Source organism: Mesorhizobium sp. M8A.F.Ca.ET.202.01.1.1 (genome assembly GCF_004791595.1).
GTDB lineage: Bacteria > Pseudomonadota > Alphaproteobacteria > Rhizobiales > Rhizobiaceae > Mesorhizobium.
The window spans coordinates 171,637-229,236 of the sequence record NZ_SRUN01000014.1; the positions used below are offsets into that span (position 1 = coordinate 171,637).

The following is a 57,600-nucleotide window of genomic DNA, read 5'->3' on the forward strand; positions in this document are numbered from 1 at the left end:
GCGCTGAGCGCTGCGCCGAACAGGAAGCCCTGGACAAGATCCGGCTTCACCGAATGCATCAAGACCTTAAGCTGCTCGAATGTCTCCACGCCTTCGATGGTGACGGTAAGCCCCAGGATACGGGTCAGATCGACGACGCCCTTCAACAGCTCGAGTGAGCGCGGATTGTGGGTGATGTCCATCACGAACGACCGGTCGATCTTGATCTTGTCGAGTGGAAGCTTATGGAGATAGCTCAGGCTTGAATAGCCGGTGCCGAAATCGTCGAGGGCGATGCGGACGCCGAGCTGCTTCAGTTCCTCGATATATTGGCGGGTCAAGGACTTGTCGTCGAGCAGCGCGGTTTCCGTGACTTCGATTTCTAGGCGGCCGGCGGCGAGGCCGGAGTTCGCCAACGCATCGCGCACCTTCTGGATGACGTCGCGGCTGCGGAAATCCCTGGCCGAGAGATTGACCGAGACGCTGGTCTGGTCAGGCCATTTGGCGCATTCGGTGCAAGCCGCATGCAGCACGAAGGTGCTGATTTCGGAAATGATGCCCATCTCCTCGGCCAGCGGAATGAAGATGCCGGGCGAAATCGGTCCGAGATCGGGATGGTCCCAGCGGCAGAGCGCCTCGCAGCTGGCGATGCGCATGGTGTTCATCGCCACGATCGGCTGGTAGACGACCCGCAGGTCCCTGCTTTCCACGGCACTGCGCAGATCCGCCTTCATCAGCTGGCGGTTGCGGAACGCGGCGTCCATCGCCGCCTCGAACAGCCGCCAACCGTTCTTGCCGAGCTCCTTGGCCTTGTAGAGCGCCAGGTCCGCCTTGACGATCATGGCGTCGACATCGGTCCCGCCGACCTTGGACAGCACCGCGCCGGCGCTGGCCTGGATCCGCAACCCGTGGCCCGCGACGTCGACCTCTCCCTGCAGCTCGGCGAAAATCCGGTCGAGCAGGCTCTCCAGGTGGCTCTCATCATCGATGCGGTCGAAGAACAGCATGAACTCATCGCCACCGAAGCGGCTGACGGTAAGGCCTTGCCCGGCGATGGCCGCCAGGCGATCGGCGACGGCGTAAATCAGCCCGTCGCCGACAGGATGTCCGAGCGTGTCGTTGACGCTCTTGAAATCGTCGAGGTCGATCACGGCGAGGCCGCACAGGCGGTCGCGGTCGCCGGAGGCCATCAGTTCGCCGACCAGTTCGTGGAAATAGGCACGGTTGGGAAGGCCGGTGAGATTGTCGTAGCGCGCCATGAACCGGATCTTTTCCTCCGCTTCGACGCGCGCCGTAACATCCTCGAAGGTGATCACGCCGAGTTCCTGGCTGCCTTCGCGCGCGGAGAATTCGTAATGCTGGCCGTTGGCGAGCGAAACAAGCACCTTGCGGTCCCTGCCCTCGCGCAGGGCGCGAGTCAGCTGCGCCTCGACATAGCGGCAGTCCTTCGGCGCCAGCATACCGCCGGCGACGCCGCGCATCAGAAGGCCGTGGATGGAACGCCCGAGCAGCGCGTCGGCCGATTTCAGCGACATCAGATGAGCGGCCTCGGCATTGGCGACCGCGACACGCCCGTCAGGGCCGAGCATGACTAGGCCGTGCGACATGGTGTTGAGCGCGCGGTCGAACCTGCGCGTTATGCTTTTCGCCTGCTGGTGGCCGATGACCGCGGAAAAAAGCACATTGCGAACATGGTCGGCGCTGTTGATGGTAATGAACGTCATCGGGAAGATCATCAGACCGAGGACGACAGACGGGGCATCCTGACGCAGCAGGAGCGCAACTGCCATCGGACCGATGAAGGTTACGGAAAAAATCCGCACCATGCGCGGAGAACCGTAGTTGCGGGCGACAACCGTGACCAGGGTTGCCAACGTCAGCGACATCGCCGCCAGTTCGGCGAATGGGTCGGGATACACATAGATCGACACGAAGCACAGCGCACCCAAACCGAGGCCCTGCAAGCAGCCTTTGAAGATGTAGCTGCGCTCCAATCGGTGTGCGTGTTCGACATCGGCAATCATGCCGCCGGTCTTCAGGAAGCTGCGAATACCGAAATAACGGAGAAGGCTGATCGGCAGTAGAATAAAAGAAAAGGCCAGAAACAACAGATTTTGCGTGCGCTGATAAATCATGAATCCGAGGATCCAGTAGCACGCGCCACCGATCACCAACATGTGCGCGTTGTCGAACAACGACCGCACAAATTGGATATAAACATCCGCGGGGATGCTTTCGGTCTTTGTTTTGCCCATATGGTCGGCCCAACGCTAGGCCTTGTCATGCCACAACCGCCTTAAGAAAGGCTTAGAACAGGGGGTTAAGCAACGGCTTCGGTCCGCCTGCCAAGGCGAGAGGGGCTTACAGCCCGAAAAAGGCTTTGAACATTGGTGGAGGAATCACTCAGCGGCACTGAGAACCGGTATCGGCATCGTTTGGGTCAGCCGCTGGAGCAACCTGCGGCGCTCGCCCGCCGCCTTTTCGGCGCTTGCCCGCCGGACATGGCCGTAGCCGCGGATCAGCGCCGGGACCGAGACCAGGGCTGTCGCGGCCTCGATCTTGCCCGGCGCCAGCGAGTTGGCCACGAGCTGCAGATCGGCTTCGTACTGTGCAAGCAACTGCCGCTCCATGCGCCGTTCGGCGGTGTAGCCGAACAGATCGAAAGCAGTGCCGCGCAGACCCTTCATCGCCGCCAGCACGCGTAAACCCTTCATCATCCAGGGGCCGAAGCTCGATTTCCTCGGTTTGCCGTCATTGCCGCGACGCCCCATGATCGGCGGCGCGAGATGAAATTCGAGCTTCTCGTAGCTCTGGAACTGCTTGCCAAGCTCGGCGGCGAAGGAGCCGTCGGTGTAAAGCCGCGCCACCTCGTATTCGTCCTTGATCGCCATCAGCTTGAACAGGCTTTTGGCCGCGGCCTCGGTCACATCGGTCGAACCCGGCATGGCCTTCGTTTCCGCCGCTCGCAGCGTCGAAATCCTGTCGGCGTAGCGCTTGCCGTAAGCAGCATTCTGATAGGCGGCGAGGAAGGCGACACGGCGGGCGATGATCTCGTCGAGCGTCTCAGCGACCGAAGCGGCCTGTCCGGCCTTGTCGGCGAAGCCCGGCTGGGCGACGAGGCCGCGTACGAAATCCGGCTGATGCGCCGCGCGGCGACCCCAGCGGAAGGCGGCGATATTCATCGCCACCGCTTCGCCGTTCAATTCGATAGCCTTTTCAACAGCGTCGGCCGAGAGGGGCAGACCGCCGTGCTGGAAGGCAAAGCCGAGCATGAACATATTGGCGCCGAGCGAATTGCCGAACAGTGCGGTGGCGGTGCGGGCGGCGTCGAAGAAATGCGCCTTGTCGTCACCGGCGGCGGACCGGATCGCCTTCTTCAGGCGCTCGACCGGCAGCGAGAAATCGGCCGATCGGGCAAATTCGCCCGGCATGATCTCGGCGGTGTTGGCCAGGAAGATCGTATGCCCCTCGCGCACCGCGGTCAGCACCTTCTTGGCGCCCGACACGACGAGATCGCAGCCAAGTACGAGGTCGGCCTTCCCAGCCGAAACGCGGATGGCATTGATGTCTTCCGGCGTGCGGGCGATGCGGACATGAGTGAACACCGAACCGCCCTTCTGGGCGAGGCCGGCCATGTCGATCATGCCGCAGCCCTTGTCCTCCAGATGCGCCGCCATGCCAAGCACGGCGCCGATGGTGACGACGCCGGTGCCGCCGACGCCATCGATGATCGCCGCCCAGCCCTCGACGCCGAGCGGGAATTCGGCTGGTGTCGGCACGCCTTCAAGTGGGTCGGTCCCGCCGGCCAGGCCTTCGGCCTTGCGGATCTTGGCACCGTGCACGGTGACGAAGGACGGGCAGAAGCCGTTGACGCAGGAGAAGTCCTTGTTGCAGCTCGACTGGTCGATCTTGCGCTTGCGGCCGAATTCGGTCTCCACCGGCTGGATCGAGACGCAGTTCGACTGCACGCCGCAATCGCCGCAGCCTTCGCAGACCAGTTCGTTGATGAAAACGCGCTTGTCGGGGTCGGGAAAGGTGCCGCGCTTGCGGCGGCGGCGCTTTTCGGCGGCGCAGGTCTGGTCGTAGAGCAGGATCGACACACCCTTGACGTCGCGCAACTCGCGCTGGACGAGGTCGAGGTCGTCGCGATGATGAATGGTGGCGCCGGCCGGAAACTCGGCCTTGCCCGCATATTTGTCGGGTTCGTCGGTGACGACAGCGATGCGGTCGACGCCCTCTGCCCGCACCTGCCTGGCGATCATGTCCACGGTCAGCCCGCCCTCATGCGGCTGGCCGCCGGTCATGGCGACGGCGTCGTTGTAGAGAATCTTGTAGGTGATGTTGGCTTCGCTCGACAGGGCGAAGCGGATCGCCAGCGTGCCGGAATGGTTGTAGGTGCCGTCGCCGAGATTCTGGAAGATGTGGTCGCGCCTGGAGAACGGCGCCTGGCCGACCCATTGCGCGCCCTCGCCGCCCATGGCGGTGAAGCCGAGCGTGTTGCGGTCCATCCACAGCGCCATGAAGTGGCAGCCGATACCGGCGGCGGCGATCGAGCCATCAGGTACCTTGGTCGAGGAATTGTGCGGACAACCCGAACAGAAGAAGGGCGTGCGCGAGCCGATGTCGGTGGCGTCCGCCAGCATCGCCTGGAATTGGCGCAGCTTGGCGACCCTTGCCGAAATCTCCTCGGACGGGCCGATGGTCTTCACGATCCTCTCGCCGAGCGCTATGGCGATCTCGTTGGGGTCCAGCGCGCCCTTGGCCGGGAACAGCCAGTCGCCGCGCTCGTCCTTCTTGCCGACAATGACCGGCGGCGAGGCCGTGCCATAAAGGCTCTCGCGCAGCTGCACCTCGATCAGCGAGCGCTTCTCCTCGACGACGACGATGGTGTCGAGACCGCGGGCGAACTCGGAAATGTGCTGCAGGTCTAGCGGCCAGGGGCAGCCGACCTTGAACAGCCGCACGCCGATGCGGTTGGCTCCCGCCTCGTCGATGCCGATATCCTCCAGCGCCTGGCGGACGTCGAGATAGCTCTTGCCCAGCGTGATGATGCCTAGCTTCGGATTGCGGCCGCCCGAATAGACGATCCTGTTCAGCCCATTGGCATGGATGAAGGCGGAAGCCGCGGCACGCTTGTGCTCATGCAGCCGCTCCTCCTGGCCGAGCATGTCGATCTCGTGGCGGATGTTGAGGCCGCCCGGCGGCATGTCGAAATCCGGGACGACGATCTTCAACCGTTCGAGCGAGGCATCGACCGAAGCCGTCGATTCGATGTTGTCCTTGACGCATTTTATCGCCGCCCAGGTGCCGGCAAAGCGCGACATGGCAAAGCCATAGAGGCCGTAGTCGATGATCTCCTGGACACCGGCCGGGTTGAGGATCGGCACCATGGTATCGACGAAGAGGAATTCGGTGGCGTGCGCATTGGTCGAGGATTCGGCCATGTGGTCATCGCCCATGAGCGCAAGGACGCCGCCATGTTTCGACGAGCCGGCGAGATTGGCGTGGCGGAACACGTCGCCCGAACGGTCGACGCCCGGCCCCTTGCCGTACCAGACCGAAAAGACCCCATCATGGGTGCCCTCGCCCAGCAGCTCCGTCTGCTGCGAGCCCCAGCAGGCGGTGGCGGCCAGCTCTTCGTTGAGGCCGGGCTGGAAGACGATGTCGGCCCCGGCGAGCTGCTTTTTCGCCTTCCACAGCTGCATGTCGAGGCCGCCGAGCGGCGAGCCGCGATAGCCGGAGACGAACCCTCCCGTGTTCAAGCCAGCGCGGCGGTCGCGCTCGCGCTGCATCAGGAGCATGCGGATGACCGCCTGCGCGCCGGACAGGAAGATGCGCTCCTTCCCGAGATCGAACTTGTCGTCGAGCGCGACATCATGCAGCGTCATCAGGCATTTCCTCTGCGAAGGCCGCGCGGGGCAGCGGCCAACGTCGGGATCGGATGACGTATCCTTTCTTCCCTTGCAAGGCAGGTCAAACAAAATCGAAAGGACCAGCCAACGCGCAACAAACAGTCCGGCGGATGGTGGACCGCGCATGAAAGCGTGCGCCGACAGCGCGACGGCGCACGAAAATTCCAGACGAAATCGATGCCGTCGGAAGGTGTCAGCCGGCTTTCGAGCAGTCCGGCTTCGGCTCGCCGGGCAGCTTGCCGTCGGGATGGCCGACGAGATCGGGATTGGCCGTATAGAGCTGGTCGATGACCAGCGGCCGGTCGGGCAGGATCGACTGATCTTCCGTCGACATCAGCGTGGTGTCGATGGTCTGCAGGACCGCACCATCGGCGCCCTTGATACTGATGGCGATGGCATAGGGTTTGTTCTTGACGACGCAGGTCAGCGCCGGGCTCTCCAGGCTCACCTTGTCGAGCTTCGGCCAGACCTTCTGCTCGACCACGAATGGTTCACCTCCGGCGGGGTTCTGGAAGCTGGCAACCGCCACCTGGCCCTCGCCCATCGGCTGCAAGGGCCGCAGCGTCACGACATAGGTCGCCCGGGCGAGACGGTAGTTGAAGACGAATATCTTGCCGGAAACCTCGAACAGCTTGCCTTCGCCGCCGGTATCGCGACAGGCGCCGAGGGCCGCGGCGGCAATCAGCATGGCGCCGGCAGCGAGCGAACGTGAAAATCCTCTAGGCATTCCTGACCTCATTGGCCGCCATGCGGCGGCGATAGTGACGGCTCGCCTTCTGCCTGTTGCCGCACACCGCCATGTCGCACCAAAGGCGGCTGGAATTGCGGCTTCTGTCGACAAACAGCCAGGTGCAGTTGGGGCAGATCCTGAGCCTTGCGACCGTGTCATCGCGCAACAGAGAAAGGGCTGAAACCGCCAGCGCCGCCTCGAAGGCGATCGGCGTCGCCGGATCGCCGAACGGCCGTCCCGGCGCCCCGATCTCGGTCCGGCCGGCAGCCAGGCCGTCTGCACAGGCCCGCAGGAACTCGGGCAGGTCGGCGGTGGAAACCGCGCCCTTCGACACCGCGCCTCGAAACAGCCGGTCGGTCGTCTCGCGGATCGACAGCACGATGGGCGCGATTGCCACCGGCGAGGACACCGCCAAGCGCCTGTCGCCAAGCTCGGCGGCGCGAAAGCCGCTGGCCGCGTCGGCGAAGCGACCGATTTCCCCCGGATCGTCGAAGCGGTCGAACGTGCGCTCCGGATCGCCGCGCAGCACGACGGTATTCGCGGTGTCGAGCGCGAGCAGGCCGCCGGTAAACCGATGTGGGGTCCAGGCAACTGTCATTCCTGGAAATCTAACCGATAAATCGCGTTTGACAAGTTAGATTCGCCGATGCAAACCTCACATGCGCACGGTATCGTCGCCTTTGCCCGATCCGCTCTTGGCGAGATGCTCCGGGCGAGATGCTTCTGGTGTTGTCGAGCATGCTCTATTTCTTCCAGCAGGTGCTGAACGGGCTGCATTCGGGCGCGCTCTATGCCCTGCTCGCCTTCGGCTATGTGCTGACCAACGGCATCCTGCACCGCACCAACCTTGCCTATGGCGCGCTGTTTGCCTTCTGCGGCCAGGCAATGATCCTGAGCGTCGCCTTCGCCTACCAGGTGCTGTGGCTGACGCTGTTGGCCTCGGTGCTGTTCGGCGTCGTCGCGGCGTTCCTCTATGCCGCGCTCATCAGCCATGTCCTGTCGCGCAGCGTCTTTGAACCGTTGGCCGACCGCTCGCCCAACGCGATCGTGGTGACGACGCTCGGCATCCTGCTCGTGCTTTCGGAAGCGAGCCGCATCGCCGCCGACACCCACGATCTGTGGCTGCCGCCAATGTTGGCCGAGCCCATCGTTTTCGCCGAAAGCTCCGGCTTCATGGCGACGCTGACGCTGATCCAGGTGCTCGACTGCGCCGTGGTCCTGGCGGCGGTCGCACTCGCTACATGGGCGTTTGCCCGCTCAAACTTCGGCCGGTGCTGGCGTGCCGTCTCCGACGACCCGAGGGCCGCCGCCCTGTGCGGCGTCGACGTGCGCGGCGTGTTCCGGCGTGCCGTGCTGTTCGGCGGCTTCTGCGCCGCGCTGGCCGGGGTCATGGCCAGCCTCTATTACGGCAATGTCAGCTTCGGTTCCGGCCTTGTCTACGGCCTGAAGATCCTGTTCGTGACCGCTGTCGGCGGCTATCTCTCGCCGCCAAGGGCCGCGCTGGGCGCGGCCGCTTTCGGCATGGCCGAATCACTGTGGGCCGGCTATTTCCCGGTCGAATGGCGCGATGCGTGGATGTATCTGTTCCTGGTGGCCATGCTGATCCTGATCGGCGCCGGCCGCGACACCGGAAAGATCGTCTGAGCCCATCAGACTTTGGTTGCATGACGTTTCGTCAGGCTGCGGTTTTCCACCGCGCCGCAAGGGCCGATTGCCTGCATCCTTCCTCCTCGTGTTGACCAACCGGACCACGCACTGCATACCGTTGGGCCACGCGACGCGACGAAAAAGGGGGATCGCGCGTCACCGCATCAGGGAGGAATGCATGGCAGGGCTGCTCGCTCTATCCAGGGTCATTGACCGCGCCAACGAATTCATCGGCAAATCGGTATCCTGGCTGATCCTGCTGGCGATCCTGGTGAGCGCGGCCAACGCCGTCATCCGCAAGGTCTTCGACATTTCGTCGAATGCATGGCTGGAGCTGCAATGGTACCTGTTCGGCGCGGCGTTCATGCTGGCTGCCGCCTATACGCTGAAGCAGAACGAGCATATCCGCATCGACATCGTCTACGGCCTGTTCTCGCGCCGCGTGCAGCACTGGATCGACCTTCTCGGCCACATCCTGTTCCTGATGCCGTTCGTGACGCTGATGGTGTTCTATTTCGTGCCCTACGTGCGGCTGTCCTTCCACAGCGGTGAAATGTCGACCAATGCCGGCGGCCTGATCGTGTGGCCGGCCAAGGCCATCCTGCTGGTCGGCTTTTTCCTGCTCGCGCTGCAGGGCATTTCCGAGATCGTCAAGAAGATCGCCATCATGCGCGGCGTCATGGATGATCCCAACCCGTTCATTTCCGTGCACGAACAGGCCGAACTCGAAGCCAAGGCGCTCGCCGAAGAGGTGCGCTCGTGATGGAGTTCATCGCCCAGAACATGGCGCCGATCATGTTCGCCTCGCTGATCCTGTTCATGCTGATCGGCTATCCCGTCGCCTTTTCGCTTGCCGCCAACGGCCTGATGTTCTTCTTCATCGGCGTGCTTTTGACGCCCTATTCGGGCGGCGCGATCAATCTCGCCTGGCCGTTGCTCTATGCGCTGCCGGACAATTTCTACGGCAGCCGGGTGATGTCGAACGACACGCTGCTGGCCATCCCGTTCTTCACCTTCATGGGCATCGTGCTCGAGCGATCCGGCATGGCCGAGGACCTGCTCGACACGATCGGCCAGCTGTTCGGACCGATCCGCGGCGGCCTCGCCTATGCCGTGATCTTCGTCGGCGCGCTGCTCGCTGCAACGACCGGCGTGGTGGCGGCGTCCGTCATCGCCATGGGGCTGATCTCGCTGCCGATCATGCTGCGTTATGGTTATGACCGCCGGGTGGCGTCCGGTGTCATCGCGGCGTCGGGTACGCTCGCGCAGATCATTCCGCCGTCGCTGGTGCTGATCGTCCTCGCCGACCAGCTCGGCCGCTCGGTGGGCGACATGTATGCCGGCGCCCTGATCCCCGGCCTGGTGCTGACCGGCCTATACACGCTCTACATCGTGATCATGTCGATCGTGCGGCCAAAGTCGATGCCGGCCCTGCCGCTCGAGGCGCGGACTCTCGGCCATGGCGTGGTGTCCCTGCTGATCGCGTTGGTATTGGCCGTGGCGATCGCTTATGCCGCCTACCATTACCTGGTGCCCGCTCATGGCGACAATGCCGACATTCTCGGCGCGGCCGTCGGCGTCATCTTCATCTACGTCGTCGCGATTCTCGACCGCAGCCTGAACATCAACATGATGTCGCGGCTGGCGCAGCAGGTCGTGATCGTGCTGATCCCGCCGCTGGCGCTGATCTTCCTGGTGCTCGGCACCATCTTCCTCGGCATCGCCACCCCAACCGAGGGCGGTGCCATGGGCGCGGTCGGCGCGCTGGCGATGGCGGCGATGAAGGGCCGGCTGTCGATGGACGTGATCAAGCAGGCGCTGGCCTCGACGACGCGGCTGTCGTCCTTCGTGCTGTTCATCCTGATCGGCGCGCGGGTGTTCTCGCTGACCTTCTATGGGGTCAACGGCCAGATCTGGGTCGAGCATCTCTTGACCTCACTGCCGGGCGGCGAAGTCGGCTTCCTGATCGGCGTCAACATCCTCGTCTTCTTCCTCGCCTTCTTCCTCGATTTCTTCGAACTGGCCTTCATCATCGTGCCGCTGCTGGCGCCGGCCGCCGACAAGCTCGGCATCGACCTGATCTGGTTCGGCGTGCTCCTGGGCGTCAACATGCAGACCAGTTTCATGCACCCGCCCTTCGGCTTCGCGCTGTTCTACCTGCGCTCAGTCGCCGCCCGCGTGCCTTATCTCGACCGCCTGACCGGTAAGCAGATCGCGCCGGTAACGACGGGGCAGATCTATTGGGGCGCGGTGCCGTTCGTCTGCATCCAGGTCATCATGATCGGCCTGACCATCGCCTTCCCGCAAATGGTGATGCGCTACAAGGGCACGGCCGTCGATTCCGGCACGATCGACTACCAGGTGCCAGCAGCGCCCGGCCTGTCGCCGCTCGGCGCGCCGGAAGGTGGCGGCGCTCCTGCCAATGGCGGCGGCGCACCGGCCGCGCCCGGCACGCCCGACCTGTCGCAGCCGCCGAGCTTTGGCGATGCACCGCCGGCCAAGCCGACGACACCGACGCCGGACCTGTCGCAGCCGCCGAATTTCGGCGATGCGCCGCCGGCCAAGCCGGCGACACCGACGCCGGACCTGTCGCAGCCGCCGAATTTCAACTGAGCTCGGAGGGGAAGACGCCATGAAAGCCGTGCGGTTGGAGAGAGTGGGCGGCATCGCGCTGCGCGAGGTCGCCAAGCCGGTTCCCGGTCCGGACGAGCTTCTGGTGCGGATCGAGGCCTGCGGTGTCTGCGGCACCGACCGGCATCTTTTCCACGGCGAATTCCCTTGCAGGCCGCCTGTGACGCCCGGGCACGAGTTCGCCGGCATCATCGAGGCCGTCGGTAATGCGGTCTCCGGCTTTGCCGTCGGCGACCGGGTCACTGGCGATCCCAACATCGCCTGCGGACGGTGCCCGCATTGCCATGCCGGCCGGGTCAATCTGTGCCGCAATCTCAACGCCATCGGCATCCATCGCGACGGCGGCTTTGCCGACTATGTGGTGATGCCGCAAAAACAGGCTTTCATCCTGCCCGCCGATCTGCCGCCGACACATGGCGCGTTCTGCGAGCCGCTTGGCTGCTGCCTGCACGGTGCCGACCTTGCCGAGATCAAGCCTGGCAGTTCGGTTGTCGTGCTCGGCGGCGGCGTGATCGGCCTGCTAACGGTGCAGCTGGCTCGGCTCGCCGGGGCCACCACGATCATCCTGTCGACAAGGCAAGCCTCGCGCCGCGCGCTTGCGAGGGAACTCGGCGCGACGGCGACGGTCGATCCCACAGCCGCCGATGTGATCGATGCCATCGCCGGACGGGCGGGACTGATGCCCGGCGGCGCCGACGTGGTGTTCGAATGCGCCGGCGTGCGCGACACCGTCGAGCAGTCGATGCGGCTGGCAAGGGCCGGCGGCACCGTCGTCATCGTCGGCGTGACGCCGCAAGGCATGAAGGCGGAATTCGAGCCCTTCGACCTCCTGTTCCGGGAACTGAAGGTACTGGGCTCGTTCCTCAATCCCTATACGCATCGCCGCGCCGCCGAGCTCATCGCGTCGGGCGCGATTGAGATCGACCGGCTGATCTCCAGGCAGGTGTCGCTGGAAGAGGCGCCTGGTGTGATCGCCAATCCGCCCGCGCCGGGCGAGGTCAAGGTGCTGGTGGTGCCAGGCCTGGGCTGAAGTGCGGTCCTTCATCTTGCAACGTTGGCGATTGGCGAAACCGTCGATGACAGCTTCCCTCTCCCCGTCACTATACGGGGAGAGGATGCCGGCAGGCAGGTGAGGGGCGGCGCCAATGCTGAATTGATAAGATGCGCGGTTGGGCTTGCGCCGAGGGCGTTCAATTCGCCGAAGCCGGCGCTGCCCCTCATCCCCCTGCCGGGACCTTCTCCCCGTATAGTGACGGGGAGAAGGGACAAGGCTCAACCCTACAGCTTGCCGTTGCGCTGCTGGACCATCATGAACGTATCGTAATTGTATTCGGCAACCTGCGCCCAGAGATAGTGCTCCTTGCGGAAGCCCTTGATCGATTCCCAGATCTTCTTGAAGGGCGCGTTCGAGGCTTCCATTTCGGCATAGACCTCGTTTGCCTTCTCGAAGCACGCGGTCATGATCTCCTGGCTGAACGGGCGCAGTTTGGCGCCGCCGGCCACCAGCCGCTTCACCGCCGGAGGGTTCACGTAGTCGTATTTCTGCAGCATGTTGGCATCGGCGGCCTGGGCGCATGTACGCAGCAGCGACTTGTAGGTCGGCGAAAGCTCTTCGTATTTCGCCTTGTTGAACATCAGGTGGACGGTCGGGCCGCCTTCCCACCAGCCGGGATAGTAGTAATAGGGCGCGACCTTGTAGAAGCCGAGCTTCTCGTCGTCATAGGGGCCGACCCACTCAGCGGCGTCGATGGTGCCCTTTTCCAGCGCCGGATAGATGTCGCCGCCGGCGATCTGCTGCGGCACGACGCCGAGCTTCTGCACCACTTTGCCGGCAAAGCCGCCGATACGCATCTTGAGGCCGGAGAGGTCGGCGACGGTTTTGATCTCCTTGCGGAACCAGCCACCCATCTGCACGCCGGTGTTGCCGCCCGGTAGGCCGAACAGACCTTGCGTGGCGAGGAACTCGTTGAACAGGTCTATGCCGCCGCCATGATAATGCCAGGCATTCATGCCGCGCGCATTGAGCGAAAAGGGCACGGCGGCACCCAGCGCCCATGTCGGATCCTTGCCCCAGTAATAATATGCCACCGTGTGGCAGGCCTCGACCGTGCCGGCCGTGGTGGCGTCGGCGGCCTGCAGGCCAGGGACGAGCTCGCCGGCGGCAAAGACCTGGATCTGGAAATTGCCGTCAGTGGCTTCAGACAGCATCTTGGAGAACACTTCGGCGCCGCCATAGATGGTGTCGAGCGACTTCGGGAAGGACGACGCCAGCCGCCATGTCACCTTGGGGTTGGACTGGGCTATGGCCGGTGCGGCGAGCGTGGCCGCCGCCGCGGCTGCACCGACGCCGGTCACGCCGGCCTTGCGGATGAATGAACGACGATCCATGCAGTTCCTCCCTTTTGGATCAACAGACCGACGCCGGAGACATCCTCCGTACCCGCATCGGCTGGCGAAACAATACACAGGCAGGGGGTCGAGTCCAGCACGGCCGCCGTATTTGGCGACGGGGCCATGGGGGCCTGCAACTATAGTCTAACAGGGGATTTCGTGGCCTATGCGACACGCTGAAACTTGGCATGGAAAAATGCCCTGACATCGCCTATTTTGTGGGCAGGACATTCCTTGCCAGATGGAAAACAGACCCAAAATGCAGCAGCCGCTCGTCGCCATATCGACCGACGTCCGTCAATTCGACAACTACACCTGGCATGCCGCGCCGCAACAATATCTGGAAGCGGCGATCGCGGGTGCCGGTGTTTTCCCCCTGCTCGTGCCCTCGTTCGGCGACCGGCTGGACTTCGACGAACTCCTGTCGTCGGTCGACGGCGTCATGCTCACTGGCTCGAAATCCAACGTCGACCCTTCGCTCTATGGCGGCGATGCCAGCGAAGCCAATGGCCCCTATGACACCGCGCGCGACGGCACCACGCTGCCGCTGATCCGCAAGGCGATCGAGCGCGGCGTACCGCTGCTCGCCATCTGCCGCGGCATTCAGGAGCTGAACGTGGCACTTGGCGGTACGCTGGGCACCGAGATCCAGGAGCGCGAGGGATCGCTGGACCACCGTGCGGCAGTGAGCGACAAACAGGACGAGCGCTTCGCCATTCACCAGACCATTTCGATCAAGCCGGGCAGTTGCCTGGCCGGCGTGTTCGGTGCCGGCGACATCAAGGTCAATTCCTTGCATCGCCAGGCGATCGAGCGGCTGGGGTCGAAGCTCGAGATCGAGGCGGTCGCCACCGACGGCACGGTCGAGGCGGTTTCGGTCAAGGGAGCCCGCGCCTTCGCAGTCGGTGTCCAGTGGCATCCCGAATACTGGGTCAAGTCGGACAGCAATTCCGCCAAGATTTTTCGCGCCTTCGGCGATGCGGTGCGCCTGCATGCGGCCGCGAAAGCCGGCGCACGGGCCGCGGCGGAGTAGTCAGTCTCGCGGCTTCAAGTCACCATCCGCCGCGAGCGACAACAACGGTAGCGCCGGGGCATAGGATTCGTAGCCATCGCCGTCAGCCACGGCAAAGGTGACGATCGGATCGACGCCGTCGGCACTGAAGGCGACCGTTCCGTCGTTTTGCTGGCGCCAGAATTTCACCTGCTCGATGCCTGGCAGGAGCCGTCGGCAATTCGGCGCCACGGTCAACAGCGACAGACCATCCGAGACCGAGGCGCCGCGCGTGACCGCGCAGGCCCCCTCGTCACCGTTGGCGACCAGCCTGTAGATGTTTGACGGCGTAGCCTCCTCGGCGACGCTTTCACCGCTGCCGCCATGAAACAGCTGAATGCCGCCAAACAAGGCGGCGGCGGCGATCAATGCGGAAAGCGCCTTCACACTGATCTTCACCCATACATACAGACAGGATGAAGAATGATTTCAAAGGGTTAAAGCAGACGTTAATAAATATGGCGACCCGCTTTCGGCACCGAAAACGGCAGCATGCGCTCAGATGTAGGGCAGAGATAGGACCCCAACCAGCAATTGCTTTATTTCAAAACTTGTAGCTGATACCGACTCGGACAGCCTGGGTCTTCACGTCAGTCGGATAATTGTAGCCGCTGTCAGTTGCCGGATTGTCGGTGAACGTGCCGAAATCAGTGTAGCGGTACTCAACGCGGGTCGTCCATTTTTGCGAGAAGGCATATTCGACGCCGGCGCCCACAGTCCACCCGGCTTTGGTATTGGATGTGCTGTCAGTCGTCCCTCCGTCGTCGTAATTGGTACGGAAGTGGGCTACGGCCAGACCACCCGTGGCGTAAAGAAGGGCCGGACCCATTGCATAACCAAGACGCGCGCGCAGCGAGCCCTGAACATCGATTTTGGTTTTGATGGTACCGGCAAAATCCGAATCCACCGAACCGCTCATTCCGGAGGCCTCGATATCGCCTTCGACGCCGAGAACGTACGAATTGAAAGCCTGATTATAGCCGAGGTGAATACCGCCAAGCACTCCGTTGGAATTCCAGGAGTCAGCCCAGTCGGAAAAGCCACTGCCTATCTCGGAATCGTGGCTGTCTACATCTCCCCAGCCATAGCCAATCTGGGCACCGACATAGGCGCCGGTCCAGTCATAAGCAACAGGTTCCGAGACAAGCGCATCGGCAGCGAACGCACTGCCCGAAACAGCGACAAGTAGTGTTGATGCAAGAAGAAGAGTTTTCACGCAGCGCCCCGCTCGTTGATGCCGGCAAAGTACTCGGCTTCAGCTGTAGATCAAGATACTCTGTGCCCGTCAGGCGCCGATTTCCAGCCTGCCGTTGCAGATCGGCCACGTTTCGCCGCCTATTGCGGCCTATCTTGCTAGGTCCTGGCCTTCACATTGACCGTCTCCGGCACCGGCGTCAGCGGGCGGCGCTCGGTGAACCAGGACACCAGATTGTCGACGCAGAGATCGGCCATGGCGCGGCGTGTGTGCTCCGAAGCCGAGCCGACATGCGGCAGCAGAGAGGTGTTTGGCAAGTCGAGCAACGCCTTGGGAACATTCGGCTCGTCGGCGAAGACATCGAGCCCGGCGGCGGCAATGGTGCCGTCGGCAAGGGCGGCCGCGAGGGCCGCTTCGTCGACCGTGCTGCCGCGGCCGATGTTGACGAAGACGCCATTCGCGCCGAGTGCCGACAGGATCTCGGCATTGACCGCTTTCTGCGTCGAAGCTCCGCCGGGCGCCACCGAAATCAGCGTATCGACCGCCTCGGCCAAGCCCTTCAACGTCGGATGGTACTGGTAGGCAAGGCCTTCGACACGACGCCGGTTGTGGTAAGCGACCGGCAGGCCGAAGGCCTCCAGCCGCCGGGCAATGGCCTGCCCGATGCGGCCCATGCCGAAAATGCCGACGCGGCGCGCGCGCAAGGTGAGCCGGCTCAGCGGATAGTTGCCCTTGCGCATCCAGTTGCCGTCACGCAGCCAGGTCTCGGCGCGCGGCAGGTCGCGCACCGTGTTGATCAGCAGCCCGATCGCGGTGTCGGCGACCTCCTCGGTCAGCACGTCGGGCGTGTTGGTGACCATGATGTTCTTCGCCGCCGCATGGCCGACATCGACGGAATCGTAGCCGACGCCGAAAGAGGCGATGAGTTCGAGATTTGGCAACGCATCCATCATCGCCGCGCTGATGCCGGCAAAGGAAGCGACGCCACGTACGGCGCGGCGCATCTCCTCGGTGACCAGCGCCGGATCGGCCCGCTCGATGCCGACGCGCCTGAATGTCCGGTCGATGCGATCGGCGGCATGGCCGCTGAAATCCGATGGCACCAGAATGGCAACGGCTTGCAGATCTTCGGCCCTGGTCATGCACGCTCCACTGGCTTGCCGGTCGACTGGCGCACATGCAGTTCCGGCTTGATCAATTCCTGCGAGGGCCGCACCGTCTGACCGTTGAGCTTGTCGAGCAGCGCGCTGGCGGCGCGGCGGCCAACCTCGCGCTGGCCGTTCCAGACGGTGGTCAGCGCCGGCGTGGCGATCGCCGCCTCCTCGAGATCGTCATAGCCGGTGACGGAGATGTCGATGCCCGGCACCAGGCCGGCGCGCGCAATGCCGTTCATCAGGCCGATGGCGACGAGGTCGTTCCAGCAGCAGGCGGCGGTCGGCCTGTCCTTCAGCGCCAGGAATTGCCCGGCCGCCTCGAAGCCCGCCTGCTTGGTGCGCGGGCCGGCGATGCGCCAGGACGATCTGACTTCGAGCCCCGCCGCCTCCATGGCGTTGACATAGCCCTGGTAGCGATCGCGGCCGGTCGAGGTCTGATCGGTGCCGCCGATCATGGCGATGCGCTTGTGGCCGAGCGAGATCAGATGGTTGGTGGCGAGGCCTGTTCCATAAGAGTCGTCGCCGCGAAACACCGGCACGTCGGCGCCCTCGACGGTGCGTGCGATCAGCACCGCCGGCAGGCCGTTCTCCTCGGCCATGACGATGTCGGACGCGGGCGTGCCGATGGCCGGTGACATGATGACGCCGTCGGCACCGAGTTGCAGCAGCGTATCGATGAAGGTGCGCTGCTTTTCGAGTTGATCATAGTGATTGGACAGGATGAAGGTCTGCCGGCTGCGGTCGAGCTCGCTCTCGATCGAGCGCAGGATCTCGGCGAAGAACGGGTTCATGATGTCGTGCACGACGACACCGACAATGCCCGAGCGCGAGGTGCGCAGGCTGGCGGCGCGGCGGTTGTAGATATAGCCGATGGCGCGCGCATGTTCCTTGATGCGGTCGCGCGTCGAGCCGGCAACCAGCGGGCTGTCGCGCAGTGCCAGCGACACGGTGGCCGTGGACACGCCAAGCGCATCCGCGATCGTCGACAGCTTGATCTTCTGTGCCAGGCTTTCGCTCCCCGTCGTTTTTTAAACTGTTTAAGGGCGGCCTTATGCCATCGATCGGGGCCAAATCAAAGTTTTTTTGCCAGCGCCTCGGCCTCGACATCCGAGGCCGCGCGGCTGCGCAGCCGAAGCCGGTGTTCGCGATGGACGATGTAGAGGCCGCTGGCGACGATGATGGCGGCGCCGACCAGCGTCCAGCGGTCGGGGAACTGCTTGAAGACAAGCCAGCCGGAAAGGATCATCCACACCATCTGCGAATAGGGATAGGGGGCGAGCGCCGTGGTCGTTGCCCGCCGATAGGCCTGGACCAGCAGCCAGTGGCCGACGCCGCCGAACACGCCGAGCATGAGCAAGACGAACCAGTGCCAGCCATCGTGCGGCAGAGAGAAGGAAAACGGCAGCATGGGCAACAGCAGCACCGCCGGCGCCAGCGCCGAGAACAGGATCAGGCTTTCCGAGGTCTCGGTGGCCGACATGCGTCGCGTCATGATGACATAGAAGCAGTTCGACAGCATCGAGCCGAGCGCAAAGAGGTGTCCGATGCCGAAAACGCCGACACCTGGCCTCGTGATGATCAAAACCCCGGCGAAAGCGGCCAGGATCGCCAGCCACCTCCGCCAGCCGGCCCATTCGCCGAGCAGCGGGCCGGCAAGGGCGGTGATCACCATCGGCCCGAAGAAATAGATCGACGTCGTCTCGGCCAGTTGCAGGGACCGCAGCGCCAGGACGTTGAACATGGTCGAGCCGAACAGGAAGGCGCCACGGATCACATGCGCCGGCAGGTTGACCGGGCGAAACCGCGCCGGCTCGCGCCAGCCCCGCAGCAGCGCCCCAACCAGCACGACATGCACGGCAAAGCGCACCCAGGCGACGATCAGGACGGAGACGCCGGCCAGGACGAGATATTTGCTTGAGGTGTCGAGGAAGGTGAAGAAAACATAGGTGGTCAGCATGCACAGGATCGCCACCGGCGGCGTCGCGCTTTCTGACTGTCTTTGGGAAGGATTCACGTGCAGGCCGGGGAAAAACTGGGCTGGAGCCCACCTTTGCGGGAATTGTCGCTTGCCGGCAAGCCAATTGTCGCCCGCTGCCGCGCCTGGGGTCGCTGGTACAACAACAGCCGCCGCCAGGCTTAGTCCGCGGGCGCTATGTATGCATACGGGCGCCCTTGGTGATCTTGTCGACAACCTTCTTCTCGGCGCGCAGCGCGATGCCGACCACCTTGGCGTCTTCGGGCGCGAATTCGGCAAACACGGCGCGGTTGGCGGCGTCGAAGCCGGTGGAAAACATCTCCTCGACATAGAGCGAGGTCGTCACGCCGCGTTCCAGCACACGCCGGTGGATCGCACCGAGCGTCGCCTGGTCGGCCGAGAGCACGATAACCGGCTGGATCGACAGCGGATTGTAGAGATTGCCGGCGCGGTCGCGATAGGGCTCGCCGATGATGTCGGGGAATTGCGCGACGATGCCGCTGGTCAGGAAGGCGGTGACGTTGAGTTTCTGCCAGACGGGCAAGTCTTCTCGCAGTACGATTGCAAATTTCGTATCGAACATGACAAAATGGCCATTCGAGGTTAGGCCCCGATAGCGAGGCTGTGAAGGAGACGATGTTGCACGATCTAGGCAGCCAGGCCTTCGAGGGTCTTGGACGTTTGTGCGCAGATGCCGCTGAAAACTGCATCATCTCGGCTCCCGATCCCGCCGGGATGGAGCGCATCGAGGCCCGGTTTCACGGCAGCGCCTTCGATCCGCATCGCCACGACACCTATGCGATCGGGGTGACGCTGCGCGGCGTGCAGACCTTCCGCTATCGTGGCGCGGCACGGCTGAGCCTGCCTGGCCAGGTCATCGTGCTGCATCCCGACGAATTGCACGATGGCGGCGCGGGCACCGAGGAAGGCCTGCGCTACAGAATGCTCTATCTCGAGCCGTCACTGATGCTCGACTGTCTCGGCGGCGCGGCGCTGCCGTTCGTCAGGGACGGGGTGGTGACGGACGATGCCTTCTGCGCGACGCTGTTTTCGGCGCTCGGGCCGTTGGAGCAGGAACTCGACGAGCTGTTCGTCGACGACTTTCTGGCGCAGCTGATGCAAAGCCTGGCCCGGCATGGCGGCCAGCCGGCAAAGCCGATAGCCGGGACGGCGCGGCGGGCCGCGACGCTGGCGCGCGAGTATCTGACGGAAAACCTCGACCGGCCCGTGCGCTCTGGCGAGTTGGAAGCCGTCACGGGTCTCGACCGCTATGCCCTGTCGAGACATTTCCGCACGGCCTTCTCGACCAGTCCGCATCGTTTCCTGGTGATGCGCCGGCTTCAGCGCGCGCGCAGGATGATCGCCGCCGGCGAGCCCTTGGCGCAGATCGCGATCGAAGCCGGCTTCAGCGACCAGAGCCACTTCAACAGGCAATTCAAGAAAGCGTTCGGCATGACACCGGGACGCTGGTCGTCCTTGATCCATGGAGCTGCCGCGGCAGCCTGATTGCCGAAGAGATCAGTCGTCCGACTCGGCGTCGTCGTCGATCAGCACCAGTTCCTCATTGGAGAGGTTGGCCTCGATGCGGGCGAGCAGCTTGAACAGCGCCTTCTGGTCCTTCTTGTCGAGGCCTTTCAACGCTTGCTTTTCGGTCTTCTTCACCGACTTCTCGATGGCGCGGATGGTTTCACGGCCGGTATCGGTGAGGAAGATATGCGCCTGGCGGGCATCGGATTCCGACGCGCGTTTTTCCAGAAAACCCTGCGCCTGCAGCCGGTTGATGGTCTTGGTGATGGTCGGCGGGCGCACGCCGAGACGCCCGGCGAGATTGCCCGGTGTCTGGCCGTCCTCACGGTCCAGCGCCAGCATGATCTGGTCCTGGCCGGCGTAGAAGCCATGCGCCAGGAGCCGTGCCGCCAGCGCGGTCCTTGCCAGCCTTGCCGCTGAATGCAGCCGGCTCATCGTTGCAGTCTTGTCCGCCTTGGCCATGGTCATCCCTCTTCGGCCGTACCGGTGCGCACAGCATAGACGCAGCCGGCCGGTTGGCAATCGACGATCGAAAGATTCCGGCATTCGAAACAGCTTTGCCGGCAAGCATTGCGGTGTCCGCCGTGGTGATGCCAGATGTTTATTTCAGTTAGATGACAAACGAGTTTGGCGGGGAACGGATTCGCTGCGGCTGCGATCCCACGACCGGCGGCCCCCGGACAGGACGTCGTCTTGATCTTCCATCGCCGGGGCGGCGATGGCTTTTCGCGGCCACGATGTCAGGACGAATCCCAGCCGGCAACTTTGGCCCATGGTTTGCCCGTGCAAAAACCCGGCGCACATCCTATATGGAACCGACAATCCCTTTTCGCGGCCTGGATTTCAGGGCCCAGTCATTTCGAGGCAAGCCATGAGCGACGCACAGACGCAGATTCCCGTAACCGTTCTCACCGGCTATCTCGGCGCCGGCAAGACTACGCTGCTCAACCGCATCCTGTCGGAGAACCACGGCAAACGCTACGCCGTCATCGTCAACGAATTCGGCGAGATCGGCATCGATAACGAGCTGATCGTGGAATCCGATGAGGAAATCTACGAGATGAACAATGGCTGCGTCTGCTGCACGGTGCGCGGCGACCTGATCCGCGTCGTCGAGGGCCTGATGCGGCGACCCGGCCGCTTCGACGCCATCGTCGTCGAAACCACCGGGCTCGCCGATCCGGTGCCGGTGGCGCAGACCTTCTTCATGGACGACGACGTGCGCTCCAAGACCAAGCTCGATGCCGTGGTGGCGCTGGTCGACGCCAAGCACCTGCCGCTGCGGCTCAAGGATTCCAAGGAGGCCGAGGACCAGATCGCCTTCGCCGACGTCGTCGTGCTCAACAAGACCGACCTCGTCACCCCCGAAGAACTCGCCAAGGTCGAGGCAACGATCCGCGCCATCAATCCGGCAGCCAGGATCCACCGCACGACACGCGCCGGCGTGGCGCTGTCGGAAGTGCTCGACCGCGGTGCCTTCGACCTGTCCAGGGCGCTGGAAAACGACCCGCATTTTCTCGAGGCGCATGACGACCATGATCACCATGACCATGACCATGATCATGATCATGATCACGACCATCATCATCACGACCACGATGGGCACGACCACCACCATCACGCGCATCCGTCCGATATCCATGACGTGACGGTGCAGTCGGTGTCGCTGCGCGGCGGCGAAATGGACCCGAAGAAATTCTTCCCGTGGATCGAGAAGATCACTCAGATGGAAGGCCCCAACATCCTGCGGCTGAAAGGCATCATCGCGCTCAAGGGCGATGACGAGCGCTATGTCATCCAGGGCGTGCACATGATCATCGAGGGCGACCACCAGCGGGCCTGGAAAGACGGCGAAAAGCATGAGAGCCGGCTGGTGTTCATCGGCCGCGAACTCGACGCCGAACGGCTGAAGAAGAGCTTTGACGCCTGCCAGGCATCGTAAAGTCGTATTGATGATCTTGAAGGGTTGATGTCGACTTCATGTACACATAGGATGTGTACATGAGTTTGAGGAGATTTCCGATGCCCAGGTCGGCAGACAATAAAACTGAGCGCTATCAAATCCGCATCGCGCCTGCGCAGAAGGCGATGATCGCGCGCGCTGCCGCACTGTCTCATCAGGACGTTACCGACTTCATTCTCAACAAGGTGGTTCCCGAAGCACAGGCGGTAATCGAAGCAGCCGAGGTTGCGAAAGTATCCGACCGCGATTTCACACGTATACTCGACCTGTTGGAGAACCCGCCGAAACCAAATGCCAAGCTCCGAGCGGCGATCGCGGCCTTGCCGGATACTCTGTGACACTTCCGTCCTGGCACGAGGAGCCGATCGCGAAACGCCATGATCGGGCCTCGTTCGATTGCGGCGATGCGCAGATGAACGATTTTCTGCGGCGGTACGCGCGGCAAAGCCACGAACAAAATGCCGCCAAGACCTTCTGTGCGATCGACGATGCGGCTTTGGAGCAGATCCTCGGCTTCTATACGATCGCACCTTCAGCCGTTGCTCATGAAGCCGTGCCCGAGGCGATGACGAGAGGTTTGGCGCGGCACGAGGTTTCCGGCTTCAAACTTGCCCGGCTGGCGACCGACCGCAGAGTCGCCGGACAGGGGCTCGGAAGTCAGCTGCTTGCCGCCGCGGCATTGCGCTGCTTGCGACTGGCCGGCGAAGGTGGCGGAATCCTGCTCATGATCGATGCCAAGAGCGAGCGGGCCGCAAGATGGTATGCCAGCTACGGAGCCGAGCGCCTCCAAGGATCGAATCTGACCCTGGTGATGCCATTGGCGACGTTCGCAACCGATCTGCGGGCGAAGGGGCTGCTTTGATGACAGCCTCTCGCACTTCGCTGATCCTCCGGTTGCCGGAACCGCAAACGTCGAGTAAGCCGCCTCTGTACTGTCATCTAGCTGAACAAAGATAATCATGCCCACAGTCGCCCCGCTCGATCTCGAAGGCCATTGCGTCGCCGCCGTCTTCCTTGGCGATGTGCCGCATTTCGCGCTGGCCGATGGCGCTATCCACCGGCTCGACAATGGCCACAAGACTGTACAGGCCAATGACGGGCTGCTCGCGGCCTTCCATGACGCGGCAAACGACCGGCTGATCACCGGCGGCGAGGACGGCAAGGTGTTTGCCGTGAAAGCCGGAGGTGAGACCCGGGAGGTGGCGAGCGCCGGCAAGAAATGGATCACCAGCGTTGCCGCCGGGCCGCAAGGCGCCATCGCCTATGCCACGGGAAAGACGGCCTTCGTGCGCTTCGCCGATGGCAAGATCCGGGAATTTGCCCATCCGCGCTCGGTCGAGGGGCTGGCCTTCTCGCCCAAGGGGATGCGCTTCGGCGTCGCCCGCTACAATGGCGCGACGCTGCATTTCCCGGCCGCCGAAGGCAAGCCGGTGGAGCTCGAATGGGCCGGCGCCCACACCGGCATCACCTTCTCGCCGGACGGCACCTTTCTGGTCACCACCATGCAGGAAAACGCCCTGCATGGCTGGAAGCTCGCCGACGGCAAGCACATGCGCATGAGCGGCTATCCCGGCAAGGTCAAAAGCCTGTCGTGGAGCGTCAAAGGCAAGTGGCTGGCCAGTTCCGGCGCGCCGGCGGCGATCGTCTGGCCGTTTTCGGCCAAGGACGGGCCGATGGGCAAGGCGCCGCTGGAACTCGGCACGCGCGGCAACGCCATGGTGACGGCGGTTGCTTGCCACCCGAGCCAGGATGTCGTCGCCGTCGGCTATGATGACGGCATGGTTATGGCCGTGCGCTTTTCCGACGCCAAGGAAGTGCTTTTGCGGCGCCCGGGCAAGGGCGCCATCACCGCGATGATGTGGGACAAGGAAGAACGCCGCGTCGCCTTCGGCAGTGCCGCCGGCGACTGCGGCGTCATCGACATCACTGCCTAGTTTCGAACCAGCGGATTACTCGGCGCCGCAGGAAACCTTGCCGGTCAGATCGACCGGCTTGCCATCGCTGTCCTTGTCGGCCGTGCTGTCATAGACGGCGAGCTTGTAGTTTCCATCATAGACGCCTTCGTCGCTGGCCTTGGTCAGGATCGTCAGTTCGACCGAACTGTAGGTCTTGGCCACCTCCTGCTCGCGGTAGATGTTCAGCCGCAGTTCCTTGTTGTCCAGCCAGTACTGGGTGAGGTTGGAGTTCTCAAAAATGGTCTTTCGCAGCTGATCGCCGGCGGGCCTTGCCTTGATTTCGAGATCACCGCGAAAATTGAAGGTCGGGCCGCCCATCCCGGTGGTGACGCCGGCATCGACCTGGAATTTGACCAGTGGATCATCGACGGAGCACCAGATGCCGCCGGTGGCGAACGCCGTACCGGTCGACAGGAACAGTATCGTCACGCAGATGATCGTCCGCATTTCCCTTGCCCAATTACCGTCCACATTGGCGCCGACTTCGCACGGAGCGTCAAGCGCCGCCGGCCAAGGCTGAGCCAATGCAGAACAGACGCACGGCCAATTGCCGTTGCGGAGGTGGATTGGCTAAGAGGAATGAGCCAGAGGGGTTTTCATGCACAGCAGCGATAGTTCAAAGACCATCGGCGGCATCAGCCGCGACCGCATCGCGCACTTGCGTGAGACGGAAGGGGCTGCCTTCCGCAAGGCGCGGCCGAAATCGCAGGCCAAGGTCGGCAACGGCCTGCCCGGCTTCTTCGGCGGCGTGCCAATGCACTGGATGAATGACTGGCCGACGCCGTTTCCGATCCTGGTGGACAGCGCCAGGGGCGCCACGATCACCGACGTGGACGGCAACAGGCTCGACGATTTCTGCCTCGGCGACACCGGCTCGATGTTCGGCCACTCGCCGCTGGCAGTGGCACGCGCCATTCGCCGCCAGGCCGGGCGCGGCCTGACCTATATGCTGCCATCCGAAGATGCGCTGGCCATCGGACCGCTGCTGCAGCAGCGCTTCGGCCTGCCGTTCTGGCAGATCGCGACGACGGCGACCGACGCCAACCGCTTCGCGCTGCGCGTCGCCCGCGCCATCACTGGACGGGAGAAAATCCTGGTCTTCAACGGCTGCTATCACGGCTCGGTGGACGAGACGATGGTGCGGCTGATCGACGGTATCCAGGTCAACCGGCCAGGACTGGCGGGCGAATTCCGCGACCTGACCCGTATGGCCAAGGTCATCGAGTTCAACGATGTCGCCGCACTGGAAGCCGCGCTCAACGACAGGGATGTCGCTTGCGTCATCGCCGAACCGGTGCTGACCAATTCCTGCATGGTGCTTGCCGATCCCGGCTACCACGAGGCGCTGCGACAGTTGACCCGTGCTGCCGGCACGCTGCTTTTGATCGACGAGACGCATACGATCTCGACCGGCCCGGGCGGTTACACCAGGAAATATGGGCTGGAGCCGGACTTGTTCGTTCTGGGCAAGCCGATTGCCGGCGGCGTGCCGGCGAGCGTCTGGGGCATGAGCCATGAAGTCGCTTCGCGCTATGCCGACTACAACAGGACGAAAGAGCCTGGCTATTCCGGCATGGGCACGACGCTGTCGGCCAACCCGCTGCAGTTCGCCGCCATGCGCGCCACGCTCGAGGAGGTGATGACGCAGGAGAATTACGACCGCATGGATCATCTGGCGCGCCGGCTCGATGCCGGGCTGACCGGCGTGATCGACCGTTACCGCCTGCCCTGGCATGTCGCCCGTGTCGGGGCCCGTGTCGAGTTCATCTGCGCGCCCGGTCCGCTGCGCAATGGCGCCGAGGCGGAGGGTGCGCATGCGCCGGAACTCGAAGCCGCCATCCATGTCGCGCTGGTCAATCGCGGCGTGCTGATCGCACCCTTCCACAACATGATGCTGATCTCGCCGGCGACGTCAGGTGCCCAGGTCAACCGGCTGATCAGCGCCTTTGGAGCGGTTGCGGCAAAGCTTGCGGCATGAGACAAGCCCCTCAAGCCAACCCGAGTTCCATCATGACTTCACCTTCGGGCTCGACGCCCACCGAGGCGCAAGCCTTCCTCGACGCCCATCCCGAGATCGAGGCCTTCGATATCGTGCTGACCGACGCCAATGGCGTCGGGCGCGGCAAGATCGTGCGCCGGCACGAGCTGAAAAGCATTTTCGAAGGCGGCCGGCATATGCCGATCTCCATCCTCGGCCTCGACATCACCGGCGAGGATGTGCACGAAACCGGGCTGATCTGGGACAGCGGCGACGGCGATCTCCGGGCCTGGCCAATTCCCGGCACGCTGGTGCCGCTTTACGGTACGAATCCGCCGCGCGGCCAGGTGCTGATGGCTATGTATCATCTCGACGGCCAGCCAATGTCGTCGGACCCGCGGCTGGCGCTCGCCCGGCAGGTCGACATACTGGCTGCCAAGGGCCTCCATCCGGCCGGCGCCTTCGAACTCGAGTTTTTTCTGCTGGCCAATGAGCGTGATGCCGATGGCAAGGTGCAGCCGGCGCGCGCGGTGCTCGATGGCCGCGTCTCGGGCAAGACCGAAGTCTATTCCGTCGACCATCTGCATGGCATGGAGCCGCTGTTCTCCGACATTTACGCCGCCGCCAAGGCGCAAGGCATTCCGGCCGAGACGGTGATCTCGGAATATGCGCCTGGCCAGTACGAGCTGACGCTGAACTACCGCAAGGACGTGATGCGGGCGGCCGACGATCTGGTCATGCTGAAGCGGCTGGTGCGGGCGCAGGCGCGCCGTCACGGTGTCACCGCCTGCTTCATGGCCAAGCCGATCGAGAAATATGCCGGCTCCGGCATGCATTTCCACGTGTCGCTGCAGGACAAGGATGGCCGAAACGTCTTTTCGGAAGCCACCGGCGAGAACTGGTCGCTGCCGCTGCTGCGTGGCCTTGGCGGCCTGATCCAGACCATGGCGGAATCGATGCTGGTGTTTGCGCCGCACGCCAATTCCTGGCGCCGCTTCGTCTCGCAATCCTACGCACCGGTGGCGCCGACCTGGGGCGTCAACAACCGCTCGGTGGCGCTGCGCGTGCCGGCGGGCGATGCGAAAAACCGGCGCATCGAGCACCGGCCGTCCGGCGTCGACGCCAATCCCTATCTGATCGCCGCGACGGTGCTCGCCGGCATCGTCAAAGGCCTCGACGAAGGGCTCGATCCGGGCCCCGAAACGACCGGCAATGGCTATGAGGCTGCCGTCACCCGTACGACGATGCCAGCCGATTGGCGCGCGGCAATCGAAGCGGCCAGGGCGTCCAGTTTCCTAAAGGGCGCGCTCGGCGAGGACCTGCACCGCACCTTCGTTGCGATCAAGCAGTCCGAATACCTGCGCGTGGCCCGCACGGTCAGTGAACTGGACTATCACCTCTACCTGCACGAAGTCTGACGGCTGGGCGACCCGGCGGCGATCACTTTTTCGCCGTCACCATCAAATGAGATGGCGTGATGATTGATCAGAACATATCATGAACAAATGAGTGTTCTCACCATCCGTGAAAAACTGGCAATCCTGTCCGACGCCGCCAAGTACGATGCCTCCTGCGCCTCATCGGGCTCCGCAAAAAAGGATTCGCTGAAGTCCGGCGGCGTCGGCTCCACCGAAGGCATGGGCATCTGCCATTCCTACGCGCCGGACGGCCGCTGCATTTCGCTGCTGAAAATCCTGCTGACCAATTTCTGCATCTACGACTGCAGCTATTGCATCAACCGCTCGTCGTCGAATGTCCGGCGCGCCCGCTTCGGCATCGACGAGGTGGTGAAGCTGACCATGGATTTCTACCGGCGCAATTATATCGAAGGCCTTTTCCTCTCCTCGGGCGTCATCCGCTCGCCTGATGAAACCATGGGCGAAATGGTCGAGGTGGCGCGGCGGCTGCGGCTGGAGGAAAAATTCTCCGGTTATATCCATCTGAAGACCATTCCGGAAAGTTCGGCGGACCTGGTGGAGCAGGCCGGGCTCTATGCGGACCGCTTGTCGATCAATATCGAATTGCCCACCGACGAGGGCGTGAAGAAGCTGGCGCCGGAAAAGAGGCCGGAGACAATCCGGCTCTCGATGGCCAACCTGCGCCGGAAGATGGAGGAGAAGGCCGAGCCGACGCTGCGGACCAAAAAGCGCGAACGCTTTGCGCCCGGCGGCCAGTCGACGCAGATGATCGTCGGTGCCGACAAGACCTCCGACGACGGCATCCTGCACACCAGCGCCCGGCTTTATGGCAGTTACCACCTGCGGCGCGTCTATTATTCGGCCTTCAGTCCGATCCCCGATGCCTCGTCTTCGCTGCCGTTGCAGAAGCCGCCGCTGATGCGTGAACACCGGCTCTACCAAGCCGACTGGCTGATGCGCTTCTACGGATTTTCTCAACCGGAAATCCTGGCCGGCAGCAGCGATGGCATGCTCGATCTCGCTATCGACCCGAAGCTTGCCTGGGCGCTGCGCAACCGGGGGCAGTTTCCCGTCGACATCAACCGCGCCGACCGTGAGACGCTGTTGCGAGTGCCCGGCCTCGGCACCAAGGTGGTGACGAAAATCCTGCAGACCCGCCGGCACCGGCGGATGCGGCTGGAAGATGTCGGGCGGATTTGCCATTCGATCGCCAAGCTACGGCCCTTCATCATCGCCGAAGGCTGGTCGCCAGGTGCGCTCACCGACAAGGCCGGCCTGCGCGGCCAGATCGAGCGATCCTGCGAACAACTGGCGCTGTTTTGACCATGCTGCCAGCGGAGCTCGACCTCGCCCGCTACACAGTTTGGCTTGAAAGCCAGACCGATTTCGCCGGCTGGCGCGACGCGGCTCGACGGCTGGCGCTGAATGAGGTCAGACCCGAGGATATCGGCTGGCATGTCGCAGCCGGTTCCGACCGGCCGCAAAGCGATTTGCCTGACGTGCCCGAGGGCGCGCAGCTCGTTGTGCCGCGCGATTTCATCGATCACACTGAAACCGCCTTCTGCCATTGCGACCCCGGCCGTTTCGCCTTCCTCTACCGGCTGTTGTGGCGGCTGCGTGCGGAGCCCAAGCTGCTGGCGATCGCATCGGATCCCGATACCAGGCGGCTCGAGGCGATGGAAAAGGCGGTGCGGCGCGATAGCCACAAGATGCATGCCTTCGTCCGCTTCCGGAAGATCGGCGATGGCGAGGAGGAACGCTATGTCGCCTGGTTCGAGCCCGACCATTTCATCGTCGAGCGCAATGCGGATTTCTTCGTCCGGCGTTTTACCGGCATGCGCTGGACGATCCTGACGCCTTACGCCTCCGCCGACTGGGATGGCGAAAGGCTAGCGATCGGACCGGGCGCCGCCAAGACCGACGCGCCTGACCAGGACGACACCGAAGCGCTGTGGCGGACCTACTTCGCGAACATCTTCAATCCGGCGCGGCTGAAGGTGAAAGCCATGCAGAAGGAGATGCCGAAGAAATATTGGCGGAACCTTCCCGAGGCCTCGCTCATTCCTGACTTGATCGCGGGAGCGGACAAGGCCGCCAAGGATATGATTGCCAGAATGCCGACAACGCCCGCGCCGCACCACGCCAAGGTGCAGGCAAAGCATTGGCCGAAGCATCAGCCAGCCGAAACGCCTGACGGCGATGCCGCGCACACGATTTCCGAGTTGCGCGAAGCCGCGAAGGGCTGCCGCCGCTGTCCGCTTTGGCGCGATGCGACGCAGACCGTATTCGGCGAAGGACCTGACAATGCCAAGGTGATCTTCGTCGGCGAACAGCCTGGCGACCAGGAGGATCTCGCCGGCAAACCTTTTGTCGGCCCCGCGGGCAAGGTGTTCGATGCGATCTTGGACGATGCCGGTGTCGACCGCCTGGAGGTCTATGTCACCAACGCGGTCAAGCACTTCAAATTCGAGCCACGGGGCAAACGCCGCATCCATTCCAAGCCGAATGCCGGCGAGGTTCAGGCCTGCCGCTGGTGGATCGACAGGGAATTCGAGCTGGTCAAGCCGGAGCTTGCGGTGGCGCTCGGCGCGACGGCGGCGCTGTCCCTGCTTGGCAAGGCGATCCCGGTGACCAAGATGCGCGGCCAGGTGGTCGAACGCGAGGACGGGTTGCGCGTCTTCATCACCATCCACCCCTCCTTCATCCTGCGCATCCGGGATCACGCGGATAAAGAAGCCGAACGCGAGCGGTTTTTGCAGGATATGAAGCAGGTGAGGAAGCTTATGTCGACTTGATCCATCAGGTCCGAGCGCTGGATAAGGATCGAGCGGTTGGCGCCGCCCCTCATTGTCCTGCCGGACATTTCTCCCCGTGTAGTGACGGGGAGAAAGGGGCTGTGCCCTGCGCTTTCGTCAATCACCATCGTTGCAAGAAAAAGCTCCAAGACGCAGTTAGCTTCCTTCTCCCCGTCACTATACGGGGAGAAGGTGCCGGCAGGCGGATGAGGGGCAGCGCTTGCGTTTGGGAGAGGGGACGCACCAGCCTTTAACGGACGAGAATTGCCCTGAGATCATTGACGTTCGTGCCGGTCGGGCCGGGCACGAAGAGATCGCCGACGGCATTGAAGGCCGTCCAGGCATTGTTGCCGGCCAGCATCGCCTTGGCATCCACACCCGCCGCCCGCATGCGCGAAACGGTCGAACCGTCGGCGAAGGCGCCGGCATTGTTTTCGGAGCCATCGATGCCGTCGGTATCCGCGGCAAAGGCGTGAATACCCTCTACGCCATTGATGCCGATGGCCAAGGCGAGCAGGAATTCCGAATTGCGGCCACCTTTGCCCTTTGCCCGCAAAGTCACGGTGGTCTCACCACCCGAAAGGATCAGCACCGGCTTTTGGAAGGGCCGATTACGCGTCGCCACTTCGCGGGCGATTGCCGCATGGACGCCGCCGACCTCGCGTGCTTCGCCTTCGATGGCGTCGGAGAGGATGAAGGCTTCGACGCCTTGCCGCCTCGCTTCAGCCGCCGCCGCTTCCAGTGACACGCCAGCCGAGGCGATCAGATGCACCTCGTTGCGCACAAAGCGCTGATCGTCGGGATCTGGTGCGTCGGCCGCCGGCGACTGGATATGCGCCATGACCGTGTCCGGCAGTTTCATGCCATAGGCGGATATCGAGGCCAGCGCGTCGTCACGGCTGCCAGTGTCGGGAACGGTCGGGCCGGACGCCACCAGGGCCGGATTGTCGCCGGGGATGTCGGAGACAACCAGCGACACCACCTTGGCCGGCCATGCGGCAGCGGCCAGCCGGCCACCCTTGATGGCGGAGAGATGCTTGCGGATGGTGTTCATCGCCGCGATCGGCGCGCCGGAAGCAAGCAGCGCCTCGTTGACGGCAATTTCGTCGGCCAGCGTCAGGCCGGCGGCCGGAGACGGCAGCAGGGCCGAACCGCCGCCGGAAATCAGCGCCACGACCAGGTCGTCCGCTGTCAGCCCTTGCACTTTCTCCAGCAGCCGCCGCGAGGCTTCGAGCCCGGCGGCGTCCGGCACCGGATGCGCGGCCTCGATGATCTCGATGCGCTCGCATCTGGCGCCATAGCCGTAGCGGGTGACGACCAGCCCTTCGATCAGGCCGTCCCAGACCTTCTCGAAGGCCGCCGCCATCTGTGCCGAGCCTTTGCCGGCGCCGATGACGATGGTGCGGCCCCTGGGTCTGGCCGGCAAATGGTCGCGGATGGTGCGCTCCGGATCGGCGGCGGCGACGGCGGCATTGAAGATCGAGATAAGAAAAACCTTGGGATCGGGCACGGTCATTCGGGGTCCGCGGACAACGCCAGCTTGCGCCTGTCTATGCCCAGGTGATCGCACAGCGCATCGACCACCACGCCATGATCCTGGCGCTCCGGCAGGCCGGACACCGCGATCACGCCGATGACACCGGCACCCTTGACCGCGACCGGGAAGCCGCCGCCGGCCAGCACGTAGTCCGCAATATCCAGCCCCTCGCCGAGCTTGAAGGTGCGGTCGGGACGCTGCTGCTCCAGAACCAGACGGTAGGTGCTTTTGAGGTAGCGCTTGACAACATTGATCTTGCGCCGCGCCCAGTCGGGATTGGATGCATTCGACCCCGGCATGGCGGCATAGAAGAGCGGCCGGTCGAAAGTCCTGATGTCGACGATGACGGGCAGGTTCTCAGCCAGCGCGCGGTCACGGATCGCCGAACCGAGCTTGAAGGCGACGGCCTCGTCGAAGGCCGTGAAGACAAGGGTCTCTTCCTGTTTCTTGATCAGAGTGATGTCGTCAGCAACGGTCATATGTCGTTCCCCTGTCAACTTCGCCGCACGCTTTGACCGATGGCTGCCGCCGGGTCAAGCAGGCAACACACCGCAGCGCTAAATTGCGATGTCGCTCTTGGCCGCCCGCCCCGCGACATAGACCTCGCGCACGGCTCGATCATCGCCCAGCGTCTGCAGCAGGAACAGTTCCCGCGCCAGCGTCTCGACCGTTTCCATCCTGAGCCGCATGGCCGGCGTTGCCCTCGCATCGAGCACGACGATGTCGGCATCGGTGCCTTCCTCCAGCGTGCCGATCTTCTCGACGACAGATAGCGCCTCGGCATTGCCGCGCGTGATCTGCCAGAAGGACTGGAAAGGGTTGAGCTTCTCGCCGTTCAGCGCGATCACCTTGTAGCCCTCGTCCATGGTGCGAAGCATCGAATAGTTGGTGCCGCCGCCGACATCGGTGGCGGCCGCGATGCGCAACGGCTTGTCGCGGCGGCGAAAGCGCTGGTAGTCGAACAGGCCCGAGCCGAGGAACAGGTTCGAGGTTGGACAGAACACGGCCACCGAACCGCTGTCCGCCAGCGCGTCCGCCTCGCGCTCCGACAGATGGATGCAGTGGCCGAAAAGGCTCTTTTTGCCCAGCAGCCCATAGTGCTCGTAAACGTCGGTGTAGTCGCGCGACCAGGGATAAAGCTGTTGCGTGAAGGCGATCTCGCCGTGATTTTCCGACAGATGCGTCTGCATGTGCAGGTCGGGATGTTCGCGGCACAGCGCGCCGGCCATCTCCATCTGCTCCGGCGAGGAGGTGATGGCGAAGCGCGGCGTTATGGCATAGTGCTGCCGCCCCTTGCCGTGCCACTCCTTGATCAGCGCCTTGGTGTCGTCATAGCCGGTCTGCGGCGTGTCGAGCACGCCTTCGGGCGCATTACGGTCCATCATCACCTTGCCGGCGATGTTGAGCATGTCGCGCGCGTGCGACTCGGCGAAGAAGGCTTCCGCCGAGGCCTTGTGCACCGAACAGTAGGCGGCAACCGTCGTTGTGCCGTGGCGCACCGTTTCATCAAGAAACAGCCGCGCGATGCGGCGGCCATGCTGCGCGTTGGCGAATTTGGTTTCCTCGGGAAAGGTGTAGGTGTTCAGCCAGTCGAGCAGTTCGGCGCCATAGGAGGCGATGACCTGCATCTGCGGGAAATGCACATGCGTATCGATAAAACCCGGCAGCAGCAGATGCGGCCGATGGTCGATCTTTTTGACGCCCTCGCCGGCCTGTTTCTCGACATCGGCATAGGCGCCTGATGCAACGATCCTGCCATCGCTTATCAGCAGGCCGCCATCCTCCTCGTAGCGCCAGGCTGAGTGATCGTCGATGGTTTGCGGCCAGCGCACGAAGGACAGGGTGCGGCCGCGCAGAAGTGTCGAGGTCATGCTTATTTCCCCGCGCCTTCGAACCAGGCGACCAGCAGCGCCCGTTCCTTGTCGGTGATCTGGCTGACATTAGCCGGCGGCATGGCGTGGCTGCGGCCGGCCTGCAGATAGATCTCGCGGGCATGGTCGGCGATGCCGGCGTCGGTGTCGAGCATCACGCCCTTGGGCGCATGATAGATGCCTTCATAGACCGGCTCGGCCGCATGGCACATCGAACAGCGGCCGAGAACGGTGTCGCGCACCGCCGGGAAATGCGCCGAGGCGATATAGACCTGCGCCGAGGCGGACACCTTCGGTTCACCGGTCAGCACCTTCGGCACGGTCGACAGCCAGATGATGATGATGAACAGGACAAGGGCGCCGAGCCACGTCCAGTGCGGGTTGCCGGCACGCTTGTGCACGGTGTTGAAATAGTGGCGGATGAGGACGCCGATGATGAACACCAGCGAGGCGATGACCCAGTTGAACTCAGTCCCGAATGCCAGCGGATAGTGGTTCGACAGCATCAGGAACAGTACCGGCAGCGTCAAATAATTGTTGTGGAGCGAGCGCTGCTTGGCGATCTTGCCGTATTTCGGATCAGGCTTGCGGCCGGCGATGAGGTCGGCGACGACGATCTTCTGGTTGGGAATGATGACCATGAAGACATTGGCCGACATGATCGTCGCGGTGATCGCGCCCAGATGCAGGAAGGCGGCGCGGCCGGTGAACAGGTGCGTCAGCCCCCAGGCGATGAAGACCAGCACGCAATAGAGCACCAGCATCAGGCCGGTGTCGCTTTTGCCAAGCGGCGAGCGGCACAGGAGATCATAGACCACCCAGCCGACGCCGATCGTGGCCATCGACAACAGAATGCCCACCGGCACCGACATCGGCAGCACATTGGGATCGATCAGGAACAGATCGGCTCCGGCGTAATAGACCACGCACAGCATGGCGAAGCCGGACAGCCAGGTGGCATAGGATTCCCATTTGAACCAGGTCAGGTGCTCGGGCATCTCGGCCGGCGCCACCAGGTATTTCTGGATGTGGTAGAAGCCGCCGCCATGCACCTGCCATTCCTCGCCGAAGGCGCCGACCGGCATGCCGGGCCGCTGGCGCAGGCCAAGATCGAGCGCGACGAAGTAGAAGGACGAGCCGATCCAGGCGATGCCGGTAACGACGTGCAGCCAGCGCACGGCGAAGCTCAGCCAGTCCCAGAAAATCGCGAAATCCATCATTGAAATCGTCCCTGCCGATCCGATGACTTTACGGTGTGGGGCGCAAACGAAAAGAGGCGAGGTGTACGATGACTTTCAAAAAAAAATGGAAAATACTAGGTTGATCACCGCAAACCGGTGAAGGGTGCCGATCCGCATGGCCTATCTCGACAACATCGCCGTCTTTGTCCGCGTCGTCGAGCTTGGCAATCTGTCGGCGGCCGGCCGCGACATGCGCATTTCGCCGGCGGTCGCCTCCAACCGCATCAAGGAACTGGAGAAGCATCTCGGCGTGCGGCTGTTCAACCGCACCACCCGGCAATTGATGCCGACCGAGCACGGCACTGTTTTCTATTCCGGCGCCAAGCAGGTGCTGGAGGCGATCACCGAGGCGGAAGCGGCCGTCTCGGCGCTGTCCGGCCAGCCGCGTGGCACCATCCGCGTCACCGCACCGCTCGGCCTCGGGCGCCGGCTGGTGGCGTCGGGCATTCCCGATTTTCACGACAAATACCCTGACGTCGAGGTGCGGCTGAGGCTCTCGGACCACAATGTCGACATCATGAAGGAAGGCATCGACGTCGCCTTCCGGTTAGGGATCATCGAGGATTCCAGCCTCAGGATGCGCGGCATCATGGAATGCGAGCGCGTGCTGGTCGCCGCACCCAAATATCTGGAAGCGCGCGGCGAGCCGACGGAGCCGCAGGAGCTGATCGGCAGGAAGCATGACTGCCTGATGCTGCGCTATTCCGGCGCGCGCGAATATGTCTGGACCTTGCAAACGCCCACCGGCCCGCAGAAATTCGAGGTGCATGGGCCCTATGACACCGATGATGGCGACGTGCTGACCGGCTGGGCGCTGTCGGGGCGCGGCATCATCAACAAACCGCGCTTCGAGGTCGAGCCGTTCATCCGCGACCAGCGGCTGAAAGTGATCCTGACCAGCACCCCGCCAACGCCGGTGCAGTTCGCCGCCGTCTATCCGCACAAGAAGCTGCAGGATCCCAAGGTGCGGCTATTGCTCGACTTCATGGCCGAGCGTTGCCAAAGGCTGATCAAGGACATTCTGGCGGGCAAGTGAGGGGCGGTCGCGTTGCTACGGGATCGGCCGAAGGCCCGCGACTTCGTCATCCACGGGCGGAGCGACGCGAAGCGGAGCGCAGACCCGAGGACCCATTCCGTGACTTTCGCCGTAAAGTGCAACGGAGCAGAATTCTGCACCGTGGCAGCGCCTTGACGCCGCGGCATGGATCCTCGGGTCTGCGCGACGCCGCTTCGCGGCTGCTCCGCCCGTGGATGACGACGCGGCGGATGTTTCAGCTAATTTTCGAGGTGTTTGAGAGCCAGCCGAAACGTGACTGCTGGCCGGCACATGGCCGGCGGTTGGCCCAGCGCCAGCGGTTGCCATTGGGGCATGCGGCGAACATAGTTCCCGCATGCCTTCCCCCAGGAACCATCCATGACCGACGGCGCCACAACGCATCTGGCCGCTTCGCTCAACATTGCCCTCGCAACCGGGCAAGCGCTCACTTTCAGCGATCTGGCCGGCTTCGCCCGGGAGGCCGAGGCGGCGGGGCTGGACATGATCATCCTCGACGACTCCGCGCCGCATGGCGCCGCGCCGAGCAGTCCGTTCGAGGCGACCACTCTCATCGCCGCGCTGGCGACCGTGACCGAAAAGATCGGTCTCGTCGCCAGCGCCTCGACGATCGCTCACCAGCCCTACAATCTCGCGCGCCGCTTTGCCTCGCTCGACATGATCAGCCATGGCCGCGCGGGCTGGAACGCGACGCTGGCGCAGACACCGCGAGAGGCCGCCAATTTCAGCCGGCCCGACGGGTTTTCAGCCGATGATTTTCGCCGCCGCTCGGAGGAATATATCGGCATCGTTCAAGGGCTCTGGCAGGGCTGGGACGCGGACGCGCTGCTGTTCGACAGGGACGGCGGCCGCTTCCATGATCCGCAAGGAATGCACCTGCTCGACCACAAGGGCGAGTTCTTCTCCGTGCGCGGGCCGCTGAATGTCGCGCGGTCGCCGCAGGACGCGCCGGTGCTGGTGCTGTCCGATCTCACCGAAGGCGACCTCGACTTTGCCGCCCGCACCGCCGATGTCGTTCTGCTGGACGAACGGGCGGCGGCAGAAGACAAGGCGTGTCATGGTGATTTGAAGCGCCGGGTTTCCGCCTGTGGGCGCGAGCCGGATGCGGTGAAGATACTGGCTGATATCTCGCTCACCGCTGACGGCGTCAGCGGGCTGGCCGACAGGCTGGAAGAAAAATCCTTCTCTAAGAGCTGCGACGGCTTCAACATCCGCTTGCCGGCGCAGCTTTCGGTGTTCGACGATTTGATCGATCGTGTTCTTCCGGAGTTGCGGCGGTGCGGGCTGCTTCGAGAAAACCATCCCGGCACCACCTTGCGCTCGCATCTCGGCCTTGCCGGCGGAGGTGACCAATGACCGCGCAAATGAAGCTCGGCGCCTTCCTGTGGGCGACGGGCCATCACATCGCCGCCTGGCGCCATCCGAAGGCGCATGTGAAAGCTGGCATCGACATCGATCACTACATGGCGCTGGCGCGCACGGCTGAAGCGGCGAAGTTCGACATGATCTTCTGCGAGGACGCCGCCGGCCTGCGCGAGGCCAATGTCGACATTGCCAGCCAGACGTCGCGCTCGATCGGCTTCGAGCCGATCAGCCTGCTTTCGGCGCTGGCTGTCCAGACCAGCCGCATCGGCCTCGTTTCCACCGCGTCGACCAGCTACAACGAACCTTACGGCCTGGCGCGGACCTTCCTCTCGCTCGATCACCTGAGCGGCGGCCGGGCCGGCTGGAACCTGGTGACCTCGGCCAGTCAGATCGAAGCCGCCAATTTCGGCGCAGCCGGCCTCAAGCCTCATGCCGACCGCTATGAGCGGGCGCGCGAGTTCGCCGAGGCGGTGACAGGGTTGTGGCGCGGCAAGGCAGGCCATGACGGACAGAGTTTTTCGGTCCGCGATCCGCTCGATCTGCCGCGCTCGCCGCAAGGCGCGCCTGTCATGGTCCAGGCCGGCGCTTCCGACGTCGGCCGCGACCTCGCCGCCCGCACCGCCGACGTGGTGTTCACGGCGGCACAGACCTTCGAGGAAGCGAAGGCCTTTTACGACGACCTCAAGGGGCGCATGGCGGCGTATGGGCGTGAACCCGATGACATCAAGATCATGCCCGGTGTCGCGCCCGTGGTGGCGGAGACCGAAGCCGAGGCCCGCGAAAAATTCGAGGAATTGCAGGAATTGATCCCCGACGACGTCGGCGTGGCGCTGCTGTCCAGCTATCTCAGCATATCCGACCTCTGGCGCCATCCGCTCGACGGTCCACTGCCCGACTTGCCCGAGAGCGAGGGCATGAAAAGCCGGCAGGCCCTGGTCGTCGAGCAATCGCGCCGCGATGGCCTTTCCATTCGCCAGCTGGCGCGGCATTTCGCCGGCGCGCGCGGCCATTGGCGCATCGTGGGAACCGCGGTCCAGGTGGCGGACGAGTTGCAGGCGCGGTTCGAAGGCGGTGCCGCCGACGGCTTCAACGTCATGCCGTCTTATTTTCCCGGCGAACTCGATGCCTTTGCCACGCTGGTCGTGCCGGAACTGCAGCGGCGCGGCCTGTTCCGCAAGGCGTATGAAGGCGCCACGCTGCGCGCGCATCTGGGCCTCAGGCGACCGAGCTAGCCGGCGGTCACCCTGTCATGCGGAGCGTGATGCTCTGCGTTCGAAGCCGCATTGTGGATGACCAGCGCCGTCATGATCTCGGCGGCGGCGAGCGCGGCAATAACCGGCGGACGCTTGTCCTTGACGGCGTCGCCGCCGATCGGCGAGACGAGGCGGGCGAATTCGGTCTCCGTGCCGTCGGCCGATTTCAGGAACCAGTGCCTGAAGGTCGCTTTCTTGGTCTTCGAACCGATCATGCCGACATAGGCCGCGTCGTCGCGTTTCAGCGCTTCGGCGACGATCAGGAAATCGAGCGCGTGGTCATGCGTAAGGACGGCGAAGGCGGTGCCGGCCGGGGCGTTGCGCAGCTCTGCCTCGGGCATCGGCGTCAGCCGCGTCTCGACGGTTTCCGGCATGCCTTCCAATGCCTCGGCGCGTGTCTCGATGACGACGCCATGCACGGGAAGAAGCGCAATGGTCGACGCGAGCGCTTGGCCGACATGGCCGCCGCCGAAGATATAGACATGCGGCAGATGCGCCTCCTCCGATTCAGCGTGCGCCATCAGCTTTTCCTCGATTGTGCCGTCGACCAAGCGGATCAACACCTTGACCCGACCCCCGCAGCACTGGCCGATTTCCGGCCCGAGCGGAACGTCGAGCGTGACGCCAGCTTCGTCAGCGTCGCGCTGCCCCTCACCCTTACCCTCTCCCCGTAAGGACGGGGAGAGGGGGTCGCCGGCGTTACGGCCGCTTCCCTTCTCCCCGTCACTATACGGGGAGAAGGTGCCGGCAGGCGGATGAGGGGCGGCGCCGACATCGGCAAACTCGCTGAAAGATGCGGAGCGCAAAGAGCCCAGCATCTGCCGCGCCTTATCGATCGCCATATATTCGAGCTGACCGCCGCCAATGGTGCCGAAAATCGCCGATGGCGAGACAAGCATGAACGCACCGGCCTCGCGCGGCGTCGAACCCTTTGCCGCCGCAACTTCGACAAGCGCGACCCGACCGGCATGGTCGAGAAACACTTTCAGCTCTTGAACCTTCGAGTTCATCGCCTGCACTTCCATCCAGGAAATATAGTATTTTTCGGCGCGATTTGCACGTTTTGGCCTCAGGAAGGCTCTGAAGCCTCCCGCTTCAGCCGCTCGATCGCCATCAGCACGCGTTCGGGTGTCGCCGGCGCGTCGAGACGCGGGCAGATCTTGTGGTCGGCGACGCTGGCCACTGCGTCCGACAGCGCGTGCAGCACCGCCATGCCATGCGGCAGCGGCGGTTCGCCGACCGCCTTGGAGCGATGGATGGTCGGCTCATAGGCCTGCGACCAGTCGGTCAGCGCCACGTTGAAGATCTTCGGTCGGTCCGACGCCAGCGGAATCTTGTAGGTCGACGGCGCGTGCGTGCGCAGCCGGCCCTTGTCGTCCCACCACAGTTCCTCCGTCGTCAGCCAGCCCATGCCCTGGATGAAGCCGCCCTCGACCTGGCCGAGGTCGATGGCCCGGTTCAGCGAACGGCCGCAGTCGTGCAGGATATCGGCGCGCTCGACGACATATTCGCCGGTCAGCGTGTCGACCGACACTTCGGCGCAGGCCGCGCCATAGGCGTAGTAATAGAAGGCGTGGCCCTGGCCCTTGCTGCGATCCCAGTGGATCTTCGGCGTCTTGTAGAAGCCGGCGGCCGAGAGCTGCACACGTGCGATATAGGCCTGCTTGACCAGATCGTTGAAGCTGACCTCCTGGTTGCCGACGCGCACCCGGTTTGGCAGGAACAACACCTGGTCGACAGGGATCTGATATTTCTCGGCGGCGAAGTCGGTCAGCCGGCGGCGGATCTGGCGCGCCGCGTTCTGCGCCGCCATGCCATTGAGGTCGGCGCCCGAGGACGCAGCCGTCGGCGCGGTGTTGGGCACCTTGGCGGTGGTGGTGGCGGTGATCTTCACGCGATCGAGGTCGATCTGGAACTCCTCCGCAACGACTTGCGCCACCTTGAGATGCAGGCCCTGCCCCATTTCGGTGCCGCCATGGTTCATGTGCACCGAACCATCGGCATAGACATGCACCAGCGCGCCGGCCTGGTTGGCCTCGGTCTTGGTGAAGGAGATGCCGAACTTGACCGGCGTCAGCGCCAGGCCGCGCTTGACGAAGCGGCTGTTGGCGTTGAATGCGGAAATCTCGCGACGGCGGCGCGCATAGTTGGCGCTGTCTTCCAGTTCCGCCACGATGCGCTGGATGATGCAGTCCTCGACCTTCTGGTGATAAGGGGTGACGTTGCGGCCGCCGATCGCTTCCATCGGATCGTAGAAATTCAGCTTGCGGATTTCGAGCGAATCCTTGCCGACCGCGAAGGCGACCTCGTCGATGACACGCTCGGCGCCGACCATGCCTTGCGGGCCGCCGAAGCCGCGGAACGCGGTGTTGGAGACGGTGTTGGTGTAGAGCGGCGCGGACTTGGCCAGCACCGCGGGATAGAAATAGGCGTTGTCGCAGTGGAACAGCGCACGGTCGCCGACCGGGCCGGACAGGTCGGCGGAGAAGCCGCAGCGCAAGGCGTAAGTGAAATCGACGCCGAGAATATTGCCCTCGTCGTCGAAGCCGACCTCGTAGTCGATGGCGAAATCGTGCCGCTTGCCGGTGGCGGTCATGTCCTCGTCGCGGTCGAGCCGGATCTTGACCGCCCGCTTCAGCCTCTTGGCGGCGATCGCGGCGATCGCGGCGCACTGGTTGGCCTGCGTTTCCTTGCCGCCGAAGCCGCCGCCCATGCGGCGCACTTCCACCGTCACCGCGTTACTCGGCACGCCAAGCGTGTGGGCGACCAGATGCTGCGTCTCGCTCGGCCCCTGGGTCGAACAATAGACGGTGACCTCGTCGTCCTCGCCGGGGATGGCGAGAGACACCTGGCCTTCGAGGTAGAAATGGTCCTGGCCGCCAAGCCACATCCGGTTCTTGATGCGGCGGGGCGCTGCCTTGATTGCCGCAGCCGCATCGCCGCGCCGCAAGATCAGCGGCGTGGTCACCTGCTTGTCCTTCGCCGGATCAAGGTCCCAGATGTCGATCACGGCGGGAAGCTCGTCATATTCGATCCTGGCCAGGCGCGCGGCGCGCCGGGCTGCCTCGCGCGTCTCGGCAATCACCGCGAAGATCGGCTGGCCGAAGAACTGCACCTTGCCTTCCGCCAGAACCGGATCGTCATGCATGTTGCTGGGCGAGACATCGTTCTCACCCGGCACGTCGGCATAAGTCAGCACGTCGACGACACCAGGGGCCGCGCGCACCGCCGAGAGGTCGACGCTTTTCAGAACGCCATGCGCCACCTTGGACAGGCCAAGGCCGGCATGCAGGGTGCCGGCCGGCTCCGGCATGTCGTCGATATAGACGGCGCCGCCGCTGACATGCTTGTGGGCGGAATCATGCCGCTGGTCGGTAGCGACGCCGCCGACGATCTTCTCGGCCTTGAGGTTTGATGATGCGTGCTTGTTCATCAGGCCGCCTCGTTGCGTGATACCTGGAACGGCGCCTTGGTGCCGGTGGTTTCCACGTAGAAGCGCAACAAAAGGTTCTTCGCTGCCAGCGCTCGATATTCGGCGGTCGCGCGCATATCGGTGAGCGGCGTGAAGTCCTTGACGTATTCGGCCATCGCGGCCTCCACCGTGGCTTCGTTCCAGGCCTTGCCTATCAGCGCCTTCTCGACAGCCGACGCCCGCTTCGGCGTTGCCGCCATGCCGCCATAGGCGATGCGGATATCGGCCACCGTGCCGTCCTTGGCCAGAGCCAGACAGAAGGCACCCAAGGTCGCGGTGATGTCCTCGTCGCGGCGCTTGGTGACCTTGTAGACAGCGAATTTCACGTCCTTTGCCGGCACGGGCACGTGCACGGCCTCGACGAACTCGCCCGGCTGGCGATCCTGCTTGCCATAGGCAATGAAGAAGTCCTGCAACGGGATCGTGCGCCGCTTCCTGCCCTTGCGCAATGTCAGCCGTGCGCCGAGCACGATCAAGGGCGGCGGCGTGTCGCCGATCGGCGAGCCGTTGGCGACATTGCCGCCGATCGTGCCCATGTTGCGGACCTGTTCGCCGCCGATGCGGTCGAACAACGGCCCCAACGCAGGGATGCGTTTCGACAGCGTCGAAAAGGCTTCGGTGTAGGTCACGCCGGCGCCAATCGATATGACGCCGTTTTCTTCCGTGACGGCGCAAAGCCCCGGCAGATTGCCGATGAAGATCGCCGGCGAGATATCGCGCATGTGCTTGGTCACCCACAGGCCAACATCGGTCGAACCGGCGACGACCGTCGCGGTGGGTTCCTTCTCGAAGACAGAAGCGAAATCGTCGGCGTCGGCCGGCACGACCAGCCGCGTCCTGCCGGAGCCAATCTCGACCCTGGCGCCATCGCGCAACGACTGCAGCCGTGTCGTGATGTCCCGGCGCTCCGCCGCCAGCGGGTCCTTCGCCGCCTTGCCATAGCTCGATATGGCGTGCGCGGCGCGCATGATCGCTTCGTAGCCAGTGCAGCGGCAGAGATTGCCTTGCAAGGCTTTTTCGATGGCCGCGTCCGACGGGTCCGGCGACTTCATCCACAGGCCGTAGAGCGACATGACGAAACCCGGCGTGCAGAAGCCGCATTGCGAGCCATGGAAATCGACCATCGCCTGCTGCACAGGATGCAACCGGCCTGACACACCGCGCAGATGTTCGACCGTCACGACATGGGCGCCGTCGAGCGAGCCGAGGAAGCGGATGCAGGAATTGACGCTTTCATAGACCAATCCGGCGGCCGATAGCCTGCCGACCAGCACGGTGCAGGCGCCGCAATCGCCCTCGGCGCAGCCTTCCTTGGTGCCGCGCAGCGAACGATCGAGCCGCAGCCAGTCGAGCAAGGTCGCGTCGGGCGCCACGGATGACAGCGCGACATCCCTGCCATTGAGGATGAAGCGGATTTCGTTGCGGATGTTGACCTTGGCCATGCCTCAGCTCCCCCTGTAGGTGGAATAGCCGTAGGGCGAGATCAGCAATGGTACATGATAGTGCACCGCCTCCGCCATGCCGAAGCGTATCGGCACGCTGTCGAGGAAGGCAGGCTCCGGCAGCTTCGTGCCCTGGCCGCGCAGATAGTCGCCGGCCGCGAACATCAGTTCGTATTCGCCGGTGCGGAAGTCGGCGCCTGCCAGCAGCGGCGCGTCGCAGCGGCCGTCTGCATTGGTGACGACCGTCTTCAGAAGCGTGCGAGCAGCACCGTCGAGACGGTAGAGCGCGATCGACAATCCCGCCGCCGGCCTGCCGGTCGCGGTATCGAGGACATGGGTCGTCAGACGCCCGCCATCGGCTTTCGACGTTTCTGCCATTGGCCGCCTCCCATTTCCAGTACGAACAAATTGGCCGGTATAATCGAGCACTGCTGATGAATTGTGCGCCAATTAAAGGCGATGCATAAGTCCCGGTCGAGCGGAGTGCGACAAAAACACTTTCAAAAATTTTGAGGGGAATGCGAGAAGCACCCTTTCGATATTCTGATCATACTTCCGGTGATGCCGGGCGCGGAGGGACGATGCGTTACACCAGGGACATGCGTGGCTACGGGGCCAATCCGCCGGATCCGAAATGGCCTGGCGGCGCGCATGTCGCCGTGCAGTTCGTCGTCAATTACGAGGAGGGCGGCGAGAACTGCGTGCTCCACGGCGACAAGGCTTCGGAAGCCTTCCTCTCGGAAATCGTCGGCGCGGCGCCCTGGGTGGGCCAGCGCCACTGGAACATGGAATCGATCTACGAGTATGGGGCGCGAGCCGGCTTCTGGCGGCTGTTGCGCCTGTTCGGCGAGGCGCAAGTGCCTGTGACCTGCTATGGCGTCGCCACGGCGCTCGCGCGCTCCCCCGACCAGGTCACGGCGATGCAGGAAGCCGGCTGGGAAATCGCCTCGCACGGGTTGAGATGGATCGACTACCGCGACCACGATGCCGAGGACGAGCGCCGCGACCTCGAAGCGGCGATCAAGCTGCATTACGAGGTGACCGGCCAGCGCCCGACCGGCTGGTATACGGGCCGCACTTCGGTCAACACGGTGCGCCTGGTGGCGGAGGAAGGCGGCTTCGATTACGTCTCGGACACCTATGACGACGAACTGCCCTACTGGTTCGAGCATAGCGGCGGCACGCAGCTCATCATCCCCTACACGCTCGATGCCAACGACATGCGCTTCGCCACGCCGCAAGGCTTCAATTCGGGCGACCAGTTCTTTGCCTATCTCAAGGATAGTTTCGACACGCTCTATGCCGAGGGCAAGGCAGGCAGGCCGCGCATGATGAATATCGGCCTGCATTGCCGCCTTGTCGGGCGGCCGGGCCGGGTGGCGGCGCTGAAGCGCTTCGTCGATTATGTCAAATCGCATGACAAGGTCTGGCTGGCGCGGCGCATCGACATCGCCAAGCACTGGCAGGAGAACCATCCCTACAAACCGGCCGCTCTGCGCCCGTCGAAGATGGAATTCGAGACGTTCGTTCACACCTTCGGCGCCGTGTTCGAACATTCGCCCTGGATTGCCGAACGGGCCCACGAGTTGGAGCTCGGTCCGGCACACGACACGGCGGGGGGCCTGCACAATGCGCTCTGCCGCATCTTCCGCGCCGCCAGCGAAACCGAACGGCTCGGCGTGCTCAACGCCCATCCCGACCTCGCCGGCAAACTGGCCAAGGCCAGGCGGCTGACGGCGGAATCCACCCGGGAACAGGCTTCCGCCGGCCTCGACGCGCTGACCGACAAGGAACGCGAACTGTTCTCCAAGCTCAACGCCGCCTACGTCACCACCTTCGGCTTCCCCTTCATCATCGCGGTGAAAGGCAAGACAAAGGAGGAAATCCTCGCCGAATTCGAAGCCCGTATCGGCAACGGCCGCGGCGTCGAATTCGAAACCGCCTGCAAACAGGTCGAGCGCATTGCGCTGTTGCGCCTCAAGGACATGCTTCCACAATAGGTTTAAACCCATGGATACGATCAGGATGCCCGAGCGAACCTATTATGCCCCACAGGGGGGCCATCCCGGCCAGAACGAGCTTTTGACCGGGCGCGCCGTCTTCACCGAGGCCTATGCGGTCATCCCCAAAGGCGTGATGCAGGACATCGTGACCAGCCCGCTGCCGTTCTGGGACAAGACCAGGGCTTGGATCATCGCAAGGCCGCTGTCGGGCTTTGCCGAGACGTTTTCTCAGTACATCGTCGAGGTTCTGCCGGGCGGCGGCAGCGACCGGCCGGAACCTGACTCCGGCGCCGAAGGCGTGCTGTTCGTGGTCGAGGGGGAACTCACCGTATCGCTCGCCGGCAAAAAGCATGTGCTTGCCGCCGGTGGCTTTGCCTTCCTGCCGCCGGCAAGCGGCTGGACGGTGCGCAACGAGAGCAGCGCTGCCGTCCGCTTCCACTGGATCCGCAAGGCCTATGAGGTGGTCGACGGCCTGGACACGCCGGAAGCCTTCTTCAGCAGCGACCAGCAGGTGGCGCCGACGCCGATGGCCGGCACCGAGGGCCGCTGGGCGACGACGCGTTTCGTCGATCCGGACGACATGCGCCACGACATGCACGTCACCATCGTCACGCTCGAGGCGGGCGCGGTCATTCCCTTCGCCGAAACCCATGTCATGGAACATGGGCTCTACGTGCTCGAAGGCAAGGCGGTCTACCGGCTGAACCAGGACTGGGTCGAGGTCGAGGCCGGCGACTTCATGTGGCTGCGCGCCTTCTGCCCGCAGGCCTGCTATGCCGGCGGCCCCGGAAAATTCCGCTATCTGCTCTACAAGGACGTCAACCGGCACGCCAAGCTCGGCGGCTATCTCGGGGGCCGCGCGCGGTGAGCCGCATCGTCGCGCAGCCGCTGAGCCGCGAAAACTTCGCGCCCTTCGGCGACGTCATCGATATGGGCGGCGACAACCGCTACCCAATCAATGGCGGCAAGGCGATCCGCTATCATGATCTCGCCACCGCCGAGGCCGCTGGGCCGAATGCGCGCGTGCTGATCTCGATGGTGCGCGGCACACCCTATGAAATGCCGCTGAAGCTGACCATGGTCGAGCGCCATCCGCTCGGCAGCCAGGCTTTCATCCCGCTGTCGCCACGGCCGTTTCTGGTCGTCGTCTGCCACGATACCAAGGACGGGCCGGGCGAACCGCATGGCTTCATCGCCGCGCCCGGACAGGGCATCAACTACAAGCGCAATCTCTGGCACGGTGTGCTGACGCCGATCGGCGAGGAACAGGATTTCCTCATCGTCGATCGCGGCGGCGATGGCTCCAACCTCGAAGAGTTTCACTTCTCGCACCCTTACGAAATCCACCTTCCCAGAAAGCCCGTGATTTCATCATGACCGACATTTCGCTGATCGACCGCCTGCTCGACGTGATCGAGCACGACATCGTGCCGAAGACGGCAGAAGGCGTCGCCCATGGCAACAAGCTGTTCGGCGCGGCGATCCTGCGCAAGGACGACCGGTCGCTGGTGCTGGCCGAGACCAACAACGAGATGGAAAACCCGCTCTGGCATGGCGAGGTGCATTGCCTGAAGCGTTTTTACGAAATGCCCAAGGCCGAACGTGTCGACACGAAAGACGCCATTTTCATCGCCACACACGAGCCCTGCTCGCTCTGCCTGTCGGCGATCACCTGGACCGGTTTCGACAATTTCTACTATTTGTTCAGCCACGAGGACTCGCGCGACAGTTTTGCCATCCCGCATGATCTGAAGATTTTGAAAGAGGTCTTCACGCTCGACCCCGGCGGCTACAATGCCGAGAACGCCTATTGGAAGAGTTTTTCGATCCGTCGGCTGGTGCGGGCCCTCCCCGAGGCCGAGCGCGCGAGGCTGGAGACGCGGATCGGCAGGATTTCCGCACGCTATGACGAGTTGTCCGACGCCTATCAGGCGAACAAGGCCGCAAACGACATTCCGCTGAGTTGATGGTATGAGACAAGTCGCATATTTCGCTGCTCCAGTCGCGAATGGCGATTGAAAGTTTTCGTGCCGCGGAGCGTTATGCCTGCCATGAAAACCATCACCGAATTTCCCCGTAAGGTCGTCGAATTTCCCGACATGGGTATCGTCATGCCCGATGGCTGCCGGTTGTCGGCGCGGGTGTGGATGCCGGAGGATGCGGGCGACGATCCGGTACCTGTCATCCTCGAGCATCTGCCCTACCGCAAGCGCGACGGAACGATCTTTCGCGATCAGCTTACCCATCCCTATTTCGCCGGCCACGGCTACGCCTCGATCCGCGTCGACATGCGCGGCAATGGCGATTCCGAAGGGCTGATGGACGACGAATATTCCGAGCAGGAACTGCAGGACGCCTGCGATGTCATCGCCTGGGCGGCGGCGCAGCCCTGGTGCAACGGCAATGTCGGCATGATGGGCATCTCCTGGGGCGGCTTCAACTGCCTGCAGGTGGCGGCCAAACAGCCGCCGGCGCTCAAGGCGGTGATCAGCCTGTGCTCGACCGTCGACCGCTATGCCGACGACATTCACTACAAGGGCGGCTGCCTTTTGAACGAGAATTTCGGCTGGGCCTCGACCATGCTGTCCTATTCGTCGCGGCCACCGGATCCGCTGATTGCCGGCGATAACCGTTGGCGCGATCTCTGGCTGGCGCGGCTGGAGAACCAGTCCTTCCTGTTGCCGCTGTGGCTCAGCCACCAGCATCGCGACGCCTATTGGAAGCGCGGCTCGATCTGCGAGGATTTTTCCGCAATCAAAGCTGCAGTGCTGTCGATCGGCGGCTGGCATGACGGCTACCGCAACACGATCTCGCACCTCGTCACCAACATCGAGGCACCGGTCAAGGGCATCGTTGGACCGTGGATACACAAATACCCGCACTATGCGGGCCCCAAGCCGGCCATCGGCTTCCTGCAGGAAGCGCTGCGCTGGTGGGACCACTGGCTGAAGGGCGCCGAGACCGGCGTCGAGGCCGATCCCGACTATCGCGCCTATGTGATGGACAGCGTGCGCCCCGCTCGCTGGCATCCGGAGCGGCCCGGCCGCTGGATAGCCGAGCAGGAATGGCCGTCGTCCAACATAACGATTGAAACGATCGAACTCGTTTCCGCTGATGCAGGACCTTCCATCGTCGCTTCGCCGCAGACCTGCGGGCTTGCCGGCGGCGAATACTTTCCCTTCACCTTCGGCCCGGAATTGCCTGGTGACCAGCGCCCTGACGACGGGCTGTCGGCGTGTTTCGACCAGCCTGAGCTCACCAAGCCGATCGAGATCGTCGGCGCGCCGGAGCTTGAGATCCAGTTTGCCTCCGATCGGCCCCAGGCCAACATCGCGGTCCGGCTTTGCGACGTGCATCCCGACGGCGCCTCGGAACTTATCTCCTATGGCGTGCTCAATCTGACGCACCGCAAGTCGCATGAATTCCCCGAGGCGCTGGTCCCAGGGGAGACAGTTTCGGCGCGTGTCGTGCTCGATCAATGTGCCTACCGCGTGCCGGCCGGCCATCGTTTGCGCGTCGCCGTTTCGACCGCCTACTGGCCTGCCATCTGGCCCTCGCCGGAGCCGGTACGGCTGACCTTGTCGGCGGCCTCGCTATCAGTGCCGCTGCGCCTGCTCGCAACAGGCGACGAAGTCGTCTTCGGCGAACCGGAAGGCGCCACGCCCTGGGCGACGGAGACGGTTCGACCCGCCAATTCCGAACGCCATGTCGACCGCGACGAAAAGACGGGAATCGTCACGCTTTCCATTGCGGATGATTTCGGCGAGGTGCGTGATCTCGACCACGGCCTTGTCAACGGCAGCATCGCCCGCGAAACCTGGACCATCCATCCTGACGATCCTCTGTCAGCCTCCGGGAAAACACATTGGACGCAGACCCTGTCGCGAAATGGATGGTCGGTCCGTACCGAGACATGGGCGCAGATGCGGTCGGATGCGCAAAACTTCATCGTCAGCGCCAGAATCGAGGCCTACGAAGGCGAAAACCTCGTCTTCGAGCGCGATTTCGACGAAAGTGTCCCGCGCGCGCTGGTCTGAGTGCTGAAACCGTTGGTCCAAATGCGACGTGCGATTTACGCCACGGCATGTCGCATTCGGTCTTGCTTACCGCTTTCCCTTGCGGTCATTATTCCCCTCACAAGAAGCAAGAAAATCGACCGCAGAGTCGAACCAACAGAGTGAGGAACTCAAAAATGTCGAATGAACTCGAATTCCTTAGCCGGCGCGTTGCAGCAGGCAAGCTGAGCCGTCGTGATTTTCTCGGCCGGGCGGCAGCGCTCGGCATCGCCGCACCCTTCGCCAACTCGCTGCTTTCAAGCGCGGCGCGGGCGGCCGGTCCGGTCAAGGGCGGCACGCTGAAGGCCGGCCTGGTCGGCGGTGAATCCACCAACAGTCTCGATCCGGCCCTGTTCATGACCCAGGTGCCGTTCGCCTTCGGCAAGTGCTGGGGCGAAATGATCGTCGAGCTGTCGCCCGACGGCAAGCTCGAGAACCGCATCGCCGAGGAGATCGGCTCGTCCAAGGACGCCAAGACCTGGACGCTGAAGATCCGCGACGGCGTCGAATTCCACAACGGCAAGAAAGTGACCGCCGAGGACGTCGCCGCGACGCTCGAGCGCCATTCGGACGAGAAATCGAAATCCGGCGCGCTCGGCTACATGAAGGGCATCGATACCATCAAGGCCAGCGGCAAGGAAGTGGTGCTGACGCTGAAGGAGGCCAATGCCGACCTTCCCTACCTGCTCAGCGACTATCACCTGATCGTCCAGCCGAACGGCGGCAAGGACAAGGCCGACGCCGGCATCTCGGCCGGACCCTATAAGGTCACCACCAACGAGCCCGGCGTGCGCCATGGCGGCGAGCGCTTCGCCAATTACTGGCAGAGCGACAAGATGGGTCATGCCGACCAGATCGAGATCATCGTCATCAACGATGCGACTGCGCGCACGGCGGCCCTGCAGGGCGGCCAGGTCAACATGATCAACCGCGTCGAGCCGAAGATCGTCGACCTGATCAAGCGCGTGCCTGGTGTAACCATCCGCAACCATGCGGGTCCGGGCCATTACGTGTTCATCATGCATTGCAACACGGCGCCGTTCGACAACAACGACCTCAGGATGGCGCTGAAGCTGGCGATCGACCGCGAGGAGATGCTGAACAAGGTGCTGCGCGGCTATGGCTCGCTCGGCAACGACTTCCCGATCAACGCGTCCTATCCGCTTTTCACCGAGATCGAGCAGCGCAAATACGATCCCGACAAGGCCAAATTCCACTACAAGAAGTCCGGTCATGACGGCGCCGTGCTGCTCAGGACCTCGGACGTCGCCTTCCCGGGCGCTGTCGATGCGTCCCAGCTCTTCCAGCAGAGCGCGGCCAAGGCCGGCATCAAGATCGAGCTCAAGCGCGAGCCCGGCGACGGCTACTGGAACGAGGTCTGGAACAAGCAGCCCTTCTGCGCTTCCTATTGGGGCGGCCGCTCGACGCAGGACCAGATGTACTCGACCGCCTACCTGTCGACCGCCGACTGGAACGACACGCGTTTCAAGCGCCCGGATTTCGACAAGATGGTGCTGGCGGCGCGCGCCGAACTGGACGAGGCCAAGCGCAAGCAGATGTACCACGACATGGCGGTCATGGTGCGCGACGAAGGCGGTCTGATCCTGCCGATGTTCAACCAGTTCATCGACGCCACCGGCGCCAAGGTCGATGGCTGGGTGGACGACCCGCATCAGGAGCTGATGAACGGCTACGCCCTGGCGAAGTGCTGGCTGCAGGCCTGAGTCCGGCTTTGCGGATATGTCTTCACCCATCCTGAAACTAATCGCCCAGCGCATCGCGCTGGGCATCCTCCTTTTGTTGGCCATTTCGGTCCTGATCTTTGCCGGCACGCAAATCCTGCCCGGCGACGTCGCGCAAGCCATTTTGGGACAATCGGCGACACCGGAGTCGCTCGCCAATCTGCGCGAGCAGCTTGGACTGAACGACCCCGCCTATATCAGGTACTTCCATTGGCTCGGCGGCGTCTTGACCGGGGACCTCGGCACGGCGATGTCGAGCGGGCAGGATATCGCGACCTCGATCAAGGGCCGGCTGTGGAACACGCTGTTCCTCGCCTTCTGGGCGGCGATCGTGGCCGTGCCGCTGGCAATCATCCTTGGGCTGATCGCGGTGCGCTATCGCAATGGCTGGGTCGACAAGCTGATCTCCGGACTGGCGCTTGCCTCGACCTCGTTCCCGGAATTCTTCATCGGCTATCTCCTGGTCTATTTTTTCGCGGTGAAATGGCAGATCTTTCCCGCCATCTCGACTGTCTATGACGGCATGCCTTTCGGCGAACGCATGCAGGCCATCGCGCTGCCGGCCACGGCGCTGACGCTGGTAGTGCTCGCGCACATGATGCGCATGACGCGTGCGGCGATCCTCAACGTCATGCAGTCGGCTTATGTCGAAACGGCGGAACTCAAAGGGCTTTCAGCCTTCTCCGTCATCCGCAGGCACGCCTTCCCGAATGCCATCGCGCCGATCATCAATGTCGTCATGCTCAACCTCGCCTATCTCATCGTCGGCGTCGTCGTGGTCGAGGTGATCTTCGTCTATCCCGGCATGGGACAGTATCTGGTCGACCACGTCACCAAGCGCGACGTGCCGGTGGTGCAGGCGGTCGGCCTGATCTTCGCCGCCGTCTACATCAGCCTCAACATCATCGCGGACATTGCGGCGATCGTCGCCAATCCGCGTCTCAGACATCCAAAGTGAGGGGGCGGGCATGCTCGATATAAAACGCATCCCCATCCCCGCTCTGATCGGCCTGGTGCTGACAGCCCTGTTCGTGCTCGCGGCGATCCTCGCGCCGTGGATTTCGCCCCACGACAATGCCGAGATCGTCGGCGACGTCTGGGAACCGATGTCGGCGGCGCATTGGCTTGGCACCGACAATCTTGGCCGCGATCTCTTGTCGCGCATGATCTACGGTGCCCGGATCACCCTGTTCATCGCCGTGCTGGCCACCGCGCTGTCGTTCTCGCTCGGCGCCATACTGGGTTTTTCGGCGGCTGTGTTCGGCGGCTGGTTCGACACGATCCTGTCCCGCCTCGTCGATCTCCTGATGTCGATCCCGACACTGATCATGGCCCTGGTCGTGCTCTCCGTGCTGCCGACCAACCTGGTGACGCTGATCCTGGTGATGGGCATTCTCGATTCGACGCGCGTCTATCGCCTGGCGCGCGCGGTCGCCGTCGACATCAACGTCATGGACTATGTCGAAGCGGCCAAGCTGCGCGGCGAAGGCAGCGCCTGGATCATCTTCCGCGAGATCCTGCCCAACGCGCTGTCGCCGCTGGTCTCCGAGCTCGGTCTGCGCTTCATCTACGCGGTGCTGTTCCTGTCGACGCTGTCCTTTCTCGGTCTCGGCGTGCAACCGCCAGACGCCGACTGGGGCGGCATGGTCAAGGAGAACAAGGACGGCATCGTCTTCGGCATCGCCGCCGCGCTCATTCCCGCGGCCGCGATCGCGGCCCTGGCGATCTCGGTCAACCTAGTGGCCGACTGGGTACTGAACCGCACGACAAGCCTGAAGGGAGGACGCGGCTGATGGCTGACGGCAAGGCAAAGTCCACTCCCCTGCTCGACATCCGCAATTTGCGCATCGAGGCGACGGTCTATCCGCCTGGTGAGGCGCCGAAGGCCATCACGCTGGTCCACGACGTGTCGCTGACGCTGGAGAAGGGCAAGGTGTTGGGCCTGATCGGCGAATCCGGCGCCGGCAAGTCGACGATCGGCCTGTCGTCGATGGGCTATGGCCGCGGCGGCGTGCGCATCACCGGCGGCGAAGTCATTCTCAACGGCCGTGACATCCTGAAGGGCGGCAAGGACGAATTCCGCAAGCTGCGCGGCCGCGAGGTCTGCTATGTCGCGCAATCGGCGGCAGCCGCCTTCAATCCGGCGCACAGGCTGATGGACCAGGTTGTGGAAGCCACGCTGCTGCATGGCACGGCAACCCGCGCGGAGGCCGAGAAGCGGGCCGTCGCGCTGTTCAAGAAGCTCAGCCTGCCCAATCCGGAAACCATTGGCGAACGCTTTCCGCACCAGGTGTCGGGCGGCCAGCTGCAGCGCGTCATGACGGCGATGGCGCTGTGCTCCGAACCCGACCTGATCGTCTTCGACGAGCCGACCACAGCGCTCGACGTGACGACGCAGATCGACGTGCTGTCGGCGATCAAGGACGCCATCCGCGACACGCATGTGGCGGCGCTCTACATCACCCATGACCTTGCCGTCGTCGCCCAGGTCTCCGACGAGATCATGGTGCTGCGCCACGGCCGGCTGGTCGAATGGGGAGGCACCCGCCAGATCATCAAGGAGCCTCGCCAGGAATACACCAACGCGCTGGTCTCGGTGCACGAGATCGAGCATGCCGAACAGAACCCGGGCGCGACGCCGTTCCTGTCGGTCAAGAACGTCACCGCCGCCTATGGCGGCGGCCAGGTCAAAGTGCTCAAGAACGTTTCGGTCGACATCTATCCGGGCCAGACGCTGGCCGTGGTTGGCGAATCCGGTTCCGGTAAATCGACGCTGGCGCGCGCCATCACCGGCCTGTTGCCGCCCGAGCAGGGCAATGTGACCTTCGACGGGCGCCCGCTGGCCAACCGGCTTGCCGACCGGCCGAAGGAGGATCTGCGCCAGTTGCAGATGATCTACCAGATGGCCGACGTGGCGATGAACCCGCGCCAGACCGTCGGCACGATCATCGGCCGGCCGCTCGAATTCTATTTCGGCATCCGCGGCAGGGAACGCGACCGGCGTGTGGCCGAGCTGCTCGACGAGATCGAGATGGGCAAGGGCTTCGTCGACCGCTATCCGGCCGAGCTTTCGGGGGGCCAGAAGCAGCGCGTCTGCATCGCCCGCTCGCTCGCCGCCAAGCCGAAGCTGATCATCTGCGACGAGGTGACATCGGCTCTCGACCCGTTGGTGGCCAACGGCATCCTCAAGCTGCTGCTTAACCTGCAGCAGCACGAAAAGGTCGCCTACCTGTTCATCACCCACGATCTGGCGACGGTGAAGTCGATCGCCGATTCGATCGCGGTGATGTATCGCGGCGAAGTGGTGCGCTACGGCTCCAAGAGCAAGGTGCTCACACCGCCCTTCGACGCCTATACCGACCTGTTGTTGTCGTCCGTTCCGGAGATGGAGATCGGCTGGTTGGAAAAGGCGATCAAGGGGCGGCGCATGGCCAGCGCGGGGAACTAGCCAGCCAGCAGCCGCCAGCCAGGGGAGATGGCGGCCGTCATCCGCATGCAACACTAGGGCGCCACACGTCCTTCGGACGGGCGCCACTGGTGTGACGTTGTTTTCAACAAGGGGTAGGACATGAAGACTGAACTCGACCATCTCGCTGAACTCGCCGGTCAGGGCCGGATATCGCGTCGCGACTTTCTTGGCCGCACAGCGGCGCTTGGGGTGTCCGCCGCGCTGGCAACGACGCTGGCCGGGAAAGCCTTCGCGCAGAGCCCGATCAAGGGCGGCATCCTCAAGGCCGGCCTGCAAGGCGGTGAATCGACCAACAGCCTCGACCCGGCGCTGAACCTCAGCCAGGTCACTTTCAGCTTCGGCAAGCAGTGGGGCGAGTATCTTGTCCGTCTCACCCCCGACAACAAGCTGGTGAACCTGATCGCCGAGGATATCGGCGCCTCCAAGGATGCCAAGACATGGACGGTCAAGATTCGCGACGGCATCGAATTCCATAACGGCAAGACGGTTGGCGCCGAGGACGTCGCCGCCACCATCGAGCGCCATGCCGACGAGAAATCGAAGTCGGGCGCGCTCGGCATTCTCAAGAACATCAAGGGCGTCAAGGCGAGCGGCAAGGAAGTTATCTTCACGCTCGGCGACGCCGATGCCGACTTCCCATATCTGATGGCCGACTACCACCTCGTCATCCAGCCGAATGGCGGCAAGGACAACCCGAATGCCGGCATCAGCGCCGGGCCTTACAAGGTGACCGTCAACCAGCCGGGCGTTCGCCATGGCGGCGAGCGCTTCGCCAATTACTGGCAGGGCGACAAGGCCGGCCATGCCGACCAGGTCGAGATCGTCGTCATCAATGACGCGACGGCCCGTCTGGCCGCGCTGCAGGGCGGCCAGGTCCACATGATCAACCGCGTTGAGCCAAAGGTCGTCGACCTGGTCAAGCGCATTCCCGGCGTCAGCATCGAGAATGCGTCCGGCAAGGGCTATTATCCGTTCAACATGTTCTGTGACACGGCGCCCTTCGACAGCAACGATCTCCGGATGGCGCTGAAGCTCGCCATGGATCGTGACGAGATGCTGGAGAAGATCCTCCGCGGCTATGGTTCGGTTGGCAACGACTTCCCGATCAATGAGGCCTATCCCCTGTTTACCGCCATCGAACAGCGCAAGTTCGACCCGGAAAAGGCGGCTGCGCTCTACAAGAAGTCCGGCCACAGCGGTTCGATCCTGCTGCGTACCTCCGATGTCGCCTTCCCTGGTGCCGTCGATGCAGCCCAGCTCTACCAGCAGAGCGCCGCCAAGGCCGGCATCAAGATTGAGATCAAGCGCGAGCCGGGCGACGGCTACTGGTCGGAAGTCTGGAACAAGCAGCCCTTCTCGCTCTCCTATTGGGGCGGACGCGCCACGCAGGACCAGATGTACTCCACCGGCTATGTCTCGACCGCCGACTGGAACGACACACGCTTCAAGCGGCCGGAGTTCGACAAGATGCTGCTTGCGGCGCGCGGCGAGCTCGACCAGGACAAGCGCAAGGCGATCTACCACGACATGGCGGTGCTGATGCGCGACGAAGGCGGCCTGATCGTGCCGTTCTTCAACCAGTTCATCGACGCCGCCGCCACCAACAAGATCGGCGGCTTCGCCAAGAGCCCGATCGGCGAAATGATGGATGGTTACGCGCTCGCCGAGTGCTGGCTGAACGCCTGATGTCCATCTGACACTGAAAAGCGCCGCGTGTTCGTGCGACACGCGGCGCACTCGTTTCAACCGACAATCCCATGGAGCCGCCCGTGGCGCTCGACACCAAGCTTCTGCTGATCATCCTCGACGGCGTGCCTTACCGCAACTGGCGCCGGCTAATGGGCAATCTGGAGGGCTGGGTGCAGTCGGGCGAGGCGCGGGTGTGGAGGATGCGTTCCGTGCTGCCGTCGACCTCGGCCTGCTGCTATGCCTCGATCCACACCGGCGTGTCGCCGCAGGTGCATGGCATTCTCTCCAACGAGAACCGCTTCCGCGTCAAACAGCCTGACGTCTTCTCCGAGGTCAGCAAGGCCGGCGGCAAGACTGGCGCCGTCACCCATTCCTACTGGTCTGAGTTCTTCCGATCATACCCGTTCGACCTAGTCGAGGACATGGAATATGACGAGCCGGGCGGTCCGATCACGCATGGCCGTTTCCACACCATGACCGGCTATAATTTGCGCAACCAGATGACACCGAGCGATGTCGACCTGTTCGCGACGCTTACCATGCTCACCCGGCGCCATGGCATCGACTACGGCATCCTGCATACCTGCACGCTGGACTCGATGGGCCACCGTTTCGGCCATGACTGCCACGAGATGGACCATGCCTGCTACGCCATGGACGGCATGCTGGCGGCCTTCCTGCCGGGCTGGATCGAGGCCGGCTACGAGGTCATGGTCACCGCCGACCACGGCCAGACCGACCGTGGCCACCATGGCGGCCATGACGACGAGATGCAGGATTTCGCGCTCTATTATTTCGGCGCCGGCAAGGGACCGCAGGCCGACACGCTGCTCGACCAGTTGCAGCTGGCGCCGACCGTGCTGAAGCGGCTGGGCGTGGCAATACCCGAGACGATGAAGGCCAAGCCGTTTTTGGATTAGTGCGGCGATCTTCCCTTCTCCCCTTGTGGGAGAAGGTGGATCGGCGCGGAGCGCCGAGACGGATGAGCAACTGTGTTTTCAGGCTTTGTCTGGATACCAGGGTTGGTTGTGTCGAAGCATGGCGCTGAGGATGGTCATAATCTTTCGGGCCACGGCGACGATGGCGACCTTTGGTTGCTTACCGTT

Annotated in this window: 49 protein-coding genes and 1 pseudogene (1 of these 50 only partly in view); 28 read left to right on the plus strand and 22 right to left on the minus strand. The window is 63.6% G+C overall.

The annotated features are described in order from the left end of the window. The 4 genes from EN845_RS27170 to EN845_RS27185 all read right to left on the minus strand — a co-directional run. On the minus strand, window positions 1–2,234 hold the 5' portion of the coding sequence (locus EN845_RS27170) for an EAL domain-containing protein (RefSeq protein ID WP_127872939.1). Its footprint begins 82 nt before the window's first position; only the first 2,234 of its 2,316 coding nucleotides appear in the window; its start codon is at window positions 2,232–2,234; its stop codon lies off the left edge, out of view. A gap of 144 nt (window positions 2,235–2,378) precedes the next feature. After that, window positions 2,379–5,867, minus strand: a complete 3,489-nt coding sequence (locus tag EN845_RS27175; protein ID WP_127872938.1) for an indolepyruvate ferredoxin oxidoreductase family protein — start codon at window positions 5,865–5,867, stop codon at window positions 2,379–2,381. Window positions 5,868–6,084: 217 nt separating this feature from the next. Then, the gene (locus EN845_RS27180; RefSeq protein WP_127872937.1) at window positions 6,085–6,618 is read right to left on the minus strand and encodes a hypothetical protein; all 534 of its coding nucleotides are present in this window, start codon (window positions 6,616–6,618) and stop codon (window positions 6,085–6,087) included. Further along, window positions 6,611–7,219: a CGNR zinc finger domain-containing protein gene (locus tag EN845_RS27185; RefSeq protein ID WP_127872936.1), complete on the minus strand. Its 609-nt coding sequence runs from the start codon at window positions 7,217–7,219 to the stop codon at window positions 6,611–6,613. Before EN845_RS27185 ends, EN845_RS27180 begins: the two co-directional genes overlap by 8 nt. A gap of 140 nt (window positions 7,220–7,359) precedes the next feature. Here EN845_RS27185 and EN845_RS27190 point away from each other — a divergent pair, with 140 nt between their 5' ends. The 4 genes from EN845_RS27190 to EN845_RS27205 all read left to right on the plus strand — a co-directional run bounded on the left by EN845_RS27190 (window position 7,360) and on the right by EN845_RS27205 (window position 11,929). After that, window positions 7,360–8,265: a branched-chain amino acid ABC transporter permease gene (locus EN845_RS27190; RefSeq protein WP_127873036.1), complete on the plus strand. Its 906-nt coding sequence runs from the start codon at window positions 7,360–7,362 to the stop codon at window positions 8,263–8,265. Window positions 8,266–8,446: 181 nt separating this feature from the next. Beyond that, window positions 8,447–9,031 (plus strand): TRAP transporter small permease subunit, encoded by a 585-nt coding sequence (locus EN845_RS27195; protein ID WP_127872935.1) that lies wholly within the window; start codon window positions 8,447–8,449, stop codon window positions 9,029–9,031. Continuing rightward, complete coding sequence (locus EN845_RS27200; RefSeq protein WP_127872934.1) at window positions 9,028–10,881, plus strand: TRAP transporter large permease subunit; 1,854 nt, start codon at window positions 9,028–9,030, stop codon at window positions 10,879–10,881. Before EN845_RS27195 ends, EN845_RS27200 begins: the two co-directional genes overlap by 4 nt. 19 nt (window positions 10,882–10,900) lie before the next feature. Next, the gene (locus tag EN845_RS27205) at window positions 10,901–11,929 is read left to right on the plus strand and encodes a zinc-dependent alcohol dehydrogenase family protein (RefSeq protein WP_127278184.1); all 1,029 of its coding nucleotides are present in this window, start codon (window positions 10,901–10,903) and stop codon (window positions 11,927–11,929) included. 248 nt (window positions 11,930–12,177) lie between these two features. Here EN845_RS27205 and EN845_RS27210 read toward each other — a convergent pair whose 3' ends face one another. Further along, window positions 12,178–13,287 (minus strand): TRAP transporter substrate-binding protein, encoded by a 1,110-nt coding sequence (locus tag EN845_RS27210; RefSeq protein ID WP_127278183.1) that lies wholly within the window; start codon window positions 13,285–13,287, stop codon window positions 12,178–12,180. Between the two features lie 262 nt (window positions 13,288–13,549). Here EN845_RS27210 and EN845_RS27215 point away from each other — a divergent pair, with 262 nt between their 5' ends. Beyond that, window positions 13,550–14,323, plus strand: a complete 774-nt coding sequence (locus tag EN845_RS27215; RefSeq protein WP_127872933.1) for a gamma-glutamyl-gamma-aminobutyrate hydrolase family protein — start codon at window positions 13,550–13,552, stop codon at window positions 14,321–14,323. Here EN845_RS27215 and EN845_RS27220 read toward each other — a convergent pair whose 3' ends face one another. The 6 genes from EN845_RS27220 to EN845_RS27245 form a co-directional block, all read right to left on the minus strand. Then, window positions 14,324–14,728: a hypothetical protein gene (locus tag EN845_RS27220; protein WP_127872932.1), complete on the minus strand. Its 405-nt coding sequence runs from the start codon at window positions 14,726–14,728 to the stop codon at window positions 14,324–14,326. It lies immediately after the preceding gene. 157 nt (window positions 14,729–14,885) lie between these two features. After that, a complete protein-coding gene (locus EN845_RS27225; protein WP_127872931.1) occupies window positions 14,886–15,557 on the minus strand; it encodes an outer membrane protein in 672 nt (223 codons plus the stop codon). A 137-nt stretch (window positions 15,558–15,694) separates the two neighbouring features. Continuing rightward, window positions 15,695–16,678: a 2-hydroxyacid dehydrogenase gene (locus tag EN845_RS27230; RefSeq protein WP_127872930.1), complete on the minus strand. Its 984-nt coding sequence runs from the start codon at window positions 16,676–16,678 to the stop codon at window positions 15,695–15,697. After that, a complete protein-coding gene (locus EN845_RS27235) occupies window positions 16,675–17,697 on the minus strand; it encodes a LacI family DNA-binding transcriptional regulator (protein WP_127278020.1) in 1,023 nt (340 codons plus the stop codon). The genes EN845_RS27230 and EN845_RS27235 overlap by 4 nt, the downstream gene beginning before the upstream one ends. Window positions 17,698–17,762: 65 nt before the next feature. Continuing rightward, window positions 17,763–18,647, minus strand: a complete 885-nt coding sequence (locus EN845_RS27240; RefSeq protein ID WP_167531481.1) for a DMT family transporter — start codon at window positions 18,645–18,647, stop codon at window positions 17,763–17,765. A 193-nt stretch (window positions 18,648–18,840) separates the two neighbouring features. Continuing rightward, on the minus strand, window positions 18,841–19,248 hold the full coding sequence (locus tag EN845_RS27245; RefSeq protein WP_127278018.1) for a DUF2000 family protein: 408 nt from the start codon (window positions 19,246–19,248) through the stop codon (window positions 18,841–18,843). Between the two features lie 53 nt (window positions 19,249–19,301). Here EN845_RS27245 and EN845_RS27250 point away from each other — a divergent pair, with 53 nt between their 5' ends. Further along, complete coding sequence (locus tag EN845_RS27250) at window positions 19,302–20,171, plus strand: AraC family transcriptional regulator (RefSeq protein WP_127278017.1); 870 nt, start codon at window positions 19,302–19,304, stop codon at window positions 20,169–20,171. A 12-nt stretch (window positions 20,172–20,183) separates the two neighbouring features. Here the strand turns inward: EN845_RS27250 and EN845_RS27255 are convergent, their stop codons facing one another. Next, entirely contained in the window at window positions 20,184–20,654 is a 471-nt protein-coding gene (locus tag EN845_RS27255) for a MarR family winged helix-turn-helix transcriptional regulator (RefSeq protein ID WP_127278016.1), read from the minus strand. Between the two features lie 409 nt (window positions 20,655–21,063). Between EN845_RS27255 and EN845_RS27260 the strand changes: the two genes are divergently transcribed. The 4 genes from EN845_RS27260 (at window position 21,064) to EN845_RS27275 (ending at window position 24,089) form a co-directional block, all read left to right on the plus strand. Continuing rightward, window positions 21,064–22,134, plus strand: coding sequence for a GTP-binding protein (locus tag EN845_RS27260; RefSeq protein ID WP_127278015.1), 1,071 nt, complete (start codon window positions 21,064–21,066; stop codon window positions 22,132–22,134). Window positions 22,135–22,214: 80 nt separating this feature from the next. Then, entirely contained in the window at window positions 22,215–22,493 is a 279-nt protein-coding gene (locus tag EN845_RS27265; RefSeq protein WP_027142795.1) for a DUF1778 domain-containing protein, read from the plus strand. Next, window positions 22,490–23,017: a GNAT family N-acetyltransferase gene (locus EN845_RS27270; protein ID WP_127278014.1), complete on the plus strand. Its 528-nt coding sequence runs from the start codon at window positions 22,490–22,492 to the stop codon at window positions 23,015–23,017. The genes EN845_RS27265 and EN845_RS27270 overlap by 4 nt, the downstream gene beginning before the upstream one ends. Window positions 23,018–23,114: 97 nt before the next feature. Next, entirely contained in the window at window positions 23,115–24,089 is a 975-nt protein-coding gene (locus EN845_RS27275) for a WD40 repeat domain-containing protein (RefSeq protein ID WP_127278013.1), read from the plus strand. A gap of 15 nt (window positions 24,090–24,104) precedes the next feature. Here EN845_RS27275 and EN845_RS27280 read toward each other — a convergent pair whose 3' ends face one another. Beyond that, window positions 24,105–24,557 (minus strand): hypothetical protein, encoded by a 453-nt coding sequence (locus EN845_RS27280; protein WP_127278012.1) that lies wholly within the window; start codon window positions 24,555–24,557, stop codon window positions 24,105–24,107. A gap of 151 nt (window positions 24,558–24,708) precedes the next feature. On the opposite strand from EN845_RS27280, the gene EN845_RS27285 reads away from it, so the two are divergent. From EN845_RS27285 to EN845_RS27300, 4 genes are all read left to right on the plus strand, one after another. Then, window positions 24,709–26,088: an aspartate aminotransferase family protein gene (locus EN845_RS27285; protein WP_127278011.1), complete on the plus strand. Its 1,380-nt coding sequence runs from the start codon at window positions 24,709–24,711 to the stop codon at window positions 26,086–26,088. A 32-nt stretch (window positions 26,089–26,120) separates the two neighbouring features. Next, the gene (locus EN845_RS27290; RefSeq protein WP_127278010.1) at window positions 26,121–27,506 is read left to right on the plus strand and encodes a glutamine synthetase family protein; all 1,386 of its coding nucleotides are present in this window, start codon (window positions 26,121–26,123) and stop codon (window positions 27,504–27,506) included. An 87-nt stretch (window positions 27,507–27,593) separates the two neighbouring features. After that, on the plus strand, window positions 27,594–28,829 hold the full coding sequence (locus EN845_RS27295; protein WP_127280646.1) for a putative DNA modification/repair radical SAM protein: 1,236 nt from the start codon (window positions 27,594–27,596) through the stop codon (window positions 28,827–28,829). 2 nt (window positions 28,830–28,831) lie between these two features. Further along, window positions 28,832–30,301 carry a UdgX family uracil-DNA binding protein gene (locus tag EN845_RS27300; RefSeq protein WP_127280645.1) on the plus strand — a complete coding sequence of 490 codons (1,470 nt, stop codon included), beginning with the start codon at window positions 28,832–28,834 and terminating at the stop codon, window positions 30,299–30,301. Between the two features lie 250 nt (window positions 30,302–30,551). On the opposite strand, the gene EN845_RS27305 is transcribed toward EN845_RS27300, so the two are convergent. From EN845_RS27305 to EN845_RS27320, 4 genes are all read right to left on the minus strand, one after another. Further along, window positions 30,552–31,817: a glycerate kinase gene (locus tag EN845_RS27305; RefSeq protein ID WP_127872929.1), complete on the minus strand. Its 1,266-nt coding sequence runs from the start codon at window positions 31,815–31,817 to the stop codon at window positions 30,552–30,554. Continuing rightward, entirely contained in the window at window positions 31,814–32,317 is a 504-nt protein-coding gene (locus tag EN845_RS27310) for a heme-degrading domain-containing protein (protein ID WP_127279464.1), read from the minus strand. Before EN845_RS27310 ends, EN845_RS27305 begins: the two co-directional genes overlap by 4 nt. A 78-nt stretch (window positions 32,318–32,395) precedes the next feature. Further along, window positions 32,396–33,709 carry a guanine deaminase gene (gene guaD, locus EN845_RS27315; RefSeq protein WP_127872928.1) on the minus strand — a complete coding sequence of 438 codons (1,314 nt, stop codon included), beginning with the start codon at window positions 33,707–33,709 and terminating at the stop codon, window positions 32,396–32,398. 2 nt (window positions 33,710–33,711) lie between these two features. Next, window positions 33,712–34,929 (minus strand): urate hydroxylase PuuD, encoded by a 1,218-nt coding sequence (locus tag EN845_RS27320; protein ID WP_127279466.1) that lies wholly within the window; start codon window positions 34,927–34,929, stop codon window positions 33,712–33,714. A 136-nt stretch (window positions 34,930–35,065) separates the two neighbouring features. Between EN845_RS27320 and EN845_RS27325 the strand changes: the two genes are divergently transcribed. The 3 genes from EN845_RS27325 to EN845_RS27335 all read left to right on the plus strand — a co-directional run bounded on the left by EN845_RS27325 (window position 35,066) and on the right by EN845_RS27335 (window position 38,601). After that, window positions 35,066–35,986 carry a LysR family transcriptional regulator gene (locus EN845_RS27325; protein ID WP_127872927.1) on the plus strand — a complete coding sequence of 307 codons (921 nt, stop codon included), beginning with the start codon at window positions 35,066–35,068 and terminating at the stop codon, window positions 35,984–35,986. Between the two features lie 378 nt (window positions 35,987–36,364). Continuing rightward, window positions 36,365–37,360 (plus strand): LLM class flavin-dependent oxidoreductase, encoded by a 996-nt coding sequence (locus EN845_RS27330; protein ID WP_127279468.1) that lies wholly within the window; start codon window positions 36,365–36,367, stop codon window positions 37,358–37,360. Continuing rightward, complete coding sequence (locus tag EN845_RS27335; protein WP_127872926.1) at window positions 37,357–38,601, plus strand: LLM class flavin-dependent oxidoreductase; 1,245 nt, start codon at window positions 37,357–37,359, stop codon at window positions 38,599–38,601. Before EN845_RS27330 ends, EN845_RS27335 begins: the two co-directional genes overlap by 4 nt. Here the strand turns inward: EN845_RS27335 and xdhC are convergent. Genes xdhC through uraH form a run of 4 tightly spaced genes read right to left on the minus strand, consistent with a single transcriptional unit; the run spans window position 38,598 to window position 43,914 of the window. Continuing rightward, on the minus strand, window positions 38,598–39,632 hold the full coding sequence (gene xdhC / locus EN845_RS27340; protein ID WP_127872925.1) for a xanthine dehydrogenase accessory protein XdhC: 1,035 nt from the start codon (window positions 39,630–39,632) through the stop codon (window positions 38,598–38,600). The genes EN845_RS27335 and xdhC overlap by 4 nt on opposite strands. A gap of 59 nt (window positions 39,633–39,691) precedes the next feature. Then, window positions 39,692–42,055: a xanthine dehydrogenase molybdopterin binding subunit gene (gene xdhB / locus EN845_RS27345; RefSeq protein WP_127872924.1), complete on the minus strand. Its 2,364-nt coding sequence runs from the start codon at window positions 42,053–42,055 to the stop codon at window positions 39,692–39,694. Continuing rightward, window positions 42,055–43,536: a xanthine dehydrogenase small subunit gene (xdhA, locus tag EN845_RS27350; protein ID WP_127872923.1), complete on the minus strand. Its 1,482-nt coding sequence runs from the start codon at window positions 43,534–43,536 to the stop codon at window positions 42,055–42,057. The genes xdhB and xdhA overlap by 1 nt, the downstream gene beginning before the upstream one ends. Before the next feature lie 3 nt (window positions 43,537–43,539). Further along, window positions 43,540–43,914 (minus strand): hydroxyisourate hydrolase, encoded by a 375-nt coding sequence (gene uraH / locus EN845_RS27355; RefSeq protein ID WP_127872922.1) that lies wholly within the window; start codon window positions 43,912–43,914, stop codon window positions 43,540–43,542. 203 nt (window positions 43,915–44,117) lie between these two features. On the opposite strand from uraH, the gene puuE reads away from it, so the two are divergent. The 11 genes from puuE to EN845_RS27410 all read left to right on the plus strand — a co-directional run bounded on the left by puuE (window position 44,118) and on the right by EN845_RS27410 (window position 57,414). Further along, on the plus strand, window positions 44,118–45,536 hold the full coding sequence (puuE, locus tag EN845_RS27360; RefSeq protein WP_127872921.1) for an allantoinase PuuE: 1,419 nt from the start codon (window positions 44,118–44,120) through the stop codon (window positions 45,534–45,536). Window positions 45,537–45,546: 10 nt separating this feature from the next. Further along, window positions 45,547–46,407: a bifunctional allantoicase/(S)-ureidoglycine aminohydrolase gene (locus EN845_RS27365; RefSeq protein WP_127872920.1), complete on the plus strand. Its 861-nt coding sequence runs from the start codon at window positions 45,547–45,549 to the stop codon at window positions 46,405–46,407. Next, a complete protein-coding gene (locus EN845_RS27370) occupies window positions 46,404–46,916 on the plus strand; it encodes an ureidoglycolate lyase (RefSeq protein ID WP_127275733.1) in 513 nt (170 codons plus the stop codon). Before EN845_RS27365 ends, EN845_RS27370 begins: the two co-directional genes overlap by 4 nt. After that, window positions 46,913–47,506 carry a nucleoside deaminase gene (locus EN845_RS27375; RefSeq protein ID WP_127872919.1) on the plus strand — a complete coding sequence of 198 codons (594 nt, stop codon included), beginning with the start codon at window positions 46,913–46,915 and terminating at the stop codon, window positions 47,504–47,506. Before EN845_RS27370 ends, EN845_RS27375 begins: the two co-directional genes overlap by 4 nt. Before the next feature lie 84 nt (window positions 47,507–47,590). Continuing rightward, window positions 47,591–49,576, plus strand: coding sequence for a CocE/NonD family hydrolase (locus tag EN845_RS27380; protein ID WP_127872918.1), 1,986 nt, complete (start codon window positions 47,591–47,593; stop codon window positions 49,574–49,576). A gap of 155 nt (window positions 49,577–49,731) precedes the next feature. Continuing rightward, window positions 49,732–51,318, plus strand: a complete 1,587-nt coding sequence (locus EN845_RS27385) for an ABC transporter substrate-binding protein (protein ID WP_127275730.1) — start codon at window positions 49,732–49,734, stop codon at window positions 51,316–51,318. 16 nt (window positions 51,319–51,334) lie between these two features. Further along, window positions 51,335–52,294, plus strand: a complete 960-nt coding sequence (locus EN845_RS27390; protein WP_127275729.1) for an ABC transporter permease — start codon at window positions 51,335–51,337, stop codon at window positions 52,292–52,294. A 10-nt stretch (window positions 52,295–52,304) separates the two neighbouring features. Continuing rightward, on the plus strand, window positions 52,305–53,129 hold the full coding sequence (locus tag EN845_RS27395) for an ABC transporter permease (RefSeq protein WP_127275728.1): 825 nt from the start codon (window positions 52,305–52,307) through the stop codon (window positions 53,127–53,129). Then, complete coding sequence (locus EN845_RS27400) at window positions 53,129–54,784, plus strand: ABC transporter ATP-binding protein (RefSeq protein WP_127872917.1); 1,656 nt, start codon at window positions 53,129–53,131, stop codon at window positions 54,782–54,784. Before EN845_RS27395 ends, EN845_RS27400 begins: the two co-directional genes overlap by 1 nt. A gap of 120 nt (window positions 54,785–54,904) precedes the next feature. Beyond that, entirely contained in the window at window positions 54,905–56,491 is a 1,587-nt protein-coding gene (locus tag EN845_RS27405; RefSeq protein ID WP_127872916.1) for an ABC transporter substrate-binding protein, read from the plus strand. A gap of 83 nt (window positions 56,492–56,574) precedes the next feature. Beyond that, window positions 56,575–57,414 (plus strand): alkaline phosphatase family protein, encoded by an 840-nt coding sequence (locus tag EN845_RS27410; protein ID WP_127872915.1) that lies wholly within the window; start codon window positions 56,575–56,577, stop codon window positions 57,412–57,414. A 78-nt stretch (window positions 57,415–57,492) separates the two neighbouring features. On the opposite strand, the pseudogene EN845_RS36190 reads toward EN845_RS27410, so the two are convergent. Then, window positions 57,493–57,600: pseudogene (locus tag EN845_RS36190) on the minus strand (IS110 family transposase); the annotation flags it as partial.

What these genes read in the sequence shown, in the direction of transcription:
- EN845_RS27175 (WP_127872938.1), bottom strand. Translation starts at nt 5,867, where the DNA reads ATGACGCTGCATGATGTCGCGCTCGACGACAAGTTCGATCTCGGGAAG.
- EN845_RS27180 (WP_127872937.1), bottom strand. Translation starts at nt 6,618, where the DNA reads ATGCCTAGAGGATTTTCACGTTCGCTCGCTGCCGGCGCCATGCTGATT.
- EN845_RS27185 (WP_127872936.1), bottom strand. Translation starts at nt 7,219, where the DNA reads ATGACAGTTGCCTGGACCCCACATCGGTTTACCGGCGGCCTGCTCGCG.
- EN845_RS27190 (WP_127873036.1), top strand. Translation starts at nt 7,360, where the DNA reads ATGCTCTATTTCTTCCAGCAGGTGCTGAACGGGCTGCATTCGGGCGCG.
- EN845_RS27195 (WP_127872935.1), top strand. Translation starts at nt 8,447, where the DNA reads ATGGCAGGGCTGCTCGCTCTATCCAGGGTCATTGACCGCGCCAACGAA.
- EN845_RS27205 (WP_127278184.1), top strand. Translation starts at nt 10,901, where the DNA reads ATGAAAGCCGTGCGGTTGGAGAGAGTGGGCGGCATCGCGCTGCGCGAG.
- EN845_RS27210 (WP_127278183.1), bottom strand. Translation starts at nt 13,287, where the DNA reads ATGGATCGTCGTTCATTCATCCGCAAGGCCGGCGTGACCGGCGTCGGT.
- EN845_RS27215 (WP_127872933.1), top strand. Translation starts at nt 13,550, where the DNA reads ATGCAGCAGCCGCTCGTCGCCATATCGACCGACGTCCGTCAATTCGAC.
- EN845_RS27230 (WP_127872930.1), bottom strand. Translation starts at nt 16,678, where the DNA reads ATGACCAGGGCCGAAGATCTGCAAGCCGTTGCCATTCTGGTGCCATCG.
- EN845_RS27240 (WP_167531481.1), bottom strand. Translation starts at nt 18,647, where the DNA reads ATGCTGACCACCTATGTTTTCTTCACCTTCCTCGACACCTCAAGCAAA.
- EN845_RS27245 (WP_127278018.1), bottom strand. Translation starts at nt 19,248, where the DNA reads ATGTTCGATACGAAATTTGCAATCGTACTGCGAGAAGACTTGCCCGTC.
- EN845_RS27250 (WP_127278017.1), top strand. Translation starts at nt 19,302, where the DNA reads ATGTTGCACGATCTAGGCAGCCAGGCCTTCGAGGGTCTTGGACGTTTG.
- EN845_RS27255 (WP_127278016.1), bottom strand. Translation starts at nt 20,654, where the DNA reads ATGGCCAAGGCGGACAAGACTGCAACGATGAGCCGGCTGCATTCAGCG.
- EN845_RS27260 (WP_127278015.1), top strand. Translation starts at nt 21,064, where the DNA reads ATGAGCGACGCACAGACGCAGATTCCCGTAACCGTTCTCACCGGCTAT.
- EN845_RS27265 (WP_027142795.1), top strand. Translation starts at nt 22,215, where the DNA reads ATGCCCAGGTCGGCAGACAATAAAACTGAGCGCTATCAAATCCGCATC.
- EN845_RS27275 (WP_127278013.1), top strand. Translation starts at nt 23,115, where the DNA reads ATGCCCACAGTCGCCCCGCTCGATCTCGAAGGCCATTGCGTCGCCGCC.
- EN845_RS27280 (WP_127278012.1), bottom strand. Translation starts at nt 24,557, where the DNA reads ATGCGGACGATCATCTGCGTGACGATACTGTTCCTGTCGACCGGTACG.
- EN845_RS27285 (WP_127278011.1), top strand. Translation starts at nt 24,709, where the DNA reads ATGCACAGCAGCGATAGTTCAAAGACCATCGGCGGCATCAGCCGCGAC.
- EN845_RS27290 (WP_127278010.1), top strand. Translation starts at nt 26,121, where the DNA reads ATGACTTCACCTTCGGGCTCGACGCCCACCGAGGCGCAAGCCTTCCTC.
- EN845_RS27295 (WP_127280646.1), top strand. Translation starts at nt 27,594, where the DNA reads ATGAGTGTTCTCACCATCCGTGAAAAACTGGCAATCCTGTCCGACGCC.
- EN845_RS27300 (WP_127280645.1), top strand. Translation starts at nt 28,832, where the DNA reads ATGCTGCCAGCGGAGCTCGACCTCGCCCGCTACACAGTTTGGCTTGAA.
- EN845_RS27305 (WP_127872929.1), bottom strand. Translation starts at nt 31,817, where the DNA reads ATGACCGTGCCCGATCCCAAGGTTTTTCTTATCTCGATCTTCAATGCC.
- EN845_RS27310 (WP_127279464.1), bottom strand. Translation starts at nt 32,317, where the DNA reads ATGACCGTTGCTGACGACATCACTCTGATCAAGAAACAGGAAGAGACC.
- guaD (WP_127872928.1), bottom strand. Translation starts at nt 33,709, where the DNA reads ATGACCTCGACACTTCTGCGCGGCCGCACCCTGTCCTTCGTGCGCTGG.
- EN845_RS27320 (WP_127279466.1), bottom strand. Translation starts at nt 34,929, where the DNA reads ATGATGGATTTCGCGATTTTCTGGGACTGGCTGAGCTTCGCCGTGCGC.
- EN845_RS27325 (WP_127872927.1), top strand. Translation starts at nt 35,066, where the DNA reads ATGGCCTATCTCGACAACATCGCCGTCTTTGTCCGCGTCGTCGAGCTT.
- EN845_RS27330 (WP_127279468.1), top strand. Translation starts at nt 36,365, where the DNA reads ATGACCGACGGCGCCACAACGCATCTGGCCGCTTCGCTCAACATTGCC.
- EN845_RS27335 (WP_127872926.1), top strand. Translation starts at nt 37,357, where the DNA reads ATGACCGCGCAAATGAAGCTCGGCGCCTTCCTGTGGGCGACGGGCCAT.
- xdhC (WP_127872925.1), bottom strand. Translation starts at nt 39,632, where the DNA reads ATGAACTCGAAGGTTCAAGAGCTGAAAGTGTTTCTCGACCATGCCGGT.
- xdhB (WP_127872924.1), bottom strand. Translation starts at nt 42,055, where the DNA reads ATGAACAAGCACGCATCATCAAACCTCAAGGCCGAGAAGATCGTCGGC.
- xdhA (WP_127872923.1), bottom strand. Translation starts at nt 43,536, where the DNA reads ATGGCCAAGGTCAACATCCGCAACGAAATCCGCTTCATCCTCAATGGC.
- uraH (WP_127872922.1), bottom strand. Translation starts at nt 43,914, where the DNA reads ATGGCAGAAACGTCGAAAGCCGATGGCGGGCGTCTGACGACCCATGTC.
- puuE (WP_127872921.1), top strand. Translation starts at nt 44,118, where the DNA reads ATGCGTTACACCAGGGACATGCGTGGCTACGGGGCCAATCCGCCGGAT.
- EN845_RS27365 (WP_127872920.1), top strand. Translation starts at nt 45,547, where the DNA reads ATGGATACGATCAGGATGCCCGAGCGAACCTATTATGCCCCACAGGGG.
- EN845_RS27375 (WP_127872919.1), top strand. Translation starts at nt 46,913, where the DNA reads ATGACCGACATTTCGCTGATCGACCGCCTGCTCGACGTGATCGAGCAC.
- EN845_RS27380 (WP_127872918.1), top strand. Translation starts at nt 47,591, where the DNA reads ATGAAAACCATCACCGAATTTCCCCGTAAGGTCGTCGAATTTCCCGAC.
- EN845_RS27385 (WP_127275730.1), top strand. Translation starts at nt 49,732, where the DNA reads ATGTCGAATGAACTCGAATTCCTTAGCCGGCGCGTTGCAGCAGGCAAG.
- EN845_RS27390 (WP_127275729.1), top strand. Translation starts at nt 51,335, where the DNA reads ATGTCTTCACCCATCCTGAAACTAATCGCCCAGCGCATCGCGCTGGGC.
- EN845_RS27395 (WP_127275728.1), top strand. Translation starts at nt 52,305, where the DNA reads ATGCTCGATATAAAACGCATCCCCATCCCCGCTCTGATCGGCCTGGTG.
- EN845_RS27400 (WP_127872917.1), top strand. Translation starts at nt 53,129, where the DNA reads ATGGCTGACGGCAAGGCAAAGTCCACTCCCCTGCTCGACATCCGCAAT.
- EN845_RS27405 (WP_127872916.1), top strand. Translation starts at nt 54,905, where the DNA reads ATGAAGACTGAACTCGACCATCTCGCTGAACTCGCCGGTCAGGGCCGG.